The 57,671-nt window shown below is 47.8% G+C and carries 43 protein-coding genes (1 of these 43 running past the window's edge); 25 read left to right on the top strand and 18 right to left on the bottom strand.

The genetic code is table 11. The annotated features are described in order from the left end of the window. The 3 genes from M0415_RS16460 to lepB all read left to right on the top strand — a co-directional run. On the top strand, positions 1–266 hold the 3' end of the coding sequence (locus M0415_RS16460; RefSeq protein ID WP_088212134.1) for an ABC transporter ATP-binding protein. It extends 484 nt beyond the left edge of the window; only the last 266 of its 750 coding nucleotides appear in the window; its start codon lies beyond the left edge, outside the window; the stop codon is at positions 264–266. Positions 267–269: 3 nt separating this feature from the next. Next, the gene (locus M0415_RS16455) at positions 270–2,771 is read left to right on the top strand and encodes an ABC transporter permease (RefSeq protein WP_249554675.1); all 2,502 of its coding nucleotides are present in this window, start codon (positions 270–272) and stop codon (positions 2,769–2,771) included. Positions 2,772–3,111: 340 nt separating this feature from the next. Then, entirely contained in the window at positions 3,112–3,774 is a 663-nt protein-coding gene (gene lepB, locus M0415_RS16450; RefSeq protein ID WP_088212132.1) for a signal peptidase I, read from the top strand. 100 nt (positions 3,775–3,874) lie between these two features. Here the strand turns inward: lepB and gltS are convergent, their stop codons facing one another. The 3 genes from gltS to folX form a co-directional block, all read right to left on the bottom strand. Beyond that, the gene (gene gltS, locus M0415_RS16445) at positions 3,875–5,098 is read right to left on the bottom strand and encodes a sodium/glutamate symporter (RefSeq protein WP_088212131.1); all 1,224 of its coding nucleotides are present in this window, start codon (positions 5,096–5,098) and stop codon (positions 3,875–3,877) included. Positions 5,099–5,663: 565 nt separating this feature from the next. Continuing rightward, entirely contained in the window at positions 5,664–6,554 is an 891-nt protein-coding gene (locus tag M0415_RS16440) for a TIGR01777 family oxidoreductase (RefSeq protein ID WP_088212130.1), read from the bottom strand. Between the two features lie 70 nt (positions 6,555–6,624). Then, entirely contained in the window at positions 6,625–6,993 is a 369-nt protein-coding gene (folX, locus tag M0415_RS16435; protein ID WP_011622266.1) for a dihydroneopterin triphosphate 2'-epimerase, read from the bottom strand. A 97-nt stretch (positions 6,994–7,090) separates the two neighbouring features. On the opposite strand from folX, the gene M0415_RS16430 reads away from it, so the two are divergent. Then, positions 7,091–8,197 (top strand): AI-2E family transporter, encoded by a 1,107-nt coding sequence (locus tag M0415_RS16430; RefSeq protein WP_088212129.1) that lies wholly within the window; start codon positions 7,091–7,093, stop codon positions 8,195–8,197. A 6-nt stretch (positions 8,198–8,203) separates the two neighbouring features. After that, entirely contained in the window at positions 8,204–9,115 is a 912-nt protein-coding gene (locus M0415_RS16425; protein WP_088212128.1) for a class I SAM-dependent methyltransferase, read from the top strand. A gap of 128 nt (positions 9,116–9,243) precedes the next feature. Here M0415_RS16425 and M0415_RS16420 read toward each other — a convergent pair whose 3' ends face one another. From M0415_RS16420 to ackA, 4 genes are all read right to left on the bottom strand, one after another. Continuing rightward, a complete protein-coding gene (locus M0415_RS16420; RefSeq protein WP_088212127.1) occupies positions 9,244–9,468 on the bottom strand; it encodes a hypothetical protein in 225 nt (74 codons plus the stop codon). A 550-nt stretch (positions 9,469–10,018) separates the two neighbouring features. Further along, a complete protein-coding gene (locus M0415_RS16415) occupies positions 10,019–10,453 on the bottom strand; it encodes a hypothetical protein (RefSeq protein WP_088212126.1) in 435 nt (144 codons plus the stop codon). Between the two features lie 472 nt (positions 10,454–10,925). Further along, positions 10,926–13,079, bottom strand: coding sequence for a phosphate acetyltransferase (gene pta, locus M0415_RS16410; protein WP_088212125.1), 2,154 nt, complete (start codon positions 13,077–13,079; stop codon positions 10,926–10,928). A 125-nt stretch (positions 13,080–13,204) separates the two neighbouring features. After that, the gene (gene ackA / locus M0415_RS16405; protein WP_011716599.1) at positions 13,205–14,404 is read right to left on the bottom strand and encodes an acetate kinase; all 1,200 of its coding nucleotides are present in this window, start codon (positions 14,402–14,404) and stop codon (positions 13,205–13,207) included. Positions 14,405–14,545: 141 nt separating this feature from the next. Between ackA and yfbV the strand changes: the two genes are divergently transcribed. Next, positions 14,546–14,989, top strand: coding sequence for a terminus macrodomain insulation protein YfbV (gene yfbV, locus M0415_RS16400; protein ID WP_083757889.1), 444 nt, complete (start codon positions 14,546–14,548; stop codon positions 14,987–14,989). 15 nt (positions 14,990–15,004) lie between these two features. Here the strand turns inward: yfbV and pflA are convergent, their stop codons facing one another. Together pflA and pflB are read right to left on the bottom strand one after the other, a co-directional pair. After that, positions 15,005–15,745 carry a pyruvate formate lyase 1-activating protein gene (gene pflA, locus M0415_RS16395; RefSeq protein ID WP_088212124.1) on the bottom strand — a complete coding sequence of 247 codons (741 nt, stop codon included), beginning with the start codon at positions 15,743–15,745 and terminating at the stop codon, positions 15,005–15,007. Between the two features lie 63 nt (positions 15,746–15,808). Next, positions 15,809–18,091 carry a formate C-acetyltransferase gene (gene pflB / locus M0415_RS16390; protein WP_088212123.1) on the bottom strand — a complete coding sequence of 761 codons (2,283 nt, stop codon included), beginning with the start codon at positions 18,089–18,091 and terminating at the stop codon, positions 15,809–15,811. A gap of 1,019 nt (positions 18,092–19,110) precedes the next feature. Here pflB and focA point away from each other — a divergent pair. Both focA and yfcC read left to right on the top strand, forming a co-directional pair. After that, entirely contained in the window at positions 19,111–20,085 is a 975-nt protein-coding gene (gene focA / locus M0415_RS16385) for a formate transporter FocA (protein WP_011716602.1), read from the top strand. A gap of 269 nt (positions 20,086–20,354) precedes the next feature. Further along, on the top strand, positions 20,355–21,923 hold the full coding sequence (gene yfcC, locus M0415_RS16380; RefSeq protein ID WP_217895745.1) for a putative basic amino acid antiporter YfcC: 1,569 nt from the start codon (positions 20,355–20,357) through the stop codon (positions 21,921–21,923). Positions 21,924–22,074: 151 nt separating this feature from the next. Here the strand turns inward: yfcC and M0415_RS16375 are convergent, their stop codons facing one another. The 4 genes from M0415_RS16375 to cysK form a co-directional block, all read right to left on the bottom strand. Next, complete coding sequence (locus M0415_RS16375) at positions 22,075–24,723, bottom strand: TonB-dependent receptor plug domain-containing protein (protein WP_088212121.1); 2,649 nt, start codon at positions 24,721–24,723, stop codon at positions 22,075–22,077. 665 nt (positions 24,724–25,388) lie between these two features. Next, a complete protein-coding gene (locus tag M0415_RS16370) occupies positions 25,389–26,378 on the bottom strand; it encodes a TDT family transporter (RefSeq protein WP_088212120.1) in 990 nt (329 codons plus the stop codon). 121 nt (positions 26,379–26,499) lie between these two features. After that, on the bottom strand, positions 26,500–27,573 hold the full coding sequence (locus M0415_RS16365; protein ID WP_088212119.1) for a methyltransferase: 1,074 nt from the start codon (positions 27,571–27,573) through the stop codon (positions 26,500–26,502). A gap of 213 nt (positions 27,574–27,786) precedes the next feature. Further along, on the bottom strand, positions 27,787–28,755 hold the full coding sequence (gene cysK, locus M0415_RS16360; RefSeq protein WP_011622282.1) for a cysteine synthase A: 969 nt from the start codon (positions 28,753–28,755) through the stop codon (positions 27,787–27,789). Positions 28,756–29,000: 245 nt separating this feature from the next. On the opposite strand from cysK, the gene M0415_RS16355 reads away from it, so the two are divergent. The 3 genes from M0415_RS16355 to M0415_RS16345 all read left to right on the top strand — a co-directional run bounded on the left by M0415_RS16355 (position 29,001) and on the right by M0415_RS16345 (position 32,073). Then, entirely contained in the window at positions 29,001–30,335 is a 1,335-nt protein-coding gene (locus M0415_RS16355) for an RDD family protein (protein ID WP_088212118.1), read from the top strand. Next, complete coding sequence (locus tag M0415_RS16350; protein WP_088212117.1) at positions 30,332–31,453, top strand: beta-ketoacyl-ACP synthase III; 1,122 nt, start codon at positions 30,332–30,334, stop codon at positions 31,451–31,453. Before M0415_RS16355 ends, M0415_RS16350 begins: the two co-directional genes overlap by 4 nt. An 89-nt stretch (positions 31,454–31,542) precedes the next feature. Next, entirely contained in the window at positions 31,543–32,073 is a 531-nt protein-coding gene (locus M0415_RS16345; RefSeq protein ID WP_249554678.1) for a hypothetical protein, read from the top strand. Positions 32,074–32,132: 59 nt separating this feature from the next. On the opposite strand, the gene M0415_RS16340 is transcribed toward M0415_RS16345, so the two are convergent. Then, positions 32,133–34,532, bottom strand: a complete 2,400-nt coding sequence (locus M0415_RS16340; RefSeq protein WP_249554680.1) for a carbohydrate binding family 9 domain-containing protein — start codon at positions 34,530–34,532, stop codon at positions 32,133–32,135. 128 nt (positions 34,533–34,660) lie between these two features. Next, entirely contained in the window at positions 34,661–35,440 is a 780-nt protein-coding gene (gene cysZ, locus M0415_RS16335; protein WP_011716611.1) for a sulfate transporter CysZ, read from the bottom strand. A gap of 241 nt (positions 35,441–35,681) precedes the next feature. Here cysZ and smc point away from each other — a divergent pair, with 241 nt between their 5' ends. The 11 genes from smc to M0415_RS16280 all read left to right on the top strand — a co-directional run bounded on the left by smc (position 35,682) and on the right by M0415_RS16280 (position 51,328). Further along, positions 35,682–39,110 (top strand): chromosome segregation protein SMC, encoded by a 3,429-nt coding sequence (smc, locus tag M0415_RS16330; protein WP_088212115.1) that lies wholly within the window; start codon positions 35,682–35,684, stop codon positions 39,108–39,110. A 26-nt stretch (positions 39,111–39,136) separates the two neighbouring features. Continuing rightward, positions 39,137–40,177, top strand: a complete 1,041-nt coding sequence (gene zipA, locus M0415_RS16325; protein WP_088212114.1) for a cell division protein ZipA — start codon at positions 39,137–39,139, stop codon at positions 40,175–40,177. A 98-nt stretch (positions 40,178–40,275) separates the two neighbouring features. Beyond that, complete coding sequence (gene ligA, locus M0415_RS16320) at positions 40,276–42,345, top strand: NAD-dependent DNA ligase LigA (RefSeq protein ID WP_088212214.1); 2,070 nt, start codon at positions 40,276–40,278, stop codon at positions 42,343–42,345. 232 nt (positions 42,346–42,577) lie between these two features. Continuing rightward, positions 42,578–43,066: a DUF2919 domain-containing protein gene (locus tag M0415_RS16315; protein WP_088212113.1), complete on the top strand. Its 489-nt coding sequence runs from the start codon at positions 42,578–42,580 to the stop codon at positions 43,064–43,066. A 210-nt stretch (positions 43,067–43,276) separates the two neighbouring features. Next, entirely contained in the window at positions 43,277–44,482 is a 1,206-nt protein-coding gene (locus M0415_RS16310) for an HD-GYP domain-containing protein (RefSeq protein ID WP_249554682.1), read from the top strand. A gap of 62 nt (positions 44,483–44,544) precedes the next feature. Beyond that, complete coding sequence (locus tag M0415_RS16305; RefSeq protein WP_088212213.1) at positions 44,545–45,396, top strand: SDR family oxidoreductase; 852 nt, start codon at positions 44,545–44,547, stop codon at positions 45,394–45,396. 130 nt (positions 45,397–45,526) lie between these two features. After that, the gene (locus M0415_RS16300; RefSeq protein WP_249554684.1) at positions 45,527–46,150 is read left to right on the top strand and encodes a thiol:disulfide interchange protein DsbA/DsbL; all 624 of its coding nucleotides are present in this window, start codon (positions 45,527–45,529) and stop codon (positions 46,148–46,150) included. A 447-nt stretch (positions 46,151–46,597) separates the two neighbouring features. Continuing rightward, positions 46,598–46,864 carry a DUF4212 domain-containing protein gene (locus M0415_RS16295; RefSeq protein ID WP_011622295.1) on the top strand — a complete coding sequence of 89 codons (267 nt, stop codon included), beginning with the start codon at positions 46,598–46,600 and terminating at the stop codon, positions 46,862–46,864. 11 nt (positions 46,865–46,875) lie between these two features. Then, positions 46,876–48,612, top strand: coding sequence for a sodium:solute symporter family protein (locus M0415_RS16290; protein WP_088212110.1), 1,737 nt, complete (start codon positions 46,876–46,878; stop codon positions 48,610–48,612). A gap of 167 nt (positions 48,613–48,779) precedes the next feature. Further along, a complete protein-coding gene (locus tag M0415_RS16285) occupies positions 48,780–50,642 on the top strand; it encodes a DUF294 nucleotidyltransferase-like domain-containing protein (RefSeq protein WP_088212109.1) in 1,863 nt (620 codons plus the stop codon). Beyond that, the gene (locus tag M0415_RS16280) at positions 50,642–51,328 is read left to right on the top strand and encodes an exonuclease domain-containing protein (protein WP_088212108.1); all 687 of its coding nucleotides are present in this window, start codon (positions 50,642–50,644) and stop codon (positions 51,326–51,328) included. Before M0415_RS16285 ends, M0415_RS16280 begins: the two co-directional genes overlap by 1 nt. Positions 51,329–51,483: 155 nt before the next feature. On the opposite strand, the gene M0415_RS16275 is transcribed toward M0415_RS16280, so the two are convergent. Further along, the gene (locus M0415_RS16275) at positions 51,484–51,909 is read right to left on the bottom strand and encodes a MarR family winged helix-turn-helix transcriptional regulator (RefSeq protein WP_011716622.1); all 426 of its coding nucleotides are present in this window, start codon (positions 51,907–51,909) and stop codon (positions 51,484–51,486) included. Between the two features lie 236 nt (positions 51,910–52,145). Between M0415_RS16275 and M0415_RS16270 the strand changes: the two genes are divergently transcribed. Together M0415_RS16270 and M0415_RS16265 are read left to right on the top strand one after the other, a co-directional pair. After that, complete coding sequence (locus M0415_RS16270; RefSeq protein WP_088212107.1) at positions 52,146–53,141, top strand: NADP-dependent oxidoreductase; 996 nt, start codon at positions 52,146–52,148, stop codon at positions 53,139–53,141. Between the two features lie 588 nt (positions 53,142–53,729). Continuing rightward, a complete protein-coding gene (locus M0415_RS16265) occupies positions 53,730–54,329 on the top strand; it encodes a lecithin retinol acyltransferase family protein (protein ID WP_088212106.1) in 600 nt (199 codons plus the stop codon). 42 nt (positions 54,330–54,371) lie between these two features. On the opposite strand, the gene M0415_RS16260 is transcribed toward M0415_RS16265, so the two are convergent. Together M0415_RS16260 and M0415_RS16255 are read right to left on the bottom strand one after the other, a co-directional pair. Continuing rightward, positions 54,372–55,436 (bottom strand): ketoacyl-ACP synthase III, encoded by a 1,065-nt coding sequence (locus tag M0415_RS16260; RefSeq protein WP_088212105.1) that lies wholly within the window; start codon positions 55,434–55,436, stop codon positions 54,372–54,374. A gap of 92 nt (positions 55,437–55,528) precedes the next feature. After that, positions 55,529–56,200, bottom strand: coding sequence for a GntR family transcriptional regulator (locus tag M0415_RS16255; protein ID WP_086904656.1), 672 nt, complete (start codon positions 56,198–56,200; stop codon positions 55,529–55,531). Between the two features lie 316 nt (positions 56,201–56,516). Here M0415_RS16255 and gmhB point away from each other — a divergent pair, with 316 nt between their 5' ends. Continuing rightward, complete coding sequence (gene gmhB / locus M0415_RS16250) at positions 56,517–57,068, top strand: D-glycero-beta-D-manno-heptose 1,7-bisphosphate 7-phosphatase (protein ID WP_088212104.1); 552 nt, start codon at positions 56,517–56,519, stop codon at positions 57,066–57,068. Positions 57,069–57,671 lie beyond the last annotated feature (603 nt).

Here is a 57,671-nt window from a genome sequence, read left to right as displayed (position 1 = left end):
CCTTTATTTGTGAACCTAAGGTGCTATTTGCCGACGAGCCAACCGGCAATTTGGACAGTGTTAACGGCCATAAAATTGCCGATATGTTGTTTGAGCTGAACCAAGAGAGCCACACCACGCTCATCTTGGTCACCCACGACTTGCAATTGGCGAAACGCTGCCAAAGGCAACTGGTTATGGACAACGGTCACTTACAGGAAGAGTTAGATTCGGCCCAATCGCACAGCGAGAATAACAACCTTGAATTAAGTGCCAAGGAGGCCTAACCCATGGAGCTTAATTTGGCATGGCGCCTGTTTAAGCGAGAGCTGCAACAGGGGCAGTTGTTATTGATTATCCTCGCGATTACCTTGGCGGTGCTGTCGGTTAGCGGTCTTGCGCGAGTCAGCGAGCGCTTGCAGGTCGCGATAAACGGGCAAGCGACTCAGTTTATCGCCGCCGATCGCATTATCGACTCTCCCGTTCCAATTGATGCCAGCATTCTGGCTAAGGCCGACGAGCTTGGTCTTAAGCATGTGACCAATATGCAATTTAACTCCATGGTGTATGCGGGGGATAAGTTTCAGTTAGTCACAGTGCGTGCGGTTGAGTCTGGTTATCCACTTAAGGGCGACATAGAACTTAAAGCGGCCAATGGCCAAGATGAAAAAGCCCAAGGCTTGCCCTACGCCGATGAGGTGTGGTTCGAGAGTCGCTTAGGGGGACTCTTGGGATACCCGAAAACACTGGAGTTAGGCAACAGTGAGTTTCGTTTAAGTCAAGAAATCAGCCGCTTACCCGATGCGGGTTTTAACCCATTCGCTTCTTCCCCCGTGGTGTTAATGCGGATTGAAGATGTTGCCAAGACAGGGGTTATCCAACCCGGCAGCCGAGTGACTTATCTGTATCAATTTGTGGGTGAAGAAAGCGCCTTAAGCGCCTTTGAAAATAGCGTTAAACCGCTGCTGAATAATTCCCAGCGCTGGGTCGATGTGCAGTCTGGTGACTCTCCGATAGCGGGCGCGGTGAAGCGGGCGGAGCGTTTTTTATTGCTGGCAAGCTTGCTCGGTATTGCGCTGGCCTGCGCCGCGATTGGGATTGCTGCCCAGCGTTACTGCCAACGTCATTATGATGTGGTGGCTATGCTTAAAACCTTTGGCGCCTCATCAACACAAATCCGTCGGCTATTCGGCATCCATTTACTGCTGGTGACACTGTTTGGCATTGTGCTGGGGTTAATCGGCGGGGCACTGCTGGATTTAGGCATTAATCAACTGTTGCCCCCTGAAATCGCTGCCTATTCGCCGCCGTTGACGCGACCGCTACTGCTTGGGATCAGCACCGGGCTTATCAGCGCCTTTATGTTTTCAGCCTATCCTTTAATGCGTCTGCTGGCGATTCCGCCACTGCGGGTCTTACAAAGACAGCTCGAAGGTTTGCAGCTCGGCATGTGGCTGCATTTACTCCTCAGTTTAGGGGCGATGGCACTATTGGGATATTTGTATTCCCAAAGCTGGGCGCTGACACTGACGGTGGTCGCGGCTGTGCTGCTACTGGGCGTATTGCTCAGTATTTTGGGCTTTGTGATGATCCGCCTTGGTCACAGTGTCGGCATGAAAACCACCAATCCCTTGCAACTGGCACTCGCGGGTTTACGCCGCCGCGCGCGGCAAAATGCGGTGCAATTGGTGGGCTTTAGTGCGGCCTTGGTATTACTACTGACCATTTTGGCCCTGAGGCAGGATTTACTGAACGAGTGGCAAAAACAGCTGCCCGAGAATGCGCCCAACTATTTCTTGGTCAATATCGCCCCCGATGATGCTAAGCCATTAAATGACTTTATGGCGCAAAAAGGCATAGCTGCAACGGATATCTATCCCGTGATTCGCGGCCGCTTGACTCAAATCAATGGTGAAACCTTGATTTCCGACGAGCAGGCCGAGGCGGGGGAGAAGGGGCGAGTAGGGATCTCCCGCGAGCTTAATCTCACCTGGCGCAATACCTTGCCCGCCAACAACGAGTTGGTCGAAGGGCATTTTAATCAGGCGGCGGATGAGGTTTCTGTCGAGTCAGGTGTTGCCGAGCGTTTAGGGCTAAAGCTGGGCGATACACTGACTTACATGATTGATAACCAAGAGCTTAAGGTCAAGGTCGCCAGTATCCGTGCCGTGCACTGGGAAACCATGCAGCCAAACTTCTTTATGATCTTCACTCAAGAAGCGCTGGCGCCCTTTGCCTATACCTCGATGGCAAGCTTCTACCTCGACGACAAAAAAATGGATGTACAAGGGAGTGATGCTCCGAAGAACACAGTGATCCTCGAACTTATCCAGCAGTTCCCAACGGTGTCGATTATCGATGTCGGCGCTATGGTGGGGCAATTGCGGCAGATTATTGAGCAGGTGTCACTGTCGCTGACGTTGGTTTTGGTTCTCGTCTTACTGGCTAGTTCTATAGTGCTTATCGCGCAAACCGAGGCGGGAATGGCGACACGCCAGCGTGAACTCGCGGTACTGCGCACCTTTGGCGCCTCTGGCTGGTTACTGCGTAGCGCCACTGGGCTTGAATTTGCGTTACTGGGGGGCATAGCTGGGGTGCTTGCAGTAATTGTGGCGGAATTTGCGCTGTATCTGTTAAAGACCCAAGTGTTTGAACTTAATGTGTATATGCACTGGCCCTGGTGGGGGATTGCCCCTGTCTGCGGAGCCTTGCTAGTCGCGCTGCTGGGTGTTTGGCGCTGCCGCCAATTGCTCAATCAATCCTGCGCCGAATTATTAAAAGCGGGCGCTTAAGTTAAGGCGAGTTAGCGGTTAAGGCAAATGCCGTAATGCCATAATTTGTAAATATTTTTTGTAAAATAAAAAGCACTGGCCTAAACCAGTGCTTTTTTATTGGCGATTATTCGAGTGTTTTAGGTTGAGGCTAAGTTTGTGGTTAAGTTTGTGGCTAAGTTTGAGCGTTTGTCACATTGGCTTACAAATGAGAAAAGCCAAGATGTTATCCGCGAAGAACTTAGCCGATATTTATGAGTCTATTTAACTTGCAAGCGTTGCTTACGTCAGGCAATTGATAGCTTAGCACTGTCATCAAACGAGAAGATTGCTGGATTTTGGCCTTAGGGAGATAAACAGAATGTTTAAAAGAATAAGAACATTACTTAGGGATAATCGCTCCATTTTATTGTTTATCAGCCTAATGCTGGTGTTCAGGAGCGCGGTGGCCGATTGGAATACTGTGCCGACAGGTTCTATGTTGCCGACGATTGTTGAGGGCGACCGAATTCTGGTGAATAAGATGGCTTACGATATCAGAGTGCCATTTACCCATATCCCACTCGTTAAACTTTCAGACCCTACACGTGGGGATATTATCGTGTTCGACTCTCAAAAAGCCGATAAAAAGCTGATTAAGCGGGTGATTGCCGTACCCGGTGATACTGTGATGATGCGGGATAATCGCTTGTATTTAAATGGCAAACCACTCGCATATACACAGCAAACATTAAGTGCCTATGCGCCGGAGAATGTCACCGAATGGCAGGAGGATCTACTCGGCATAGCCCACAGTATTCGACTTAATCCGCAGCCCTCGCAGCTGGCTAATTTTGGCCCAGTTACGGTTCCTGATAACCAGTATTTGGCGCTAGGGGACAATCGAGATAACAGTGCCGATTCAAGAGTCATAGGTTTTGTGCCCAGAGAGGAGATTGTTGGCCGCTCAAGCTCAGTGGTCTTCTCATTGGATTACAACGATTATTACTTGCCGCGGCCAGAGCGCATGATGCGCGCGTTCTAACTTGTCCTTAGATTTCACTCTCCATGAGATATAAAAAATGGCGCCCTTATCGGCGCCATTTTAGTTTGATGTCTAAGCTTTCTCACAAAACCTTGTGCGATTACATCAAAAAGCTGAGGTAGCCCTGCAATACAATTAAATTGACTATATCGATAAAGAAGGCGCCGACAATCGGTACCACCATAAAGGCCTGCGGAGAAGGGCCTGTGCGTGATACTAGTGCGCCCATATTCATCACCGCCGTAGGAGTGGCGCCCATACCAAAGCCACAGTGACCGCCAGTGATCACCGCAGCGTCATAGTTGCTGCCCATGATTTTAAAGGTCACAAAATAGGCGAATACCGCCAGCACTGCGGTTTGCACCAGCAGGATAATCAGTAGTGGGATAGCCAGATCCAAAATTTCCCACAACTTGAGGTTCATCAAGGCCATAGACAGGAATAACGACAGCGCCACAGTACCTATCACATCGATACTCTCAGTATGGGGTTTATAACCTCGGGTCATTTCGGTGATGTTGGCGATGATCACCCCAAGAAACAGGGCATAGACAAAGTCCGGCATCTTGAGCCAATTCAGCTGATATTCGCTAACAAAAACAGTAAACCATTTGGCCCCAGCAACGCAGATCAGCAGTACAAACAGGGTTTCGATGATTGTCTTAGCGGTGACTTGGTCTTCTTCGAGCTGATCGTAGGTTACCAGTTGTGGATGCGTGGCGTGGTGTTTACGGCCCATGCCGTAGCTGGATACTAAATTGTGTTTGCCAATTAATCGCTGCGCGACGGGGCCGCCGATAATGCCGCCCATGACTAAGCCAAAGGTGGCCGCCGCCATGGCCAGCTCTAAGGTGTTGATGCCGTAGTTCTCGGCAAAGGTTTGTGACCAAGCAACGCCAGTCCCATGGCCGCCTGACAGCGTAATCGAGCCTGCGATAAGGCCTAAGATGGGATCTAAGCCTAGGAGGCTTGCAAGGCTCACGCCGACAGCATTTTGAATGACGATATAGACCGAAGCGACGCCGAGGAAGATAAACACTTTTTTGCCGCCACTGAGCAGTAGCTTATAGTTTGCCGATAAACCTATCGTACTGAAAAACATCAGCATTAAGGTGTTTTGCATGGGTAAACTAAAGGCGAGAGTGATGTCTTGGAAATGTAAAAAGGCCACGACGGCGGCGACGACTAGCCCGCCAACGATAGGTTCGGGAATATTGTATTGTCTAAAAACACGCACATGGCGATTGATGGAATGGCCAATAAACAGCACGAAGATAGCAATTAAGAACGACTCGAGTTCGCCAATTGTATAAGTGGTGTGCATGATAGTTCCTTACAAATGGTTTGTGTGGGAATACCGCTGTACTCAAGCAGGCTGTATTCAAGCTGAGTGAGGGCGACCCATCTAGTTATTTAGCATTATCTAATGCTAAGTGTTAAACGCGCGATCTAAGGACAGATTCTTATCAATCCCCAAGACTGGAGAAGGAGTATTTAGCGCGAATATGAACCGTATTGGTGTAGTTGATCAGCATCGCGGCAGAGGGTGCGGATACTGAAGATAATGAACTTGCTCGGAGTGTTAACTGTGCTTCAGTGCGGGCGCTAACACGTCAATAGCGATAAGCAAGAGGTGGGGAGTGTAACAGGAAAATGCGCCAATGTCGTTAAATTGTCTTTAAAATCATTGTGTTGCATTTATGTTTTTCGGCTGTTGCCAGATGCGAGCGCTGCATTGCAAAAAATCACGTCGATAAATAAATCGCCACAGGGGATTTTTATCTCTGATTTTCAAGCCATTATTCAGCACGGCGTTAACCCTCGACTCTGCGCTTGGTAACATTTTATTCTCAAGCCAGTTACCGGTAATGGCGGAGTCGAAAAAGCTGTTAACTCGCGAGTACGTCCCTTAGCGCAGGTTCGAGTCGCTCAAAACGGAAGCTAAACCCTGCATCTAGCGCATGTTTGGGGAGCACAAATTGCCCTTCGATGAGCAACTCCGCCATTTCGCCCATGGCGAGTCGCAGCATAGCGACTGGGGTTGTGATAAAGGTCGGGCGATTTAACACTCGACCTAAGGTGGTGGCAAACTCAGCGTTACTGACAGGATTGGGCGCGGTGGCATTAAAAATGCCTTCGCATTCGTCATGGTTGAGCAAGAAGTCTATCAGCGCCACTATATCCTGAATGTGTATCCAACTCATGCCCTGGCAGCCGTGGCCTATCGGTCCACCGAGTCCTAACTTAAACGGCGGTAACATCTTCGCAAGCGCGCCACCATGGCCAAGCACTATACCCGTGCGTAGAATGCAGACGCGGGTTTTGCTGGCGGCTTGTAGCGCGAGTCGCTCCCATTCCTGACAAATATCATGGCTAAATTCGGGGTGTGGGGCTGCGGTTTCATCGATGGGGATGGCGCCTTGGCGGCCATAAAAACCGATGGCAGAGCCACTTATCATCACTTTGGGCGGGGTGCAGCTGTGTAAAATCAGTTGGCTCAGTCGCGCTGTGGTATTCCAGCGACTATCGCAGATGCGCTGCTTTTGCTGCGCGCTCCAACGTTTAGCAACAATGGGCTCGCCGGCGAGATTTATCACTGCATCAATATGATTTAAATCATCAATTTCGTCTAAGTTGCTGAGATATTGGTGCTGCGGGCCTAATAATTGCCGACTGCTGCCGGGGTGGCGGGTGAGCAAGACCAATTCATGCTGATTGGCTAAATGGGCGACTAATTGCTGACCAATAAACCCACTTGCACCCGTTATCAATATCTTCATCGTCGAGTCCTTGGTTGATGGTTTTCTTTGATTATAAGCAATATACGATAACGGGCGTGCGGGGATCACTTTATTGCTGTTTTTGGTAACACAACTCCATCGACACCGAATCGGCAAAGCGCAGGGCGTGGGGTTTATCGATTTCGACACTGGCAAATTCGACCCAAGGATGCTCGCTGGCGATGGCTAATGTTTGGCTGGTGAGGTTTTCGAGCAGTGAGAAGCGATTGTTTTCAATCAACTCAATGATTTTTTTTGTGATAGTACGATAATTCAGCGCATCGTCGACATTATCACTGTTGCGCGCCTTGTCGGCACAGTAGTGGATGACGACATTGACGATCACATCCTGCCGATTTTGGATTTCATCTTCTTTTATACCGATAAAAGTGCGCAGTCTTAAGTTTTTAATGCGTATAATCGCGGTTTCTGGTTTCATAATGACAATCTAGTTTTATGGCTTAGATGATTGAGTTTGAGACTTTTCTTGGGCTAGCCTAACAACTTTATCTAAGATCAAGAAGGATTTTTACGCCATGACACGTTCCAATACGCCGTCTGCCGCTTACAAAGGTTTTGCCGTCATGGCCTTTGTGGTGATTATTTTGGCAGGGATCAAGGCCGCCAGCCCGATTGTTGTTCCCTTTGTGCTATCCAGTTTTATTGCGGTGATCTGTAATCCGGCGATTGGCTTGATGACCAAATACCGCGTACCTAAATGGCTCGCCGTGATCCTGCTGATGGGGTTTATCGTGTTGATGGGCTTATGGCTCGCCTCTTTGGTAGGTAGCTCCATTAATGAGTTTTCTAAGCAGTTGCCGCAGTATCGCGATCAGCTGGTGGAGCAGTTTTCTTGGGTGCTGCATAAGTTGCAGGCGTTGAATATCCAAATCTCCAAGGAGCAAGTGCTGGCCTATTTCGACCCCGGCATGGCGTTATCTATGACCACCAATATGCTCTCGGGTGTCGGCAATGTGATGGCGAATTTGTTCCTGATCATTCTGACCATCGTCTTCATGTTGTTTGAGGCTCAATCTTTGCCGAAAAAACTGCACTTGGCACTGGACGATCCCGACATGCGTTTGCAGCAGATTGACCGTTTTCTGCAATCGGTGAATCAATATATGGTGATCAAGACCTTAGTCAGTTTAGCGACGGGCTTGATTGTCGGTGTTGGGCTCGCGATTATCGGCGTGGATTACGCTCTGCTTTGGGCGGTTATCGCCTTTTTATTCAACTATATCCCTAATATCGGCTCGATTATCGCGGCCATTCCCGCCGTGTTGTTGGCCTTTATCCAATTAGGTCCCGCAGCGGCGGGCGGAACTGCGCTGCTGTACGTTGGGGCCAACATGGTAATGGGAAACGTGGTTGAGCCTAAATTTATGGGCCGCGGTCTTGGGCTCTCTACCTTAGTGGTTTTTTTATCGTTAATTTTTTGGGGGTGGTTGCTGGGCTCGGTCGGCATGTTGCTGTCGGTTCCCTTAACCATGGTGGTGAAAATCGCCCTCGAATCCAGCAAGAGTGGTAGCTGGTTAGCCATTTTATTATCCGACGATGTGGATGATAAACTGGTAGGCCAATCGACAAGCACCGCTCCGATTTCTGAACCTGTCGATACCCATTCAACAGATAATAAGTAGTAGATAATGCAACGTTTTATAGAAGCACTGGCGACGATAGAGGTCGGGGAAGATGCCACGCGATTATTCCATGGCCGCGGCGGTTATTACCCTGGTTGCGAACATCTTTGTTTAGATTGGTTCGCGCCCGTGTTGTTATTGACTAGTTTTACTCCCCTCGATGCGGCCGAGTTGGCTGAGTGCCAACAGGCGATTACGGCGCGTTGGCAAGTGATACAGCCTAATCGGCCGTTAAACTTGGTGTATCAATACCGCAGCGGTGGCGAAACCTTTAGCCAAGTATTGGCGGGTGAGGTGCCCGATCCCCATGTTGTCACCGAAAACGGCGCCCAGTTTCAGGTGCATTTATTGCGGGGACAAAACCACGGTTTGTTCCTCGATATGGCTAATGGCCGTGAATGGGTCAGAGCCCATGCTCGCCATAAGAAAGTGCTGAATTTGTTTGCTTATACCTGTGGTTTCTCGGTGGCAGCGCTACAGGGCGGCGCCGATGAAGTAGTGAATATGGACATGAGTAAAGGGGCGTTAGCCATAGGTAAGCAGAACCATCTGCTGAATGGCTTTAGTGCGGGGGCACGCTTCTTAGGGCACGATATTTTTAAGTCATGGGGTAAGTTACGCAAGTTAGGACCCTATGACATAGTGGTTGCCGATCCGCCGAGTAATCAAAAGGGCAGTTTTGTGGCGACTAAAGATTACGTGCGTTTGATCAGGCATTTACCCGAGTTGTTAGCCGAGAATGCTGAAGTGCTACTCTGTTTAAATGCGCCTGAACTCGATACTCAGTTTTTACGCCAGCAGGTTGAAGACGCCGCGCCTGCGCTCGAATACCTTGAGCGCTTAGCCAATCCCGCCACCTTTGTTGATGTCTCTGAGGAGAAATCATTAAAGGTGCTGCGTTACCGCTTAAAGGCGTAAGCACTTTTGTCATAAAATGCGGTCATAAAAGCCATCATAAAACGCCATCATAAGACCGAAAGAGGCTTTATGATGGCGCTTCATGATGTAGCTTCGCGCCTTATCCCATCTTCACTCATACGAGCCTGTTAATAGCTTAACCGCTCTGAGAGTTGTGATTGTCCATGATGTTCAATGGCGAGACTGACATTGTGTGGATCTAAGTGCTTAAGCGCAGAAATTTCAGCATAGAGCTTATCCTGCACATCGAGCGGGATATTCATTTGCTCCATAAACATATGGATCCCCAAGATATCGCCGTGGCTGAATAAGGTGGTGAGTTTTGCGGCTTCAAACTCAATGATGGCATTCATATCGACCTCCTACTCGCATCATTACTTAATTGATAGCAGTTTGTGCCCGTCTTCCTAGATTCTTTGTTTGTAAGCCCGCGCCCTTTAGTGCATTAGGCTATATCAACTGAAAGTCTTTCATTTTTAGATACGGTTTGGCGGCTTTTTTAGCGTTAAAAACCGTTTTTACCTTTTGCATCGAAACAAAACTGAAAGTTTTCTGTAATTATTGATCTGGCTTTGGTATACTCTGCACCACGGAAATTCCCTTTCCTCATGGGCAAAATGTCAGCATAGAACGGCATGCCTTTGCGACCTTACAAAATCGAGCAGGAGTTGTTATGGAAGTTCATGAATACGAAAACGCTTACTACCAAGTTAAAGACGACGTAATGACGTCTTTACCTGCACAGAGCGAAGAAGAAGCGGTCTAAGTCCTGTAAGCCTAAGGTTTACAGTGCGAATTCTGAGTCTGAAGTAACAAATACAAGCACAAAAAAATCGCAACCCTAGGGTTGCGATTTTTTTTATCTGATTTTGGATATCAAACGGAAAGGGAGTAATAAACCGATTAACCATTCACCTTACGTTTTTCAGGCATGATCTCAACGATAATCCACTTGCCGTTAATCTTATGCAGCCGCAGCGTTCTGTCATCAATCCAAGGCTGTCCACCCTTTAAGCCCTTCATCTTAACGACCACCATGACGTCTTTGGTGAACTTGCGGAAAAAGTCGATATCAATATCATCAATTTCCATTTCGACATTGGTCATCGACAGGCCGAGCATATTGCGCTGCACCGCGGCGGCAATGTAATAGTGGGTTAGGACTTCTTTGAGTGGAGCATCGACATATAACTTGGCCTTCTCCACATCGCGGTCAACATAAATGGCGCTAAAAAAGCCGAGACTCACCTCTTCGGGAGTGAGCACGTGCTGCTCTTTGTCTCCAGCATCACCACAACCAAACAAAAACAGGAATGAAAGAAAAAATAAGGTTCTCATGGCTTTTCGTTATAGGAATTTGTCATGAGTATCGCGATTTTAGCGGCTATGTTCAAGTTTTGTAATAATGGCGGTCACTGCCGAAAATGACTTGACTCGGATCGGCCGCCTGTGGCATATCTGAAAGGATGACTTCATTAGGTTATCCACAGAATCTGTGGAAAACCATGTTGAAGACTAGAGGGATAATTTTTAAGTAGCTGATTATATATGCTTTTAATTGCTGGTTAAAAAGTGACGCTTTTCAATGATGCCGTTCTCCAGCCATTTCCTTGTGGATATTTTCTTAGATTTTCCCAGTCTATTCACAGCGTGTGAATTCCCCCAAACAGCATTTTTATGGCCTTTTGAGGATATTTTAAGCGTTTAATGCTGTCCGCTTTTTGTGAGCCTTTCTATTCGGAAATAAAAAAGCACTGAACAGGTCAGTGCTTTTTTGATGATGCTTTTTGTGTAGCTTTAGCAGCCTACATTAGGCTTTGCTAGCATCGTTTTGTGACGCTTGGATAGCCGTCAGTGCGATAGTGTAGACAATATCGTCCACTAAGGCGCCGCGGGATAAGTCGTTCACAGGCTTACGCATGCCTTGCAGCATGGGGCCAATACTGATGAGGTCAGCACTACGCTGTACTGCTTTGTAGGTGGTGTTACCCGTGTTGAGATCTGGGAACACAAATACAGTCGCTTGGCCCGCAACAGGGCTGTTAGGCGCCTTAGAGCGAGCCACGTTTGGCATCACGGCCGCGTCGTATTGCAGTGGACCGTCGATTACTAGATCAGGACGTTTTTCTTTCGCGATACGGGTCGCTTCACGTACTTTATCCACATCCGAACCAGTACCTGAGTTACCTGTTGAGTAGCTGATCATCGCCACTCTTGGTTCGATACCGAAGGCCTTGGCAGATTCTGCCGATTGAATGGCGATATCGGCCAGTTGTTCGGCGTTTGGATCGGGGTTAATCGCGCAGTCACCGTAAACCAGCACTTGGTCTGGCATCAACATAAAGAAGATGGAAGAAACAAGGCTAGAACCCGGTGCAGTTTTGATCAACTGCAGCGGCGGACGAATCGTATTGGCCGTGGTGTTTACCGCGCCAGAGACGATACCATCGACTTCGTTTTGCGCCAGCATCATAGTGCCGAGCACCATGTTGTCTTCTAACTGCTCTTTGGCAACGACTTCAGTCAAGCCTTTGCTGCGACGCAGATCGAGCATCGGCTCAACATAGCGGTCGCGTACTTCATCGGGGTCGACAATCACAACGCCTTCACCCAGAACAACGTCTTGCTGTGCTGCAATACGTTGAATTTCATCTTTTTTACCTAACAGTACGCAACGCGCTATACCCCGTTCGGCACAAATCGCGGCGGCCTTGATGGTACGAGGCTCATCACCCTCTGGCAGCACCACGGTTTTGTGGGCGGCGCGCGCAAGTTCGGTGAGCTTATAACGGAACGCGGGAGGTGATAAGCGATGTTCCCTTGGAGAGTTTTTGGTCACGCTTTCAATCCAGCTCTGATCGATATGGCTGGCGACGTATTCTTGGACTAAATCGATACGTACCGCATCATCCACTGGCACTTCGTGGTCGAAGCGTTGGATATTTAATGAAGTCTGCCAAGTGTTGGTATCGATGAGGAATACCGGTAAACCTGTCTCGAAGGCCTGTTCACACAGTTTCAGAATTTCAGGCTCTGGCTCGTAGCTACCCGTCAGTAGCAGGGCACCAATCTTCACGCCATTCATGGCGGCAAGGCACGCTGACACTATCACATCGGAGCGATCGCCTGAAGTCACTAGCAGTGAATCTGTCTTAATGTGGTTGACCATATTGGGCAAGCTGCGGGCGCAGAAGGTGACTTTACGTAGGCGGCGGGTGTTCATCTCGCCGGCATTGAGAATGCGGGCACGTAGATGTTTCGCGAGATCCGATGCGCGAGGTGCAACCAAATCGAGGTTGTAAGGCACGCTACCTAAGATGCGCAGTGGGCTCTTACCTGGCATTTGGAACATGATGGACGCATCAGAGCGTTGTACGCCTTGATGATCGAACACTTCCGATAAGTCTGGGCGCGCGCGACCTTCATCGTCCACTGGCGCGCCAATCTTGTTGATCACGGCACCAATAAGACGTTTGTTGTTTTTGCCGCCCCAGGAGTTGTAGGCAATTTCGAGGCGGTTCATCAGGCCGGTTGGCGTGTCGCTGCCGGGAGTGGCAATGAAAATCACGTCCGCGTCCATTGCCTTGGCGATAGCGTAGTTAACGTCATCGGCAAAGGGATGGTTGCGGGTAGGTACCAGACCTTCAACAATCAGGGTTTCGGTGTTGCTGGCGCATTCCGCGGCGCGGGCAATGATTTGCTCCATCAGCACATCAGTTTGGTCAGCGCGGATCAGTGCTTCGGCATGGGCCATATCGAAGGGCTCTAATGGATTGACCGTGGGCGATTTGCTTAAAATCGTGGTAGAGCGCTCTGGGCCATTATCATTAGGACGTAGCTGGGAAATGGGTTTAAAGAATTGGACTTTTACCCCGTGGCGCTCTAATGCACGCACCATACCTAGGCTTAAGGAGGTCAGGCCAACTCCTGTGCCTATGGGGATTAACATAATATTTCGAGACATAAAAACCTCTAAGTTCGATGGTTTTTGGCAGAGTGAGTCGTCTCTGCAGCTTTGCTTGTGTTTATTTAGCTGTAGGTCGCTAATAACAAAGCCGTTTGGCAGAGCAAACGGCTTGGATCATCTTATTATTTAGTAATGAGTTTAATCGAATCTTCGGCGATAACCCACTCTTCGTTGGTCGGGATGACCATGGCAACAGTACTGTTGTCTGTGGTGATGATGCCTTTCTTGCCGAAGCGGGCCGCTTTGTTACGCTCGCTATCCACATGGAAATTGAAGATTTGCAGCATGTTGAGCACTTTCTCACGGATGATGTCAGAGTTTTCGCCGATACCACCGGTAAAGACCACTGCATCTAAACGACCGAGCGGCACAGTGTAAGACGCGATATATTTCGCCAGACGGTAGCAGAAGATTTCCAGTGCTAAGGTCGCGCCTTTGTGACCATCTGCATAACCTTCTTCGATGCCACGGCAATCGTTGGTCAGCTCAGAAATCCCGAGCAAACCACTTTGCTTGTTCATCAGGTTGTTGACTTCTTCCAGTGTGTAACCCAGTTGGTGCACTAAGTGGTAGATAATTGATGGGTCGAGATCGCCACAGCGAGTGCCCATGACTAAGCCTTCAAGCGGCGTCAGTCCCATTGAGGTATCAACACTCTTACCGCCTTTAACCGCCGTCACAGAGGCACCGTTACCTAAGTGCGCGCAGATCACATTGGTTTCTTCTAAAGGTTTGTTCAACACTTTAGCGGCTTCACGGCTGACAAACAGGTGGCTAGTGCCGTGCATACCATAGCGGCGGATACCGTGCTCACGGTACAGCTTGTATGGTAGAGCGTAGATGTACGCGCGCTCAGGCATGCTTTGATGGAATGCAGTATCGAATACCGCCACTTGTGGCAGTTTAGGGAAAGAGGCAATGGCCGCGCGAATACCGATAAGGTGGGCTGGGTTATGCAGTGGCGCCAGTGAAGAACATTCTTCAATACCTTTGATCACATGCTCATCAATAATTACAGAGCGGGTGAACTTCTCACCGCCGTGTACGATTCGGTGACCCACGGCTTGAATCTGCGCGGCTAATTCAGGTTGACCAGCAAGGATTTTATTGACGATAAATTCAACGGCTTCGCGGTGAGCGGTAAATGCACCTAAAGAGGACTCATGCTTTTCACCGTTGATTTTCCATTTAATGCGTGAGTCTTCTAAGCCAAAACACTCGGCTAGGCCAGAGATCTGATCGTCACCTGTTTGCGCGTCAATGACGGCAAATTTGAGTGAAGAGCTACCGCAATTGAGTACTAAAACCAGTTTATTAGACATGTGTAAACCTTTTGCCATTGTGTTTAAGTTAACGATTCAAAATCTTGGGAACGCTTGCGTAATTTGCCATCACAGTCTTGGGGCGCAGTGCCAGATTGTGCTATGGTAAAAGCAGTGTTCCTCTGTTGTAGGTGTCTAGAATTGAGTATCAATATTCTCAAAACCTTAGGTGACGGTCGTCGTTATATGAAGACGTGGCCTATGGTTAGACAACTGGGTTTGTATTTTCCTGAGTATCGGGTGGTACGCGCCACTCAGCTTGCCATTCTGGTGATGCCAGTGCTGGCGATTTTGGCGAGTGTGAGTCAGATTTATACCTATGGTTGGGCGTTTTTACCCCAAGCCCTCACTATCGCGTTGTTCTTTATTAGCCTGCCGTTGCAGGGCTTATTGTGGTTAGGCTGGCGTGCGCGCCATCCTTTACCTTTATCGCTGTTCGACTGGAGTAATCAGTTGAGTGCGAAATTATCTGCCATGGGCATTCATTGCCAATCCTTGGGCGCTAAGGCGTGTTACCTCGATATGGCGCTCATTTTAAAAATAGCCTTTGAGCGCTTAGATGCCAGTTATTGGGAGGAGCTTTAAGCCTCCCTTGGCGTCTTAATACACCGCATTAATCCCCTGTGAGCTAAACACAGCTTTAATTTTTTCCATGGTGTCGCGACTCGGTGGTGCGACGCCATCGAGTTGATAACTTTCTCCCATCGCTTCCCACTTGTGTTTACCCAGCTCGTGGTAGGGCAGGAGTTCAACTTTTTCAATATTCTTCATGGGCTTGATAAATTCGGCCAGCTGTAATGCCGAAGCTTCATCGTCGGTAAATCCACCCACGACCACATAACGTATCCAGGTAGGCTGATTGCGTTTGGCGAGATACTCGGCAAATTGCAACGTTCTGTGGTTACTGACCTTAGTCAGTTCAATGTGTTTATCGTCATTCATTTGTTTGATATCGAGCAACACCAGATCGGTATTATCGAGTAGCTCATCAATCACTGGCGTGTACTTACGCACAAAGCCGTTGGTATCTAAACAGGTATGAATGCCTTCTTTCTTACAGGCTTTAAAGAGTTCGGCGACAAACTCCGCCTGTAATATGGCTTCGCCACCGCTGGCAGTCACACCGCCGTTGCTGGCATCGAGGAAGGGGCGGTAGCTAACGATTTGGCTCATTAACTCGTCGACCTGTACTTCTTTGCCACCATCAAGATCCCAAGTATCACGGTTATGACAATACTGACAGCGCATTAAACAGCCCTGCATAAAGGTGATAAACCGTATGCCTGGACCATCCACTGTGCCAAAGGATTCCACTGAGTGGATCCGACCGGTAACTGCCATTGTGACTCCTGTTGAAATAAGTGAGGCTGTAGCACATTGTACTACAGCCTTACCTAATTTAGCTTACAGACCTTTTGTGAAAGTACGTGTGATCACGTCTTGCTGCTGCTCTGGGGTCAAAGAGTTAAAGCGCACTGCGTAACCCGATACCCGGATGGTCAGTTGCGGATACTTGTCAGGGTTAACGACCGCATCCTCAAGCATTTCACGGTTCATCACGTTAACGTTCAAGTGTTGACCGCCTTCGTGTCCTTCGTTGTGGGCGAAATATCCGTCCATCAACGCCGCCAGGTTAGTACGTCGACCGTCTTCATCTTTACCTAAGGCATTAGGCACGATGGAGAAGGTGTAAGAGATACCGTCCTGTGCGTGGGCAAAAGGCAGTTTTGCCACTGAGGTTAACGAGGCAATCGCGCCTTTCTCATCACGGCCGTGCATTGGGTTTGCACCCGGTGCAAATGGCGCACCTGAACGGCGACCGTCTGGCGTGTTACCGGTTTTCTTACCATAAACCACGTTAGAGGTAATGGTCAGAATTGACTGAGTTGGGATAGCGTTGCGGTACATTTTACGGTCGCGGATCTTCGACATAAAACGTTCCACTAAGTCACAGGCGATATCGTCGACGCGTGGGTCATTGTTACCAAATTTTGGATAATCACCGCTGATCTCAAAGTCGACGGCAATGCCTTTTTCATCACGCACAGGTTTAACTTGAGCGTACTTGATGGCAGACAGTGAGTCGGCTGCGATAGAAAGCCCTGCGATACCACAAGCCATAGTACGACGTACGTCTCTGTCGTGCAGCGCCATTAGCGCAGCTTCGTAGGAGTACTTGTCGTGCATGTAGTGAATAGAGTTCAGCGCAGTGACATATTGCGTCGCTAACCAATCCATCAGGCCGTCTAAACGATTCATCACGTCATCGAAGTTCAACACTTCGTCGGTGATGGGGTCGGCTTTTGGGGCGATTTGGATTTTCAGTTTTTCGTCAACACCGCCGTTAATCGCATACAACATGGTTTTTGCCAAGTTTGCACGGGCGCCGAAAAACTGCATGTGTTTACCCACAACCATTGGGCTCACGCAGCAAGCGATAGCGTAATCGTCAGATTGGAAATCTGGGCGCATTAAGTCATCGTTTTCGTACTGGATAGAGCTGGTGTCGATAGACACTTTCGCGCAGTACTTTTTAAAGCCTACAGGTAGTTTGTCAGACCAGAGCACAGTGATGTTTGGCTCTGGGCTTGGGCCCATAGTGTATAAGGTGTTTAAGAAACGGAAGCTGGATTTGGTTACCAGTGTACGGCCATCTAAGCCCATACCGCCGATTGATTCAGTTGCCCAAATTGGATCGCCTGAGAATAACTCATCGTATTCTGGGGTACGTAGGAAGCGCACCATACGCAGTTTCATCACGAAATGGTCAATCATTTCTTGAGCTTGTTGCTCAGTGATGATGCCGTTTTTCAGATCGCGCTCGATGTAGATGTCGAGGAAAGATGAGGTACGGCCTAAAGACATTGCCGCGCCGTTTTGGCTCTTCACAGCGGCTAAGTAGCCAAAATATGTCCATTGAATCGCTTCTTTGGCGTTAGCGGCTGGGCGAGAAATATCGAAACCGTATTTAGCCGCCATGGTCTTCATTTGACCTAGAGCGCGGTGCTGCTCGGCAATTTCTTCACGCAGTTGGATAACGTTAGATAAATCTTCGCCGGCTTCGAACTGCGCTTGCAGTGAGCTGAACTGGGCAAATTTATCTTTCATTAAGAAGTCGATACCGTAGAGCGCTACGCGGCGATAGTCACCGATAATACGGCCACGACCATAGGCATCGGGTAAACCGGTTAATACGCCGGATTTACGGCACGCCATGATTTCTGGGGTGTAGACGTCGAATACGCCTTGGTTGTGGGTTTTACGCAGTTCTGAGTAGATGTATTTTACATCGGCGTCGAGTTCGCGGTTGTAAGCGGCACATGAGCCTTCAACCATGCGAATACCACCGTTAGGTAACATAGCGCGCTTGAGCGGCGCATCAGTTTGTAAACCAACGATAGTTTCTAAATCTTTATTGATATAACCCGCGTCATGGGAAGTGATGGTAGAGACCATCTTAGTATCGAAATCAACTGGCGCGTGGGTGCGGTTTTCTTGCTTGATGCCTTCCATCACTTTGTCCCACAACTGGGTTGTGGCTTCGGTGGCACCGGCTAGGAATGACTCGTCACCTTCATAGGGAGCATAGTTTTGTTGAATAAAGTCACGTACATTGACTTCAGATTTCCAATCGCCAGGGGTAAAACCTTCCCATGCGTTGGCAAACAGTTCAGTTTTGTCGGTCATCGTACTAATACCTTTTGGTTGAGATAAAGGTCATTGGCGCTCATGGGGCAAACCATGTTGAGTATAGGCCAATCGCTATTTCCTGATTAAAGCTCCCTTCAAGATGACGCCCTATGATGGGAACTGGAACTTGGGGATATTTATCGCGCCAAGTGTCTGTCTATTGATACCCGATAAGATGACAAATATTCGTTTAACTTGGATTATCGGTTATCGATAACTCTTTTATAAATTGGTAAGACCAATTATCCATGAGCATATTAGCATAGCTCTTATACTCGCGCATCTTAAACGGGCGAGTTTGTGCCCGGTTAATCGCAAATTTGCTAGCAAGGTAGCATTTTTTTAGCACAATAAGGTTTAAAGCACGCTTTTGCTGGCCCATTAGCAGCCAATGTCATCGCTTATTTGATTGACTGTCGCGCTTTTAACCGACGAAAGCTATCACCGTATCGATTGATTTTAATTGTTTACGATTTAGGCGGTCTTTGGCCTGATAATACAGTCGTCGCAAAAGGCTTGTTTATACGGGATGCTAGGCGGTGGTAGGGTATTTGACGGAAAATAAGTCAGTATGAAATCGTTTGGTTTGAGGGGATAGGAAACATGATTGTTTCTCCTCAAATTAATGCAGGGCGAACAGTGGCGTCGTCAACAAGCCGTCATCTTGATTATAGAAACTCACCTTTTGTAAGGTTAAATCTGCTTCATCTTGCCTAAAAATGATCTTGAAAAGCAGCATGGCAAATTGGCTAAAGGTGATTTAAATTGGTATGACCAATTAACCTTTTGTGTTTATGGCTTCAAAATTTTTACATTTTACCTGTGAATAACATCACGCTTTGGCAAACTCTGCTTCACGGCTAATGCGAATTGTATGTTACAAAGCGTGACTTTAGTGAGTCATCATTTAAGCAAGTCTTAATGTAAATGTTGATTGGTTTGATCTGCGCTTGGGCGCTGTAGGAGAGACCTATGTTGCAAGTTCGCGTTTGTTTATCGGCTTTGGGAGTACAGTTATGAAAGACTCACACGCTAACGCTCCACAAACATCCTCGACTGGCCATGAGCCAATACAGGTTTCTTCGCATTTTAGCTGTTATCACCAAGCCGAAATTTACGGCAAAAGCAAAGTGGTTAAGGCGCCTTGGCAATCCTTTGGTTTAGCGGTATTTGCTGGCGCTTTTATTGCCTTAGCCTTTGTGTTTTATCTGACTGTCACCACGGGTGCGGGTGATAGCGCTTGGGGCTTAGTGCGCCTCGTGGGCGGGATTGCCTTCAGCTTAGGCTTAATTTTGGTGGTAATTTGTGGTGGCGAGCTCTTTACGAGCTCGGTGCTGAGCAGCGTTGCATGGGCGCAAAAGCAGGTGACCACCAGTGAATTGCTCAAATGCTGGAGCCGCGTGTATATCGGCAACTTTGTCGGCGCCATGTTAATGGTTGGCTTGATCATGGCGGCGGGTTTATATGAACTCGATGGCGGCAACTGGGGCTTAAATGCGTTAAAAGTGTCGCAACATAAGCTACACCATACTTGGGTACAGGCATTTAGCTTAGGTATTTTATGTAACATGTTGGTGTGTCTGGGTATTTGGATGACCTTCGCCAGCCGCGAATCCCTAACTAAAGCGATTTTACTGATCCTCCCGGTAGCCATGTTTGTCAGCAGTGGCTTTGAACACAGTATCGCAAACCTGTTTATGGTGCCGCTTGGGATCACTATTCAGTCGGTCGCTAGCCCTGAGTTTTTTGCATCCCTAGGCGTGACCCAAGAACAATTTGCCGATTTAACCGTGGCAAACTTCGTATTCAATAACTTAATTCCCGTGACCTTAGGAAACATTGTCGGCGGCGGTGTGATCGTTGGCCTCGGTTATTGGTGGATTGAGCAGGGCCAAATTGCCTTACCCGATCCGCAAAAATCCCATCAACCGCACTTTTTTGCATCGCCCTTACATACCGAAAAGGCGAAAAATAGCCAAGAAAGTAAGTAAGAGAGTTAGTCACTAAGCGAGTCAGTCGCTTAGATTTGGGATAACAGCTCCTTGAGTGATTGTTTGCCTTAGGCTTATAAAAAATGCCCAGTGTTACTGGGCATTTTTGTGCTGCATTCGCAGTAACACGCTTTTTATGCAGATTAGCTGTTTGTGATAGATGTAAGCATTTTGCGTATTCATGTAAGCGAATGAAGATTTTATGTACTGATTTACAGCGCTTTAGTTTATAGTGCGGCCTTTTCCGTTTGACATAAAATGGCGCATCTATGACGACTCCACCCTCGACGACTCAGCCAACAGAAGCAGCTCAGACTGCTATGGCCCCATCCGTTTCACATACTCCCTCAGCCTTTCAAATGCCCGATACCTTAGTGATCATCTTTTTTGTGGCATTACTTGCGGGATTAATGACTTACTTTATCCCCATTGGCTCGTTTCAAACCCAAGAGGTGCATTATCTGGCCGATGGCGTCGATAAAGCGCGGACTGTCGTCGACCCTAATTCTTTTGCCTATCAATTGGATGATGCGGGCGAGCCTAAGTTACAACCCGTGGCACTGTTTAAAGGCGAGGGCGGCGTTGGCTTTTTTAACTTCGCTTTTGAGGGCCTGACATCGGGGTCTAAATGGGGCAGCGCGATTGGCGTTATCATGTTTATGCTAGTGATTGGCGGCTCTTTTGGGGTCGTAATGGCCACAGGCACCATAGATAACGGCATCTTAAAGTTAATCGATAAAACCCGTGGCAATGAAAAGCTATTCATTCCGGTGATATTTACGCTGTTTTCCTTAGGCGGCGCCGTGTTTGGCATGGGAGAAGAGGCCATTGCCTTTGCCATTATCATCTGCCCACTCATGATCCGTTTAGGGTATGACGGTATCACTACTGTGATGGTGACCTATGTGGCGACCCAAATTGGTTTTGCCAGTTCTTGGATGAATCCCTTCAGTGTGGCTATTGCGCAGGGCATTGCAGGGATCCCGGTTCTTTCAGGCAGCGAGTTTCGTTTCCCCATGTGGCTTGGATTCACATTGCTTGGCATCGTTTTTACCATGCGTTACGCCCATCGTATTCAGCAGCAACCCAGTCTCTCCCATAGTTATCAGTCCGATGCTTATTTCCGTGAGCACCATGCCAATACTCAGCTCGAGAGCCGCTTTAATCTTGGGGATGTGTTGGTGCTGTTGTTGTTAGTGTTAACTATGGTGTGGGTGATTTGGGGCGTTGTGGCAAAGGCGTGGTTTATCCCTGAGATCGCTAGTCAGTTTTTTACCATGGGCATAGTTGCCGGCGTCATTGGCTGCGTTTTTAAGCTCAATGGCTTAACGCTTAACAAGGTGGCGCAGAGTTTTAAAGATGGCGCTAAAACCATGCTAGAGCCAGCACTTTTAGTGGGATGCGCCTCGGGGATTTTACTACTCCTTGGCGGTGGAACACCGACTGAACCGAGTGTGCTTAATTCGATTCTTAATAGCGCAGGCGGGGTGATAGGCCATCTGCCGGATGCGCTCTCGGCGTGGTTTATGTTGTTATTTCAATCCGTATTCAACTTTTTTGTGACCTCAGGATCAGGGCAGGCCGCACTGACTATGCCACTGATGGCACCTCTCTCTGATATCGTCGGTGTGACGCGCCAAGTGGCGGTATTGGCCTTTCAGCTTGGCGACGGGCTCACCAATATCATAGTGCCCACCTCAGCGTCTTTAATGGCGACCCTTGGTGTATGCCGCGTCGATTGGGGCAACTGGTTGAAATTTGTCTGGCGTTTTATGTTGCTGCTGATGTTGGTCTCAAGTGTGCTGGTGATTGGCGCGCACTATCTTGGCTTTAACTAGCTGCGAGGATTTAGCTAGGCGCTAGGGGCCACCTAAAGCAGCGGGTAAATAGGCGCTCAGGGTTAACTCAGTTAATTGGTTAAACAGGAGATAAAAAACGGCATCCGAGGATGCCGTTTTTGTTGTGGTTTTCTATCTTCCTATAGGGAGATTAGAATTTCACTTTGTATCCTGCAAACACGACACGACCTAAGATATTATGAGTATCAGTATCGTATCCAGGGTAACCTAAGCTGTAGTTAACCGTTGGCATTGCATCAAACAAGTTGCGAGCACCTACAGTGACTTTACCATAGCTGTCGAAGTCATAGTTCAGGGTGAGGTCCCATGTAGTGAACGATGAGAAGTCTTGCTTGTTTGTGCCAACTTCTTGTTGCTGTGGAGTTTCACCATCATAAGAGTCAATGTACTTAGCAATCAAAGATGCAGAGAAGTCATCGATGGCGTAGCTAAATGTTGTGTTGAAACGTAATGCTGGATAACCCTTAGTACCTAACACATCATAACGTTTAGCAATCGGGCTTGCTTGTTCTGTGTATTCAAGCGCATAAGTTCCTTCAACGGCAAACTTAAATGCACCAAATTCAGCAAAATCGAAGTTTGATGTGAATGACACGTCAAGACCTGAGGTTTGTACGCCATCCATGTTGATGTTACCAGCGCCAATTTCATCGATGGTGCCGTCAGCTTTACGTTTAACGTAGATGTAGTTAGGGTCATAAGCACCTAAACCACCAATTGCTTCTAAATCAACGATAGTTTGTGCATCGATATAGCTTACTTGGTCAGTGATTTCGATGTTGTAGTAGTCAACAACTAAGTCAATGTTTTCAGTAATATTCCATACGGCACCGAAAGAGTATTGAGCAGATTTCTCTGGGTCTAGGTCTTTATTACCTGAACTCTTACGTAGGTACTGGTTATCTTCACAAGCTGGATTGTCTTTTTGATCTGCAGGCAGACTTTGGCACAGAGTGGTGTCTGTGATTCTGTCGTAACTAGTCGCAGGTTTGCCTAACAGGTCATCCAGTGATGGAGCTCTAAAACCTTGACCGTAAGATGCTCGTAACACTAAGTTATCTAAGGCTTCGTAACGGACGTTAACTGAGCTAGAAAGCTGGCCAACATCAGGCAAGCTATATTGGTCGTAACGGCTAGCGAGTTTCACATTTAGGTGATCTAAAACTGGTAGTTCTAATTCAACGAATGCTGCTTTGTAGCTTCTATCACCAGCAGAATCACCACCGTAAGTTCCTAATACATTACCAGCTGCTTGTTGAGCATCACGGGTATCTTTGTATTCGATTTTTTGGTATTCCATACCCACAGCGTAACCTAAGTCACCACCTGGTAAGGAGATAGGAGCCAGTGCGGCCCATGATAATCCTGTACCAGTAGTGTTAGATGTTGCTTTACGAGTCGCTGTATGCAAGAAAGTATCTAAAGTTTCTTGGGTCGCATTACCACCCTCAACAAATGGGTTGTATAGACCTTTATCAACCGCTTCTTGTAACTTATCTTCGAATACGTAAGAGTCTGTTTCAATGTTTACGATTTGATCTGAGTATTGTACATACCAGCTCAGAGAGCCTGCATCTAACTCAAGGTTTAGACCTGTGACAATGTCTACAACGTTTGAGTCGAATTCAGTCTTACGATCAGCTACGCCCTTCAAGCGATGATAAGCTTGAACTTCTGAAGCATTCGCTGTGCCGAATGTTGGGTTTAATGGATTATCTGCCGCCATGTATAGGTTAGGAGTCCACAGCGCGGTAGAAGACGTGATGGATTTATCACGCATTACGATAGCTTGACCAAACCACTCTAATTCATCAGTAATACGATAAGTCATATTAGAGAATACAGAGTCTTTTGTTTGATCTGGCAAATAGTCTGTACCATCAAACTGGTTAAAACCACAAGCTGAACCGTCTTTGGTGGTTACAATGCGATCGGCTGGACAATCTTTACCTGGAACCTGTAAGCCAGTGTAGACTGGGGTGCCGAAGGTACCATCTGCGTCTTTCACTGGGCGAGATTCAACTGGACGATATGTGCCTTCTGGTGCATATAAGCCACTACGGCCGTATTTCTTGTCCCAGTTCGCGGTTAAATGAGGACGTTGACCGCCTTGCAGTGGATCAAATTGCTTATGCTCGATGATCACTAAGCTGCTGCTTTTATCACTGGTATTACCGAAAGTGACAGAAGCTGACTTTTCGTCTCTTCCACCTTGAGTAGGGCTACCAAATTTGGCATCGAATGCTAAACCGTCAAAAGTCTTCTTAAGGATGATGTTGATTACACCACCGATAGCATCTGAACCATAAATTGCTGATGCACCGTCACGTAAAATTTCAATACGCTCGATTGCATCCATTGGAATTAAATTGAGGTTAGTAGCATCACCACCAAAGGTTGCAGATGGCGCAATACGGCGACCGTTGATTAAGGTTAACGTACGGTTCGAACCTAAACCACGCATACCTGAACTGGCATGGTTACTGGCAGAGCTACCTGCATCACTAATAAAACTACCAGCAGTGTTAAATGGCATTTGTGCTAAAACAGCAGAAACATCACTTAAACCTGTTTTGGCAATATCTTCGGCCGATAAAACAGTAACAGGTAACGCTGATTCCATATCAGTTCTTTGAATACGGGAACCTGTTACTTCAATACGTTCTACCTTAGCGTTATCCTCTGCAGCATAAACAACAGTACTAGATAAAGCTGCTGTTGTGGCACCACCAATTAACGCAAAGCGAACCGCTTTGGCTAATGTCGAATTAGCGCGCATATCATTCTCCCTTAACACTTGTTATTTGTTTAATTGTTATTTTAATTAAATACGGAACGTTTTAAGAAATAGAGCCCTATTTAATTAGGCTCAAGATATAACCACAAGAAAATAACAAGTGCAACAGTGTAAATTTGCGTAAGTTGCAATGCCTAGCTATTAATTGTTAATTAAATGTTTTTTGTTGGTTTTATTTGTGAGTGTGTTAGCGGTTTTTAGAAGTTTAAAACCAATTTTGGCAATAAAATCAGCATTAAATTTGAATATATATTAATAAATTGTTCTTATTTTGTAAAAATTGAAAGTTTTTGTAAGAATAAAATAATCATACTTTTTTTGTATATTTAGATTTTTATTTAACCTCGGTGTTTATACGGTTTTGAATACTGTATTTTTATTGGTGCCGTATTAAAAATAGCTTAAATCAGTAGATGCTGTACGGTTATTGACTAGTTGTTGAATATCTTTTATTCAGTGGATTTTAAGTATTCTGTGTTTTTAATTTAAGCTAACTATTTTATGGGGATTTTTTAGCAAAATGCACTTAACTAGACAAAAGAAGTGAATTTAAATTCACTTCTTTTGTCATGCAAATATTTTATGACATGAGATTTGAATGTGTTATAGACACCCGATGCTAAGCGTTTTTAATACTTATGAGTAGGTTAAGCTGTAGTGGTGTTATCTATTATGTGAGCAGGATTAGGTAGATAATGAGTTAAATACCTGAGTGCGACATAACAAACGACTATGGTTGCAACACCGAGTTCGAAGTCCGCAAGTAACCTTACCCAGTGGGTGAGGTCGCTCATTTGACGATATTGCGCGAGCCAGTGGGCGGTTTTAAACAGTGCCGTCGCGCCGATCACCATGGGAAAGGTGAAAGCGGCATAGCCTGGGCTAAAGGGCAATTTGAGCAGATGGAAAAAAGCGAGATAAATCACTGCTGTCATCAATACTGCAATACTGGCCAATACGGCGACCAAGGCAATCGAAGGCTGCTCGCACACAGTTAAGTAGCCTGCTAAGGATAGACTGGCTGGCGCGGCGAGGATGGCAATGGTGGGTTTAGCCGCATCGGGCACTGCCTGACAGAAGATTAATCGGTAGAGCATCAATGGCAGCATGACTAAATATGCGAGCATGCCGAAGGCTAGGATCAAGTTCACTAACCATGGCGCGCCATTACTGGGGAAGGATACTGCCGCCACTATGATGCCAATGGGTGGCACAAACCAGCTAGGCACCATATGTTCGAGCTTGAAGTCGATAGCGCGGTAATAGATAAAGGCACCTAAAAAGATGACATGGATAACAATGGCCCCTAGCCACAGAGTTAAGCCAGCATGGGGAAAATAATGGCCGAGTAGGTTCGAGACCACCATTACCGCCATGGCGAATGTTGGGATCACGCTACCAACAACCGGATGGCTGAGTTCGTTCTTCAGCACTGAGGGATGCAGAACAAATTTCGCAGCAAGCAGCATGAGTAAGACTGAGGCTATGACAGCCCCTGTCAGTTGGCCCCACCCATTGAGTGAGGGCATCACACTCTCCCAGGTCCAACCTAAGCTTGCAATCGCGAGGGCGAGTCCGCCCATGGGGCTGGGTAATTTTGCTGCCCGTGCTGTCCAGCGTTTACGTTTTGAAGTCATGTTTGTTACCTCTCAACACTGACATTAATTCGACGTGTTTGTCTGTTAATGTCAGTGTATGGCTGAGAGCGTGATAAATAAAATTGATTAATTTTATTCAGAGATTCAAATATTATTAATTTCAAGGTTTGCGTTTGCAGCGCAGTAAAGTATGCCCAAGGCCAAGGTTGTCAGTGTCTTCATCGACGTATAAGCCCGCTTGATGTAGTAACTTTATCAAGTCCTTAGAGTGGTACATACGGCTATTACCGTTGGCCATCGCAGTAAAGTACAAGCTTGTCGCATTGACGCAATAGGCTGAGGCGGCAGAGGGTTGTCTGTCCCAGAAGGTTTCGACAATGAACAACTGACTGTCTGGCGTCATCGCCTGAGCGGTGCGTTGCAAGATGCTAAGGATTTGCTCTTGAGAGAAGCAGTCGAGGAACTGGCTCATCCAATAGGTATCGGCGCCTTCGACAAAGGGGCGTGATTCATCGAGCAAATCGGTGGCAAAGGTGTGGATCCGCTCGGCAAAGCCATGCTTGGCGGCATTGTCTTTGGCTACGGCTAATTGGCCAGGGAAGTCCATCAGGGTGACTTCAACCTCAGGATTAAACTCGCAGCAGCTTAGCGCCCATTTACCCGTATTTCCGCCAATATCGACTAAGTGCTTGGGAGAATGGGCAAACACTAAGGGTAAAATCTGTGGAAAAGCATGATCAGAATAATAGTGATCGAAGGCAAACCAGCTGGCCTTAGCCTCAGCAGGTAAATCCTTAAGGGCGGGGTAAATCGTTTGCCAATCGCCAAATACCGCTAAGCCAGAGGGTTTACCCGCGACTAGCGCCTTATCGAGTTGAAACAGTCCCTGATAACACACGTCCTGCACAAAATTGAGGTTAATGGCCGCCATATCATCGTGCAGTAAAAAATAGCCAGTTTTATCGAGCACATAGGCGTCACCATTGAGCCATACCAGCCCCATGCTCAATCCCATATCGAGTAACACGCCAAGGGCATACTCGTTTAACACACTGGTTTGCGCAAGTTGGGCGATACTCAGCCCTTGTTCGCCAGCTTGGTCAATGGTGGCTAATACTTCAAATTTCAGCAGGCAATGGGCAACCTGAAAACTAATGGGGCCAAAGGCGATTTTTTGCGCTTCAAATTTGGCATCGAAAGCGCTTAAGGTTTTCGGGGTGTGGTAGAAGGACATAAATTGGTTGAGTTTACAAAGGAGTACAATCTTTATAGCGAAGTTAACGGCAAAAGTCAGAGCTGCGGTGGAAAACTATGAACTAGCTCCAACTTAGTGAATAAATACAGAACTGGAGGAGAGGGAAGCGGTGTTAATGGTGATTGCCCATCAATTTCGGCCATAAAAATACCCAGACAATGCTGGGTATTTTTAGCCGGACGAATCGACTTATTACTGAATGTTCTCTTCGTCGCCAAACTGACCTTGGAACAGTACAGAAGATAAGTAACGCTCGGCAGCCGAAGGCAGGATAACCACAATGTTTTTATCCGCAAACTCTGGCAGAGCCGCGATGCGGTTCGCCGCAACCACAGCAGCACCAGAAGAAATACCGACTAAAATGCCTTCTTCTTGCATCAAGCGGCGCGCCATGTCGATGGCTTCATCGTTGGTGACGGTTTCAACGCGATCGATTAACTCAAGATCTAAGTTGCCAGGGATAAAACCTGCGCCAATACCTTGAATCTTGTGCGGGCCTGGTTGCACAGGTAATCCCGCTAAGGTTTGGGTAATAACCGGTGAATCAGCGGGTTCTACCGCAACAGAAGTAATGGCTTTGCCAGCGACTTTTTTCAGGTAACGGCTTACACCTGTGATGGTACCGCCTGTACCTACACCCGCAACAAACACATCCACAGCACCATCGGTATCGTTCCAAATCTCTGGACCAGTGGTTTTTTCGTGGATTTCAGGGTTTGCAGGGTTATTAAACTGTTGCAGCATAATGTATTTTTCAGGCGCCGATTGACGGATTTCTTCCGCTTTATCGATAGCACCTTTCATGCCTTTTGCGCCTTCGGTCAGCACTAAGTTCGCACCTAAGGCTTTCAGCAGTTTACGCCGCTCTAAGCTCATAGTATTTGGCATAGTTAACGTCAGCTTGTAACCACGGGCAGCCGCCACATAGGCTAAGGCAATCCCGGTATTACCTGAGGTAGGCTCAATCAGTTCGTGATCTTTGGTGAGCAGGCCTTTTTTCTCGGCATCCCAAATCATATTGGCACCGATACGGCATTTGACACTGAAACTTGGATTACGTGCTTCGACCTTTGCCAGCACTTTACCTTGGCTTACGCGGTTTAAACGCACTAACGGGGTATTGCCAATAGTATATGAATTGTCTTCGAAAATTTTGCTCATGGATTGCTTGCTCCTATGTTTGCACTATTGAATCATAATCGCCTGTGGCGCATTTAGAAGTGATTGTTTGTTCTTCTTTATTCGATTTGGTTATTAAAGATAATCCTGTTATTCGCAAAGCCCAATTGGCAGTGGGTTTAACTGTGTTAACCTCTTGCTAACATCAATAAAAAATAACCTGTAAATAAGAATAACCACTTGATGTTTCACTTATAAAACTTCTATCGGAATCGGATTGCCACACTATGAAGCAACAACAAACGGACTTGGGCAAAGATCCAAGAACTATGGTCACCCCTAAGGCATTCACTATCGCCGAATCGGTACTTTATACCCCGTTAGCGACGCCATTTAAGCGGGCATTGGCGATGTTAATCGACGGTTTATTTATCACTATTTTAGCCGAACAAATGGATTGGCTGTTTGTTCTGCTGGTGGTGGGGATTATTTATATCGAGAAACGCAGTCGACAGTTTGGCCGTTTACTCAAATGGGGCCTGTATGCGGCCATGCTGGGGTTGATGCTCTTTAGCTCGGCGGGGAATTTGTGGAACTTCCATCAATCGGGTAAAACTTCGCGCGAAAAGGTCTCCGCGCCCCAGGATATCAATGCTGTTGTTAAGGCGATTCCGGGCCTTGTGTCCCTCGGACTCTGTGAAAATACCGATTGTGCCCGTGAACAGATCCGTGCTTTGCAACAGACGCTCGAGACTCAGACGCTTGAGAATGTGTCCATTGAGGGAATGTCGGCAGCTGAGCGCCGCGATATGGTACTAGATACTTTAGCGAGCTCGGAGTTATCCGAGGCAGATAAAGCACTGTTACGCGATGAAATTATGGTGGGCAGCCTCTGGCCAGAGGTGAAGGTGTTTGAAGTCACTCTGGATTCAACCAAGGGATTAGCTAAGAATTCAGCCAAGGATTCAAGCACATTATCACCGTCGTCAAAGCCAAATCAGTCGTCTGATGGCAAGCTTGACGCAGTTCCCGTATCTGAACCGCAAACTGATGGATTAGCCAACGCTCAAATCGATAATCGAGCTGCCATGGATAACGTTCCCTTAGTTTCTAACACCGACCTCAATCCTGCAGATCAAACCGAAGGCCGCAACAGTGAAACCGCCGATGAAGAAGAGAGTGACACCCGCAGTGTGCTGGCGTGGATCAAAGGCTTTATGAGCGATATGGGCTTAGGTTTTGGCTGGGCTGCATTTTACTTCACCGTGTTTACCGCCAAATTTGATGGTCAGACCTTAGGTAAGAAACTCTTAGGCATCCGCGTTATCCAACTCGATGGCGCTAAAATCAGTCTTTGGGGGGCATTTGGCCGTTATGGTGGTTATGCGGCGGGCTTCACGACGGGCTTACTGGGCTTTATGCAGATATTTTGGGATGCCAATCGGCAGGGGATCCAAGATAAAATATCTTCCACAGTCGTGATAGACTTAGCGCAAATGCATAAAAAGCAACAATTAGAGCAGCAACAGGCGCAGGCTGAACACGCATTGGCCGCCGTGCCAACACAGAATAATGCGACGTCTGCTCACCTTACAACAAGCACCCGTTCGGAGCACCTATGAAACAGGTCGTTATTTCTGGCAGCGGTTTATTTACGCCGCCACACAGTATTTCAAATGAAGCTTTGGTGGAGAGCTTCAACGCCTATGTCGATATGTTTAACCTTGAAAATGCAGGATTAATTGAGCAGGGCCATGTTGAGCCGCTGTCTTATTCCTCCAGTGAGTTTATCGAGAAGGCCTCGGGCATCAAACACAGATATGTGATGGTTAAAGACGGTATTCTCGATCCTGAAATCATGATGCCGCTTATTCCTGAGCGCGGCAGTGACGAGTTATCTATGCAGGCTGAAATTGGGGTTGAGGCGGCAGTGATGGCACTTAAGCAAGCGGATGTGAAGGCCGAGCAAATCGATTTAGTGATCGTTGCCTGTGCTTATACGCAGCGCGCTTATCCTGCGATGGCGATTGAAATCCAGCGGGCACTCGGTACCCGTGGCTATGGCTACGATATGCAGGTTGCCTGTTCTTCGGCCACCTTTGCCATTGTGGCCGCCGCCAATGCGATTGCGACGGGCTCGGCGTCGCGCGTGTTAGTGATTAACCCCGAAATTTGTTCGGCGCAGGTGAACTACCGTGACCGTGACAGTCACTTTATCTTCGGCGATGTAGCGACCGCTATGGTGCTCGAAGAGCAAAGCCTAGTGGCCGCCAATAAGGGCTTTAATATTGTTTCAAGTCGTTGTTTTACTGACTACTCAAACAATATTCGCAGTAATTTCGGTTTTTTAAATCGCTGCGATCCAAGCTCGGCGCATCAGGCGGATAAGTTATTCCATCAGCAGGGCCGCAAAGTCTTTAAAGAACTGTTGCCGATGATTTATCAGCATTTAGACGAGCATCTGGCCGAGCAATCCCTCACGCCACAGTCCTTTAAACGTTTGTGGTTGCACCAAGCCAACATCAACATGAACCAATTTGTGGTGAAAAAGCTGCTAGGGGATGAGGTAACGCCTGAGCAAGCGCCCGTAGTACTCGACGAGTATGCCAATACCGCCTCCGCAGGCTCAGTGATTGCCTTCCATAAATATTCCGCTGACTTTAACGCGGGCGATTTAGGGCTATTAAGCTCCTTTGGTGCGGGGTACTCCATCGGTAGCGTGATTTTGCAAAAACGCTAAATCGACTAAAGCCCCATTGCCAGCAATGGGGCTTTAGCTTTTATATCTGCACATTGATTAAACGGTTTGATGCGGTACCTTAACCGAAAATGCCTTTACTCAGACAAGGCAGTGAGCTGCCTAAAAAACACTTTTTTAAAGCCTCAGTTGCAATGCGAGAACATGCCATCATGACGCTTCTTCACCCTGATTTGGATATTCCGTTTCAGCCCAATCCTGGCTGGTTTCTTGGCGCTTTTAATTGTTATGACCGTGAGGAAACGCTCGGGGAAACTCTCAATCGCTACGATCCTTTAGATCCCGCGCAGCTGCAAGCGCTGTACGATGCTTATGTGTTTGATGAGTTTAGTGAACAGTCGGGATTTACTTCTGCCCACAGGGTCGCGATGGCGAAAAATCTAACCGCTGCGCTGATTGAGACAAACCATGATTTCGCCGCCTATTTAGCGATTGATGAGAGCGAGGAGGAATGGTGTTTTCCCTCTGAGTGGGCATTCCCTAAGCCACGCTATCCCTTTGAGCAGGCGTATCTTGCGCTGCTGCGGCATTGGGGAATGGAGCTCACCGCAATGGGGATTGCGCTTCCCAGCCCAAGCTTATTGGGTATCCATGAGTCTTAGCTAGTATTCCGATTTAAGCCCACAAGCCTTGTTGTGGGCTTTATGCAAAATCTTTCAGCCTAGAGCAACCAGGCGTAGCTTAACTTCATAAAATAGGTCTTCTCATCCCGAGTGAGCCGCGTGAGTTCATCATCCGAGGTTAAACTGTCGGAATAGCCCAAATAGAACACGCTCTGGGGATTGAGTTTGTAGCCGTAGAGGATTTCATTCCCTAAGTGTGCCGCTTCGCTATCGGGCGCCGAATACAAATACTGCGCAAGATTACGCTCGATTTGGGTGTAAATGCTCGATAGGCGAATAAAGCTGTGCAGACTCAATTGCCAGTGCAGGCGCACATCCGAGAGATTTGCGGTAAAGAGTTTATCCTGCTCGATTTCCATATGTTGATATTGATGGGAAACATCCACCGACAGGCCGTTGGCAATTTTCCATTTGAACATCGGATTGATTAAGATTTTTGTGCCTAAGCGATCGTTAAGGAAGTCAATCTCATCGCCGTAATGGATCTCCAGCTCAAGGCTGAGGGCTGAGGTGGGCGTAATCGCGCCGTAAAGCCAGCCTTGGGTTTCTTGGTATTGATTGCTGTTACCTAACACCGCCAGTTGCGCGCTGTCATGGCGTGGGCCGACGCGTTCACGAGTTTCTATCCCAAAAGATAACTCACTCTGCAGCGCGCCATACATTTCCCAAAAGATTTCAAACTCTTGCTCGAGCTGCTCTCCGGCTTGATTGTGGGTGATATCCCAGTCGCCACCGAATTTAATCTTGTTAAATACGGTTTCGGGATACCAAATTAAGCCACCACCGGCCATAAAAGTGCGGTAATCAATTTTTTCCACAAAGCCTAAATCGGCGCGAAAATCGGGGGACACGTCGTGGTACTCGCCGTAGGCAAACCAATCGCGGGCGTTGTGTTCGTAGGTCAGTTGATACAGGGCGCCACTGAAATCCCGATCCGATTGGCTACGTAACACTTGTTCATTCACTTGGCATTGGCCAAGCTCACAGCTTAACGGCGTTTGGCCGCAGAGTAGTCCTTCGGTCAGTTCTCCCTCCACATTGCCACAAAATTGTTGGTACAGGGCTGTGGGGTAACGTGTCTGCGAATGGGCGATTTGAGCGGTAAAGATATCCTGGGCTGTCGGTTGGTATTTCGCATCTAAGCTCATGACATAATTGTGGTAATCATTTTGATCGGCAAATGCTGTCAGTTGATTGTCGGCACTGCTCTTTGCCGTGATAAGCCCCCCAAAGGAGAAGGTTTTATCCATGTCGAAGCGGTAACGTGCTGCCAGATTAAGGCTTTCCTCCGCTAAGGAGGTGATCTCAGAACTTAAATTACCCGGCATCAAAAAGGTCGTTTGGCTGTCATTGGCGGCCAGCAATGCCCAAGTGTGTTGCTCGGTTTGGCTGGTGAGTTTTAGCCCATAGTCCGGCGATACAATATTGCGGGTATGAAGCAGATTCACTTGGGTATCGAAGTAGTCTTTATTGTCGAGGAAGAAGGGGCGTTTCTCATCAAAAAACAGCGCAAAAGTGCTGTTGATATCGAGCTGTCCAGCATCGGACTCCACCTGGGAGAAATCGGGATTTATGGTGGCATTTAGCAAGGTGCGCGAGTTAATGCCCCAGCGCAAATCGAGCCCTGGCTCATAGTTACTCTCTGCTTGCCAGCCATTTGCGCTTTTTTGCTCATTGCGATTGGCGACAAAGGACGGGGTTATTTGCAGATCTTGTCCTTGCTTGGCGGAGGCTAAGCCCGTGGCGACGCCGAGCTGGCATAGCTGGCAACTGATGTTACGATCGATTTTATGGGTGGAGATGCGATGATTTTCATTGCGAGGATAGTAGCGAATAAGCTCAAATCCCCATTCTTGAACAGGTTTTTTATCGTCAAAGTTAAATAGCCGTAATGGCAGCTCGACTTCAACTTGGTAACCCTCGGCGGTGATTTTACCAGCGGTTTTCCAAATGCCATCCCAAGCTTCGCTCTCTTCGCCCGTGAGCTCATTCTCTATCGAGTCTAGTTGCACGCCCAGTGGGTTGATAAAAAACTGATAGGCCAAACGCGCGTTGTTAAAGGTATCGAGTTTGATCCCTACTAGATCGTCGCCCCAAAGATTATCCCTGTCCTTGAGCGTGGCGCGGATATGTTGTGGCAGACTATCTTTGGCGGTAAAGGCCACAAACAGGCTGGTTTGGGTCGCGTAGATTCTGGCCTCAGTGTAAACGGGCGCCGCCGTGTTTTCACCGGGCTGAGTCTCATAGCGTAGCTCGGCCTGCGCCGCGTGCTGCCACACCGCCTCATCAAATTCGCCATCAATATTGGCGGCATCTTCTAAGCTCGGAATCGTTAATTGAAATTGGCTGGCAGAGCCCGCCAAGCTTGGCGAACTGAGAAATACCGCAGTCGATAACACTAAGGGGAGAAACGTCTTCAACAACAAGGCCCAAATCATTCTAAAATGGCGCGCAGTGTGCCAGAAATTGCGCGTTAACAAGAGTGGGCAATTGTTACAAGAATTGTATTAAAAATAGCTGAAACCAAGGCGGCACTGGATGGCGAGCATCCAGTGCTTTGGGGGGATTATTCGGGAGAAACCACAGGATTACGGTATGCTTCGCGGTACTTATCGACCCACATGGCGGTGGCACCACAAATCGCGACTGGCATGACGATAAAGTTGACCACAGGGATCATCGAAAACAGGGTCACAGTCGCACCAAAGGTAAAGCTGGTGCCGCGGGTTTGATTAAGGGCAAAGCGCATATCCTTGAAGCTCACCTTGTGGTTATCAAAGGGATAGTCGCAGTATTGAATCGCCATCATCCAAGCGCTGAATAAAAACCACAAAATTGGCGCTAAGGTTTGCCCCACCATGGGCACTAAAAACAGCAGCAAAAATACCAGCGCACGGGGCAAATAGTATTTGAGTTTGATCCATTCACGGCCAAGAATGCGCGGTAAGTCTTTGACGACGTCCATGCCCGAGCCCGTATTCATCGGTTTGCCGGTCAATAACTGCTCGACCTTTTCGGCCAGCAAGCCATTAAAGGGCGCGGCCAGCCAGTTCATCACCGAACTAAAAACAAACGCCAGCATCACCAACATAGTGGTCACCGCTAACGGCCAGAGCAAAAAGTTAAGCCAACTTAAGTATTCGGGGAGCTGGGCATTCATCCAAGTGAAGAGCACATCGAGCTGTCCAATCGCCACATAGATAACCGCCGCAAACAGCACTAAGTTGATCATTAACGGAATAAATACAAAGGTGCGCAGGCCTTTACGTTTGATTAAACCAAAGCCATCGAGAAAATAATTCACACCACTTTTACCCTGCGAAGGGGAGGAGGATTTCTGTGTCATATCGTCATTCCAAAAAAGTTGAGATACAGCGTGAGATACAGATAAGTGCGATTGTGATCAACTCGTCGCGAGATGACAAGCTAAAAGCCATATGAATTCAATAAAAAGCGTTACAAAATACTGCCTGCTTTGCTAAAGTTGGCCTCAGAATTCTATGACATGACTCGGGCTAATATTGGCCTGCATCCCTATTGGTCATCGCCCTGATGGCTTTTTATACTGAGACGCGCTAACTGGCACCATGAGATTAAAACAAATAAAACTTGCCGGCTTTAAGTCGTTTGTCGATCCCACCAAAATTCCGTTTTTACAGGCATTAAGCGCCATTATCGGCCCAAATGGCTGCGGTAAGTCTAACGTGATTGACGCCGTGCGTTGGGTGCTGGGCGAAAGTTCGGCAAAGCATTTGCGCGGCGACTCTATGAGTGACGTGATTTTTAACGGCTCCAGCGCCCGTAAACCCGTGTCTGTGGCGGGCGTTGAACTGGTGTTTGAAAATAAAGAGGGCCGCCTTGCGGGTCAATACGCCAGTTATGAAGAAATCTCGGTTAAACGGCAGGTGAGCCGTGACGGTGAGTCTTGGTATTTTCTCAATGGCCAAAAGTGTCGCCGTAAAGACATCACCGATCTGTTTATGGGCACCGGGCTTGGGCCGCGCAGTTACGCCATTATCGAACAGGGCACGATTTCACGTTTAATCGAATCTAAACCCCAAGATTTACGTACTTTTATTGAAGAAGCGGCGGGGATTTCCCGCTATAAAGAACGGCGGCGTGAAACGGAAAACCGTATCCGCCATACCCGCGAAAACTTGGAGCGTTTAGGGGATATTCGCAGCGAGTTAGCCAAACAACTCGAAAAACTCAGTCAGCAGGCCAAGGCGGCGAAGCAATATCGTGAGCTGAAGCAAGCTGAGCGTAAAACCCATGCCGAGCTGCTGGTGATGCGCTATCAAGAGCTGCAGAGCCAAATGGCGAGTTTATCGGAGCAGATTAGCTCGCTCGAGCTGCAACAAGCTGCGGCCCAGTCCTTAGCGCAAACCGGCGAGTTAGAAAGCACCGAGCAGCAACTCACACTTTCGCAGTTAGTCGAGCAGGAGCAGCAGGCGGTCGAAGCCTATTATCTAACGGGTACCGAAATCGCAAAGCTTGAGCAACAGTTACAGAGCCAAAAGCAGCGCGACGCCCAGTTGCATAATCAGCTTGCGCAGTTGAGCGAGCAGATCATTCAAAACCAAGCGAAATTAGCCGCTTACCAAGCCAGTTTTCAAGCGCTTGAGGCGGAGCTTAGCCAACTTGCGCCGCAACAAGAATTGCAGCAAGAAATGATGGATGAGCTGCAAGCCCAGTGGGAGATGAGTGTTTCGCGCAGTGAGGCGCAAAGTGAAAACGCCAGAGTGCTGGCGGCGGCCGTCGCTCAGCATAAACTGCAATTAGAATTACACCGCAGCAAACTGGCTCATCAGCAGCAATTAAATGCCCATAAAACCCAGTTACACCAAGAGCAACAACAAGAGTTGGCCTCGCTCAATGCGCATGCCCTCGAAGATAACAGCGCATCACTTAATGACGAGATTGCCCAGTTAGAGCAAGCATTAGCTGAACAAGTTGAAATTAATCAAGAGTTTGAATCCACTCTAGCTGCCGATACTCACGCGTTAGATTTAGCTCGCGGTGAGTTTGAGCAATTATCGCAGCGTTTAACTTCGATGCGGGCACGCTTCGAACTGGTTGAACAATGGCTTGCGAAACAAGAAGAGTTAAGTGATAAGCCGCAGTTGTGGCAAAGCATTCAAGTCGAAAACGGCTGGGAAGCCGCGGCAGAGCTTGCACTGCAGGGATTGATGACGCTGCCCGTGGGCGTTAACGCCAACGAGATAGGGTTTTCTGCCGATGCGGCCTTGGCGGCGGATGCGCATCTCGATGGCTCTCCCATTTTAGGCGCTAAATTGAACCTCGCTCCTTGGCTTAAGGGACTCAAATGGGCCGATAATCTGGCCAGCGCGCAAGCACAAGTGGCGAGTTTGGCGGCCGATGAGCGAATCGTGACCGCTGACGGTTACCTGCTTGGCAAAGGTTTTTTGATTGCCAAACAAGACAATAGCCAATCGTTAGTGCAACTGAGTAAAGAGCAAACCCAGCTGAGCGAGGCTATCGCTGATTGCGAGCAGGCAAAAGCCATACAGCAGGCAAAGCTTGATGAATTAGCGCAGCAATTAACCCAAGTGCGTGACAGCTTAAGTCAAGGCACTAAACGCTTACACCAGTTACAGCTCGATAAAGCCACCAAATCTACCCAGCTTAATAATGCACAGGCGCAGGCCAAACAGCGTGAAGCTAAACGGGAGCAACTCGCAGAAACCGTTGCCCGAACCCAAGCCGAGTTAGCCGAGCTTGCCGAGCAGTTAATGCTGCTTGCGGAGCAAGAGGATGAACTGGCAGAGGCGCTGGAGTTAAGCCTTGAGCAGCAGCAGCAACAAAGCCAAGATGCCCAAGGGGATATGGCACGTCATCAAGCCTTGAAGGCGCAGATTGGTGATGCCGAGCGCCGCTTAGCGAGCCTCAATGCCAGTCTGCAATCGGTCACCACTCGGATGGCGGTGAGCACTGAACAAATTGAATTACAGCGTGTACGTGTCAGTGAATTAGTCCACTCAAAGGAAACACTGTCAGCCCAACTTGCCAACGTAGCGGCACAAGAGGGCGATCAGCAAACCGCACAGCTCAGCGAACAACTGGCGCAGTTACTCAATCAACAGCAGAGTCAGCAACAAGCACTTAAAAGCCTCAGGTCACAACAAAGTTCGCTCACTGAAACGCTAAACAGTATAGGATTAAAGCAAAAACAAGAGCTTGGTAAGCTTGAGGGCTTGACTCAAAGCCTCAGCACGTTAAAGTTACGTCGTGAGGGATTAAAAGGGCAGGCCGATAGCCAATTGGCTGCGCTGTCAGAGCAACAAATTGTGCTTGCTCAGATTGTCGATTCCCTGCCTGCTGATGGGCATCCCGACAAGTGGCAGCGTGATTTGGATCAGATCCGCCAAAAAATTATTCGCTTAGGGGCGATAAACCTCGCTGCGATCGAAGAATTCGAGCAACAAAGTGAGCGAAAATCCTATTTGGATCATCAAGATGAAGATCTAAATAACGGTCTGGCCACCCTAGAGGAAGCCATTCGGAAAATCGATAAGGAGACCCGCACTCGCTTTAAGACCACATTTGATGCGGTAAACGAAGACCTAGGGCGTTTATTCCCTAAGGTATTCGGTGGCGGACGCGCGTATTTAGCGCTGACGGAAGACGATTTATTAGAAACGGGCGTGACCATCATGGCCCAGCCGCCAGGTAAGAAGAACAGTACCATCCATCTTCTTTCCGGTGGTGAAAAAGCCCTAACGGCTTTATCATTGGTATTCGCGATTTTCAGGTTGAATCCAGCTCCCTTCTGTATGTTAGACGAAGTGGATGCGCCCTTAGACGATGCCAACGTAGAACGATTCTGTCGATTATTGAAGGAAATGTCGCAGAGCGTACAGTTTATCTATATCAGCCATAACAAAATTACGATGGAGATGGCTGATCAACTTATCGGTGTGACTATGCATGAGCCGGGTGTATCCCGTATAGTCGCAGTAGATTTAGAGCAAGCGGTGGCAATGGCCGACGCTTGATAACTAGAAGAAAGACAGGGTAACCAATGGAAGATTTGCAACTAGTATTGTTCGTTTTAGGCGCCATAGCCATAGTTGCTGTGCTGGTGCATGGATTTTGGTCTATCAGAAGACAACAACCTAAGTCATTGAAAGATAGTCCGATGGGCAATTTCTATAAAAAGCAGGCCGAACGCGGCGAGGGTGCGCCTAAGCGTGTAGATGCCGATGGTTTCGACGCCGATGGTATTGGTGCCGTCAGAGTCCGTAAAGCGAATGAAGCCCATACCCCAGAGGCACCTGCGTTTAACCCTTATTTAAAGCAAGAAGCCAAAGCACAACCGCAACCCGTGGAACCCGTGCAAGTTGAACCTAAGCCACTGTTTAAGCAAGAGCCAAGCATGGCGCAGCCGGATTTTAGTCTGCAATCGCCAACGGCCAAAGAGCAACACCGTGGTCCTAAAGCATCACGCCAAGAGCCCGTATTACCAGGACATTCTGCCAATCTAGCCCAAGCCCATGTAGGGCAATCCCATGCGGCCATGGTGGCGCAAAAAGCCGCCGAAGAGCAACGTGCGCAGGTGCAAATGCCTACACAAACCGCTCTGTTCGATGAGGAAGAGGCGTATGAAGAAGAGCAACCTCAAGCCGTTGAACAGCCAGATGATGATTTAGGCGAGCCACGTGATGTATTAGTGCTGCACGTAGTGGCAAAAGAAGGTCAGCAGCTTAATGGCGCCGAATTGCTACCTTGCTTTTTAACCCTTAATTTTAAATATGGCGATATGAATATTTTCCACCGCCATGTGGATAATGCGGGTAATGGTAAGGTGTTGTTCTCCATTGCGAATATGGTTAAACCTGGGATTTTTGACCCAGACAATATGGAACAATTCAGCACCCAAGGCGTGGTATTCTTTATGACCTTACCTTGCTACGGCGATGCGCTAATGAACTTCTCCATCATGCTTAACTCAGCGCGCCAATTGGCGGATGATATCGATGCTGTGGTGCTCGATGGTCAGCGTCAACCTTGGGGCGAGTTTACTAAGCAAGATTATTTACACCGCATTCGCGCAAACGCTTAATGCAACGCCGCGAGACCGCGGTGATAGACAGATGGGGCCGCTAAATGCGGCCTCATTTTTTGCAACTTTTTGATGCTTAAGAATTCTGGATAATGAATATGCAAGACATTCAACTCGATAAACGCCTATCTGAACTGCTTTCTCAAGCTGTCACGCCACAAAATGCGCAGCCATTGATGCAGGCGCTCTGCCAATCTCTGAATGAACACAATATTCGTTACTATGTCGATGATGCGCCAAGCATTACCGACTCCGAATACGACAGATTAATGCAGCAGCTAAAACAACTAGAGGCCGAGTATCCTCAGTTTGTTGCTGCCGACTCGCCCACCCAAAGAGTCGGCGGCATGGCGCTGGCCAAGTTTGAACAAATTACTCACCTTAAACCCATGTTAAGTCTCGATAATGCCTTCGATGAGGCAGACTTTAGCGCGTTTCATAAACGTGTCAGCGACAGAGTTGGCCAAGTGAGTTTTTGCTGTGAGCCTAAGCTCGATGGTTTAGCGGTGAGTATTTTGTATCGCAATGGTGTGCTTGAGCGCGCCGCGACTCGGGGTGATGGTTCCGTGGGCGAAGATATTACCGAAAACGTTAAAACCATTAAGTCGATTCCGCTCAAACTGCGTGGTGACAACTATCCCGAATTGGTCGAAGTGCGCGGTGAAGCCTTTATGCCCAAGGCGGCATTTGAGGCGCTAAATGAGCGTGCGCGCTTAAAGGATGAAAAACTGTTCGTCAATCCGCGTAATGCGGCTGCGGGCAGCTTACGTCAGCTCGATAGTAAAATTACCGCGTCACGGGCGCTGTCGTTTTATGCCTATGCCTTAGGTGTGGTGGAGCCGACTTCTCACGAATTAGCTAAGACGCATTATGAGCAATTGCAACAACTAAAATCTTGGGGGCTGCCAGTCAGCAGCGAGATTAAAGTCTGCGACGAACTCAGCCAAGTCTTTGCCTACTATCAAGATATATTGACTCGCCGCGCCGACTTACCCTTTGAGATCGATGGTGTGGTGATGAAGGTGAACGATATCGCCCAGCAGCAAACCTTAGGGTTTGTGGCTAAATCTCCCCGTTGGGCGATTGCCTATAAATTTCCCGCGCAGGAAGAAATGACGCTGCTCGAAGGCGTAGATTTTCAGGTCGGCCGTACTGGCGCGGTGACTCCGGTTGCGCGCCTAAAACCTGTGTTTGTCGGTGGCGTGACTGTATCGAACGCGACTTTGCACAATGCCGATGAAATCGCCCGTTTAGGTGTGATGGTGGGTGATACTGTGATTATCCGCCGCGCCGGCGATGTGATCCCGCAAATTGTGGCCATAGTGCCCGAGCGTCGCCCAGAAGATGCTAAGGCGATTGCCTTCCCGCAACATTGCCCCGTTTGCGGCAGTTTGGTTGAGCGATTAGAAGGTGAAGCCGTGGCGCGTTGCAGTGGCGGCTTATTCTGTGAGGCGCAGCGTAAAGAGGCGATCAAACATTTTGCCTCCCGTAAGGCATTAGATATCGACGGCATGGGCGATAAAATTGTCGAGCAGTTGATTGATAAGGAGCTGGTTCAAAGCCCTGCTGACTTATTTAAACTCACCGCCTCTATGATGACCATGCTCGACCGTATGGGAATGAAGTCCGCCACCAATCTCGCGCAGGCGATTGAAGCGGCTAAAACCACGACTTTGCCACGTTTCCTTTATGCCTTAGGCATTCGTGAGGTGGGGGAGGCCACGGCGGCTAACCTGGCTACTCACTTTGGTAGCCTAGAGGCGCTGCGCGTGGCCACCATAGAGCAGCTTATTCAAGTTGAAGATATTGGTGAAGTGGTTGCCCAGCATGTGGCGCATTTCTTTGCCCAGCCCCATAACCTAAAAGTGATCGATGCTTTGATTGCGGCTGGCGTCAACTGGCCTGCAATTGCAGCGCCAAGCACCGATGAGCAGCCATTGAAGGGGCAGACTTGGGTGCTAACAGGCACCTTAAATCAACTCAACCGTAACGATGCTAAGGCGCAATTACAGGCCTTAGGCGCCAAAGTCGCGGGCAGTGTCTCGAAAAATACCGATTGCTTAGTTGCGGGTGAAGCGGCGGGGTCTAAGCTTGCCAAAGCGCAGGAGCTTGGCGTCAAAGTGATTGGTGAAGATGAATTATTGGCTCTTCTTGCAGCAAATAGCTAACACGCTGCCGCTTCATTGATAAAGCCCTGCCTTGCGGGGCTTTTTTATGGCTAAGATATGGGGGCCGTGGTTTGTGTGGTGAACTTGGCATAACACAACTTGAGTCTAGCAAACTTGAGCGTGACACTTAAACGTAACAAGCTTGCACGAATTATTCACACCAGCCATTGAATTTAGCCGTTACGCCACCATTTTGTTTATATTGCTTTAGTTTTTACTAAATGGATTGCGATTGAACTTTAGTCACATCACTTGGCTCGATGATAAAGGCCATATCAAACCACCGATATTTTTATATGCTATCCTGGCTTTCCTCGCCCGCGGCTGGTGTATTTTTATTGCCTCGCTTACTCAAGCCAGTGATAGATCAGAATTAGTCAGGCTCTTCTATCCCGAAAAGTCTGACTTTTTACTCGCACTCGCCGCGGGGCTGGGCGCCGTGGTGCTCTATGTTGTGGTGCTGGCGGAGCGGCGCCGTTCACCCTCATGGCTGCGCCCGGTGTTTGTCCACCTTAAATGGGGATTGTGGATTTTATTATTACTCGATGCGACCTTACTCGCGCAGCGATTAATCCATGGGCAATTTTTATTCCATTGGAGTTTAGCCCTCGACGCCTTAGTGTTGTTCTGGTCAGGTTTGTATGTCTACAAGTCAAAACGTCTCAGCTATTACCTCGCCGATTGGCCGAAAGAGACTGTGACGTCGGTAAAAGAAAACTAGGTTCATCTCGTTGTAATTTCAGCTTTTTATCTAATATCTAATCCCTGAGGGATAATTTGTGTGTACTATCCCTCAGTTTGATAAGCATTTTTTCACTTATAGCTTACTGATTTTGTTGAATCATCTATAGTTATATGTACTTAGCTTAAATGTGCGACCAAAGAAGCAAATATTTGATGCGTCTTGCGTACATGAAAGGAGTCATATTGCGTGGCAAAAGCAGCTCAACGAAAATTATTACTTTCCGAACTTCAACTTGGCATGAGGGTCAAGTTGCCTTTGTCATGGACGAATCACCCTTTTTTATTTAACCGTGTGGATATCAGTAGCCCGGCTCACATTGAGATGATCCGCGGACTCGGTGTGCCCTATGTGTATCTGATCTCAGGTAGTAGTGATGAACTCGAATCGACCGATGAAGAGGAAAATGTCGAGGAGGTTGAAGAAGCGCCACCGGAGCGTGACTTAAAGGCCGATACCCGTAAGGCGATGCGTTTAAGCCAGAAGCGTTTTTTAGAGAGCGTTAACCAGTGCCGCAATGTGTATGGCAAAGTGGTGAGCGACCCAGAAGGCGCTTATCGCTTGTCGGCCGCCTTAGTGGAGGATTTACTCAGCCATCTGCAAGAGGTCGAGAAACCTTTCCTCACTTTGGTCGGAATGGATGAAAAAGATGTCAGCGTGACTCAACACGGCATCTCGGTAGCAGTATTAGCCATGATGATAGGTCAGGCACTCGACTTACCAGCGCGGGATCTGCGCTATATTGCCTTGGGGAGCCTGTTCCATGATATAGGCAAACTCAAAGTCCCGGATGTGATCCGCCGTAAACGGGGCGCGCTCACTGCCCATGAGGCCAATTACCTGCAAATGCACCCGAACTTTGGCTATGACATGCTGAATCGTTCGGGACTCTTCCCAAAGGAAGTGCTGAATATTGTATTGCACCACCATGAGTTTATTGATGGTTCAGGTTTTCCCGATGGATTAACAGGTGCCAAAATCCCCATTACCACTCAAATAGTGAGTTTAGCGAACGATTACGATCAGCAGCTTAGTGGCGAGCAGGCATCTTCACCGCAGGTGGCATTAGGCTATTTATTTAAAAATCGTGCGAGTAAACATGCTGAATCCTTAATTGCGGTGTTGGTTAAGATTTTAGGTATCTACCCGCCGGGTACTATCGTCAAGTTATCCGACGACACTGTTGCTAAGGTGATCATGACCACCAAAGAGGTGAGTCAGCCGCAGGTGTGGGCCTGTAAGGAAGATGGCAGTGAGGCTTCGTTACGCTTTTTAAGTGATGAAGGGGTGACAGTACAAAAAACCATTCGCGCGGAAGAGTTAACCGAGGGCGCGATCCGCACCTTGCAAATGGATAAAGGCATTAGTTTTTATTTTAGCTTGTTCCAAGCTTGAATCCCGCCACCTGAGTTCCGTATGCTATTGGCCGAAATACCTTGTGGTGTCGGTCAATGGAAATGGAGCTGAGTGTGGCAGATCAAAAAAGTGTAGCGGTTGTTGGTTGTGGTTGGTTTGGTTTTGCCCTCGCTAAGCAGTTAGTGCAAGCGGGTTACCGAGTCACTGGCGCTAAACGCCACGCAGAGGAGTTAGCACCTCTCACTGAGGCGGGGATCCATGGATTCCAACTGCAACTCGGGGGTGAGGCTGATGTTGTCCCCGATGCGCAGGCTTTAAAAGCCTTGTTTCAGACAGACTTTCTTGTCGTCAATATTCCTCCGCGCCTAAAACATGGCAATAGTGCCTATCTTCAAGAATTACAGCAGTTAATTGCGCTAACCCAAGGCTGGCACTATCAAGGCATAGTGTTTATCAGCACTACGGGCGTTTATCCCTCCCTCGACAAGTCGATGACCGAAGCGGACGCACAGGCTGAATCGGCTTCATCACAGGTGTTATTGGATGCCGAAGCCTTATTTGCTCGCCAAGCGAATAGCTGCATCGTTCGTTTTGCTGGCTTGGTTGGACCTAAACGTCATCCGGGTCGCTTCTTTGCCGGTAAAACCGATGTGGCGGGTGGTAATGTTGCGGTTAATCTGGTGCATTTACAGGACTGTGTCGCGGCGGTGAGCTTGATTATTGCTGCAAAGGCGAAGGGAGAGAAGGTCGCTGCTATCTATAATCTTTGCGCGCCAGAGCATCCTTCCAGAAGTGAATTTTATGTGGCTGCCGCCGAATCCTTGGGATTAGCGGCGCCGCAATTTAATGAGCAGCTACAAGCCAGCAAAGTCATTCTAGGTGATGCGATAGTCCGCGAGCTTGGGTTTGAGTATCAGTATGCTTCACCCCTTGCAATGCTGGCTGCCAGTTAGTGGGTGATTTAGCGCCTATTGTTAACAAATGTTTAAGAACCTTGGCCATATTTTGAGGTATCTTAATGGCCTGTGCGTGTCGCAAACGACTTACGATTCAATGATGCAGTTACTAATAAGAAGAGAAAATATGAAAAGCCTAACTAATTTTGTTCGACCTTTGGCGGCGTTGGCCTGTGGATTGGTGTTAAGTGTGAGCTTTGCACTGCAGGCGGCGAGTTTTGAAGAAGGGAAGGATTATGTCACTGTCGCTGGCATCAACGAAGCACAAAAGCCTGTGCTGCGAGAGTTCTTCTCCTATAACTGCCCGCATTGCTACAAGCAGGAACCCTTTGTCGCTTCCACGGTAAAACTCTTAGGCAAAGATGTTGCCTTCGAGCGCACGCCAGTGGGCGCGGGGCGTCCTGCGTGGGAGTTGAGTCAATTAGCCTATTTTGTTGCACAAAAGCTGAAAATGACCAAGCAAGTGCACGAAACGATTTTTAAACAGATCCATGAAAAGGGTGAACAATTTACTCGACCTGAACAGGTAAAAGCTTTTTTTGTGGCTCAAGGCGCGAAGGCCGATGATGTCGATGCGGCGATGAACTCTGTCGATGCGAAATTTACTTTGATGAATTACGACTCGCAGGCGGAATTATCGGGTATTAAGGGTGTGCCATCGTTATTAGTTAATGGTCGCTATTTAGTGACGTCTAAGGTGCATACACCTGAAGAATTGGCCGAGCTAGTCAAGTTCTTAGCCGCCAAGTAAAAGGCTGATAGCTGTGTTTATGGCAGCGTAAACTTACCCGCCGATCTGTTTTCAAATAACCCAGCGATGCTGGGTTATTTTTTGCCATTTTGTTGAGACATCTGAGCTGTAGCAATTGGGTTTATGACCGCCTATTAACCCCAATGCAGTACGATATTTTGTTTATATCACAGCCAGTTAGTGTTACCTATCGTCGTATTTTACTGTCATCTAGCACGTCATTTTGTCGGTTTCTAGCCTTAGGATCTTCGACATTGGTCTAAGCCGCTTAAAAAATAACTTTTGCATCAAAATGTAAATTCATTGTTAACTTTATGATTTTAAATACTATTCGATTTTTTCTGATGTGAGGTGCTTCGCAAATTAGACTAAGGTCTTGATTGTGGTCACTCCAGCTGTTGCTAGATTTAACAAGACTTAAAAATAAAACAGCACAGGGGAGTCGCTATGGCATTTGAAAACAACGATAAAGCAAAAGGTTACTGGAATGAGAATTTACGTCTCGTTTTAGGCCTATTGGCTATTTGGGCCGCAGTCTCATTCGGATGTGGCATTCTATTGGTTGATGTACTCAATGAAATCCATTTCATGGGCTTCAAGTTAGGTTTCTGGTTTGCCCAACAGGGATCTATGTATGTCTTTGTTGCGCTTATTTTTGTCTACGCGGCAAAAGCCAATGCCTTAGATAAAAAATATAACGTACAAGAAGACTAAGGAGAACGGAAATGGGTGTACAAGGATTAACTTATCTGATTGTGGGGCTGTCTTTCGCGCTCTACATTGGGATCGCGATTTGGTCCCGCGCGGGTTCGACTAAAGAGTTCTATGTTGCGGGTGGCGGTGTTCACCCTGTCGTGAACGGTATGGCGACTGCAGCCGACTGGATGTCAGCGGCATCTTTTATTTCGTTAGCGGGTATTGTCTCTTTCGTCGGTTACGACGGCAGTGTGTACCTAATGGGCTGGACGGGCGGTTACGTATTATTAGCCCTGTGTATGGCGCCTTACTTACGTAAATTTGGTAAGTTCACTGTGCCTGATTTCGTGGGTGAGCGTTACTACTCACAAGCGGCACGTACGGTCGCGGTTATTTGCGCTATCTTCATCTGCTTTACTTACATCGCGGGCCAAATGCGCGGTGTGGGCGTGGTATTCTCGCGCTTCCTCGAAGTGGATGTGGACACTGGCGTGTATATCGGTATGGCTGTGGTGTTCTTCTACGCTGTACTCGGAGGTATGAAAGGGATTACCTATACTCAGGTTGCCCAATACTGCGTACTGATCTTTGCCTTTATGGTGCCAGCAATCTTCTTATCTGTGATGATGACGGGTCATATCATTCCTCAAATCGGTTTCGGTGCTCAGTTACTTGATGCTGCGGGGAATAACTCTGGCGTCTATCTGTTAGAGAAACTGAACAATCTGTCTGCGGATCTAGGCTTTGCACCTTACACCGATGGCTCTAAGAGCATGATCGACGTGTTCTGTATTACTGGCGCTTTGATGGTGGGTACTGCGGGCTTACCCCACGTTATCGTGCGTTTCTTTACTGTTCCTAAAGTGAAAGATGCGCGTGTATCAGCCGGTTGGGCGCTGGTGTTTATCGCCATAATGTACACCACAGTTCCTGCATTGGCGGCATTCTCTCGCGTCAATATGATCGAAACCATTAACGGTCCAGATCAAAAGGGTGTTGCCTATGAAACTGCGCCAGATTGGATCAAAAACTGGGAAAAAACCGGTCTGATCAAATGGGATGACAAAAACGGCGACGGCAAAATCTACTATGCCAAAGGCAAAATGGAAGATGCTGCTAGCCCTAACGAAATGAAGATCGACAACGATATCATCGTATTAGCAACGCCAGAAATCGCGAATCTGCCAGCTTGGGTTATCGCACTGGTAGCTGCGGGTGGTTTAGCGGCGGCGTTATCTACCTCTGCGGGTCTGTTATTGGTTATCTCCACTTCAGTATCACACGACTTACTGAAGAAAAACCTTATGCCCAATATCTCTGACAAGAAAGAGCTGATGTACGCTCGACTGGCTGCTGGTATCGGCATCGTGATTGCGGGTTACTTCGGGGTTAACCCACCAGGATTCGTGGCAGCGGTAGTGGCGTTCGCCTTCGGTCTGGCGGCATCCTCTCTGTTCCCAGCCATCATCATGGGTATCTTCTCTAAGACGATGAACAAAGAAGGTGCAATCGCAGGTATGGTTATCGGTCTACTGTTCACTGCGGGTTACATCATTTACTTCAAGTTTGTAGACCCAACGGCTAACGTAGCGGCTAACTGGTTCCTCGGTATTTCGCCAGAAGGTATCGGTATGGTCGGTATGGTGGTGAACTTTGCGGTGGCGGCTATTGTCTGTAAAGTGACCGCAGCGGCACCTGCCCATGTACAAGATATGGTTGAGTCTATCCGTTTCCCTAAAGGGGCGGGAGAAGCGAGCAGCCATTAATCACTGCTGAGTTTAGCCTAACTTAGCTAAATTAAGATAAAAGGACGCTAATGCGTCCTTTTGTTTTTATGGAGTCAGCGCAAGCTTAAGGCTGACTTTAGTCGTATATGGCCCAACAATTGGGCGCGCTATAGTGGGATAAAATTCACCTAAAATAAGGTGTTGCTATGAACGCCAGCGAATTACAACCCGTTGTGCAGTTTTTAACATCCACAGCCCCCTTCGATACTTTGCCCAACGAGATCATCTTACGTTGCGCTAAGTCGGTGACCGTTGGTTACTACAGTAAAGCCTCGGGGTTTGTGAAATTTGATGCCGATGCGCCGAAATTGTACTTGGTGCGTAGCGGCGCCTTTGAGGTGCGGGATCCCGAAGGAGTGCTAGTCGACAGGGTCGCCGAAGGGGAGTTTTTTGGCTTTTCGACGTTGTTGTCTGGGGAGAAAGTGGTTAACCGGGTCGCTATTCTTGAAGACAGTCTAGTGTATCACCTACCGCAGGCATTGTTTGACCAACTGCGAAGCGAGAGCCGACACTTCGATAAATTTTTTACCCGTGCCTTTGCCAAGCGTTTACGTCACGAGGCACGGTTTAAGGCGAAAGATTTAACGACTACTAGTCGAATCAGTACCTTAATGTCATCTTCGCCTATTATGATCGACGCCCATGCCAGCGTCACGCAAGCCGCGCTCTTGATGCGCAATTCGCGGGTTTCGTCCTTATTGGTTACGGACAATCATAAGCTAGTGGGGATTTTAACCGATAAGGATCTACGTAATCGGGTGCTCGCCGCAGGGCTCGATGGCCGAATCGCCGTGCATCAAGCCATGACCACATCGCCGATTTCGATTTCATCCAATGCGTTGATTTTCGAGGCTATGCTATTGATGAGTGAGCATAACATTCATCACTTGCCGATCATTGATGAGCAAAATACCGAGGAAGTAAAAGCCATTGGCATGGTGACCAGTACCGACATTTTGCGCGGTCAAGGTTCGCAGCCCTTGCTGCTGATTGGTGAAATCGAGCGGCAGCATGACCTCGCCAGTCTCATTAGCGTCAGTAAACAAATCCCCTTGTTATTACAAAATTTAATCAGTGCCGATGCCAGGGCAGAGGAGATTGGTCGGGTATTGACCTCGGTCACTGATGCGCTGACACGGCGCTTGATTGTGCTCAATCAGCAAATTCTCGGTGAGGCGCCGATGGCGTTTTGCTGGTTAGCCTTTGGCTCGCAAGGGCGACAAGACCAAGCCGCTTGTTCGGATCAAGATAACGGCCTGCTGGTGGCCGAAGAAATGGACGACTACGCCAAAGGCTATTTCGATGCCTTGACCCATGCGATTTGTGCTGGACTTGATCAATGTGGTTATGCTTTTTGTCCCGGTAATATCATGGCGCAAAATCCACAGTGGCGGATGTCACTCAACGAATGGCAGCAGGTCTTTGAAAAGTGGGTGGTCACGCCAGAACCTAAGGCATTGATGCATGCGAGTATTTTCTTCGATATGCGTTCAGTCTTTGGCCCGCAATCCCTGTTTGATGCCCTACAGGACAAAGTGCTGGCACAAACCAAAGACAATGATATTTTCCTTGCTGGGATGACGGGCAATTCCCTCGTCGAGTCGCCGCCCTTAGGCTTCTTTCGAAAATTTGTGTTAGAGCGCGATGGCAGTGAGGTAAAAGGCATTGATTTAAAACATAAAGGAAATGCGTTAATCAACGATATCGCCCGCGTGTATGCGCTGTCCGCGGGGATTAAGGAAGTGAATACCGCCAAACGAATTCGGGCGCTGATGGACGCCAATATTCTCAATCGTAAGGATGCGCTTAACTTGGCCGATGCCCATGAATTTATTGCCCATATGCGTTTATCGAATCAAGGCTACCAACATACGCAGGGGCTTAAGATCAGTAATTATTTGTTACCCGGCCATTTATCTTCTTTGGTGAGGCATCAACTGCGGGATGCGTTTAAGGTGGTCCATGATGCCCAGTCGGGGATGAAGATGAAATTTATGCGGAGCTTTTAATGGGGCCTTGGTGGGAGAACGCTAAGCTGCGCTGGCGTGCGTTACGCTGTCAGCATCGGCTATTTAAGGATTATTACCAATCCTTAGTGCCGCTGTTGGAATTACCCATTAGTCGGGCGCCCTTGATGGCGATGGATTTGGAGATGACAGGCCTCAACCCCTTACAGGACCAAATCTTAAGTATTGGGCTAGTGCCGATTGAAAATGGAACGATTCCCCTGATGGGCGCGCAGCAAAAACTGGTGCAAATTCAAGGTAGTGTGGGGCAGAGTGCGACAATTCATGGGATCCTCGATAATCATTTAACCGAGGCGGTGACGATTGAAGAGGCGATGGCATGGTTTGTGGCTCAAACCCGTGGTCATGTATTGGTCGCGCACCATTCCCCCCTAGATTGCCGTTTCTTACAGCAAGATATCTTGTCGATTTATCATCAAACGATTGTACTGCCTGCGATTGATACCCTACTGCTGGAAAAACACCGTTTGTTACGCGAACACTCAGTGCTTAAAGAAGGCAGCTTAAGGCTTGGGGCATGCCGAGAGCGATATGTATTGCCGATATATGGCGCTCACAGCGCGCTTACTGACGCACTGGCCTGCGGCGAACTGTTATTGGCGCAGGTGGCAAGCATGGGCGGCGCTGATGAGTTAAAGGTGGGTGAATTGTTGGCTTACTCACGCTAAGCGGTGTGTTAGCGCCCTAAAGGTTAGCGTTCGATTGTCTTTGCCCCAAAATCTCTTCAGCTTGTTTTCTTAGATTGAATCTCTAAGTTTAACGCCGTGTAGTTAGAATTGAGTGCTCACAAAAAGCGGCTTTAAAAGCGTACTAATTCGACTCGCTAGTCTTTCGATAAATCCGCTTCTAATTCAAGACATAAGCGACGTAACTCCTCAATACGCTCAGCATTCATGTTGGAGCGTGCCACCAATTTCTCGGTAAGTTGAGTCGCTTCTTCCTGTAACTGCCGGCCCTTATCGGTGAGGGAAATGACCTTTTTACGTTCATCCAACTCGGATAAGTTACGGGTGAGTAATCCTTTTGACTCCAAGCGTTTAACGATTGGCGTTAAGGTACTGGGATCTAAACGTGTGTCGTTAGACAACTCTTTGAGGCTGACGTCGTTCACGTACCAAAGTGAGTGCATCACTATGTACTGGGGGTAGGTGAGATCATACTCGTCAAGGATGGGACGAAAGGCTCGCACTAATGAGTTGGTCGCCGAATACAGTGCAAAGCATACGTTGTCTGATAATTTTTGAGCCATAAAGCGTACCCAGAATAAACAATGAAGGCTGATGTTAACAAATTCCACCCTGTAAAAATAGTTTGCGTGCAAAATATTTTTAGGAGTAATGGTTGATTTGTGCGTCACTTGTGGGTAGTTTATTGGCAAACAGTTTGTGCGCAAACTATTTGTAAGCTAATAAATTGGTTCATTGTCGACAACATATCACTCGACAGCCTGTTTGCTGTGTGTTAGACGTAATAGAGGTTAACCCCATGATAAGCAGTCAAATTCATTTAGCATCACGCCCTGTTGGTATGCCGACGCTGGCAAACTTTAAACAGGTCGAGGTGACGTTGCCCGCATTAAAAGCCGGCGAAGTGCTGGTTAAAAACACCTGGATGTCAGTCGATCCCTATATGCGTGGTCGTATGATGGATAGGGATTCCTACATTCCACCCTTCCAGATTGATGCGGTTATGGACGGCGGGGCCATAGGCGAAGTGATTGAGTCACTCAATCCACAATTCCCAGTAGGTTCAAAAGTGAGCCATATCAGCGGTTGGCGCAGCGCCTTTATCAGTGATGGGCAGGATCTCACCTTATTACCTGCGGTGAATATTCCTGAGCAATACTTTTTAGGTGTTATCGGCATGCCCGGATTAACCGCTTGGGTGGGGCTGATGCAAATCGCTAAGTTAAAACCAACGGATACTGTGTTTGTTTCAGCCGCATCGGGCGCTGTCGGTATGGTTGTCTGTCAAATCGCTAAGCTTAATGGCTGCAAAGTGATTGCTTCGGTTGGCTCGGATGAGAAGGCCGAATTGGTTCAAAGTTTGGGCGTGGATGCAGTGATTAACTATAAAAAAGTCACTGATTTAACTCAGGCTTTGCGCGACGCGGCGCCTAATGGCATTGATGTGTATTTTGAGAATGTCGGCGGCGCTCATCTTGAAGCCGCGTTGAATGTGCTAAACGAATATAGTCGCATTCCTGTATGTGGGATGATTGCCGATTACAATGCGCAGGCACCAGTCCCAGGGCCAAGTAATCTGTTAGCCATCAACACTAAAAAGTTAACCATGCAGGGCTTTATTGTGATGGACTACTTCGATCAGTTTGAAGAATTCATCGCTCAAATGGCGCAGTGGCTGCAAGCGGGTAAAGTAAAATCGGAAGAAACCGTTTATCAAGGTCTAGAGCAAGCTGCTGAGGCGTTTATCGGCCTGTTTGAAGGTAAAAACAAAGGCAAAATGCTGGTTAAGCTCTAATCTTGCAGTACTCTTACGGCTTAGTATCAAGGTGCAAAGGTGAAATCCGATGCACCTTGATGCCGTGGAGCATGTCAAGCGTGATTCATGTCCTTTGATGCTGCTCATGCCAACTGCTGCCACGAATAAAGTTACCGTTTGAGCTGAAGCCTGTGTTACTAAGGCTTCAGTTTTGGCTATTCACAATCAAGTCGGCTGAGTTTGTGCTCCGGCTAGCGATTTCATCTTTAATTCACGTTTATCCCATTACACTGCAAAAAGTCGCACTCCTTTTAACGGCCAATAACCCGATAAAAGGTAAGTTATCCGTATCTCGCTTGGTGATCCTTACGGAAAACTTGGCAATTAAGTGAAACTGAACTTCACTCTTATTATTGAGAATTCAAAGGCTAAGACATACTGACCGAACGATAGTTCTCTAGAACTATCGGTTTAAAGAAAGGTGAGTTTAAAGTACTGTGGGTTTAAAGAACTTTAGGTTTAAAAATGAGGCCTTAAACAAAGGTGAGCGTATGAAGAGGGCGCAAACTCCATTCGACTTTCTTAATGATGCCTTTTACAGATAACTGATGTCATAAGGGGATGATGATGCCATTACCGTTACTTTGGCTAGGCAGCGCTGCGATGGGCGCGTTATTGCTCGCCGATGAGCGTGAAAAGCGCCAGCAGCTTGAGCGTGACCGCTTATTAGGCAAGGCTCCACGGCAAACGACGGGTAGCCAAGCCATGGTCGCAGCGCCAAGTCAGTGGCAAAAGGGCTTTAAACAAGTCTCGCCGCAGCCAGGCAGTATTGTCTGCTGCTATGTGTTTGGGGTCATTGAACATACGGGTATTTGGTTGGCGGATGATTGCCTCGTCGAGCTACATGGCTCAGGGCTGATAAGGGCGGTATCGGTAAAGCGCTTTTTAGCGGGGCGCACTGGTAGCCAAATCTATATTGCCTGTAATCATCAACATCAACCACTGATTGCCAGTGATATGGTGAGCCGCGCCGAGCGGGCCATTTATCAGTACCGCGAATACGATTTGTTCGACAACAACTGCCATCGATTTGTCTGGTCATGCTTGTGTGGTGAAGAGCTGGCTATAAAAAGTTTTAACGAATTAAATCAAAAACTCGCAGGCTATTTTAAGCAGGGGATTTACTGGGATGAAATGCGTCGAGTACCTGAAGAGATAAAAATGTAAAAGGCCATCCGAAGATGGCCTTTTATCTGTGTTCGGGATTTATTACTTACAGAAATAATCCACTGCACGTTTAACCAGCTCAATGCCACTCAACTCGCAAGGTGGCAGCTGAGCATCACTCACCTGAACCGGCGTTACGCGCTCGCCCCATTGCAATAGCAGCGCTGCAGAAGTTAACCCCGCACCGAAGGCACATGACAGAATGGTTTGATTTGGCTTAATTAAGCCTTTCTCCAATGCATCACAGATGGCGATAGGGATAGTGGCCGCAGAGGTATTACCATAGTTAGCAATGTTCACGAAGGCTTTTTCTTTAGGGATCTTCATGCGGCTAACGAGGGTATCGATAATGCGCTCGTTCGCTTGGTGTGGAATCACTAAGTCGACTTCATCTTTATCGACGCCACATTTTTCCAGCACTTGAGTGCTTAACTTATTCATACCGTTAATGGCACGTTTAAAGATTTCTTGGCCATCGAATTGAATATAAAAGTCCAAGGATTCTGCAGAGAATCTATCCATCGCAGTACCAAAACCGGCTTTTAGGATATCGCGACCTTCAGGGTCGTTATTCAGCTCATAGCCTAACACACCGCCTGGCACATCCGTCGCTTCCACGACAACCGCGCCAGCGCCATCACCAAACAACACGGCGGTTTCACGGCGTGACCAATCGAGGTAGAAAGATAAACGCTCTGCACCGACTACTAGTACTTTTTTGCATTGGCCACTCTTGATCTGTGAGCTGGCTAAGCCTAAGCCATACAAAAAGCCACTGCAGGCCGCGTTGATATCGAAGGCTGCGCAACTTGCACCAATATTGGCCTGGACTGTGGAGGCAATATTCGGGATCAAGGTATCTGGGCTGGCGCTGGCTAAAATGATCATATCAATTTCGCTGCCGTCAATGCCCGCCGCAGCAAGGGCGCGTTTAGCGGCAACCGATGCTAACTCAGAGGTATTCACATGGCTGATATGACGCTGGCTGATCCCGGTACGGCTTTTAATCCATTCATCGGAAGTTTCGATAAAAGTAGCAAGATCATCGTTAGTCAAAGTGGCGGGAGGAACACATTTTCCCCAGCCAGTGATAGTGGCGTACTGCATGGTGTTTTCTCTCAAATAAAAAAGGCAGAACCTGAAGTGCTGCCTCAAATCGACAACAAAGCTTATCGGTATAACGAATGACAGTCCGTGATCTAGACCACCTGTTTGGCGACGAGATCCCGAATTGTCATTGCGGCATGCAAAATATGATGTCGCAGCAACGCCGTGGCTTTCTCTGTTTCTCTTTGTTTGCAATAGTTGAGCAGTTCGCGGTGCTCGTGCTCTGCTGCGGGAATACCTCCTGCGAGCAGCAATTGCAAACGGATATATCTATCGCAGTTAGTATTGAGGCCGTGGACAACCTCTAGCGTATGTGGACGATTGGCGGCTTGATATAAACAGGTATGAAACTGTGTATTTAGCTCGCTCCAACTGGCGACGGCATCTTCATGTTTAAAGGCCGATTCCAATTGCTCCAATACGCGTTCTGCTTTGATTAAATCGTCTTCTTGAAGTCGTGGTATGGCTTTGGCGAGCAGATCGGTCTCGATCATGGCGCGTAATTCAAAAAGCTCAGTCACTTGTTCAACGGATAATTCGGTCGCGGTCGCCCCTTTATGGGGTTCGAACTTCACCAGCCCCTCCGCCTCAAGTTGTAGTAAGGCTTCTCTTACGGGAATGCGGCTTACATGTAAGGCTTCGGCTAAGGCGCTTTGTCTGAGTGGTTCCCCTGCGGCTATATCACCCGAAAGAATTTTCTCTCTGAGCACTTCTACAACTAATTGGGTGCGGGTTTTATGGACTATAGGCGTAGTTCGACTCATTATGACCGTCTATTTTTAGGTGTTTTATTGTTATCCGTGCAAGATTACCGTTAAAAACAGCACAAATAAAGGGAAAAGCTCGATTGAATACCGCATCCCTTAAGCCTAAAAAAGCATTATCGGCCGATTTTATCGGCGAAATGCATCGGGATAAGTACGATTTAATACCGTTTTACGGCCGCTTGGGGCGAGATAAGCCGGAACTTGTTCAAACTCCGTCATGTCGCTGACAACTTCGCGGTGCAATTTCTTGCAATGGATGGAATAATAGGGAAATTACGCATTAAGCGCCGTTTTTAGTGAGTGGAGTAGTACTGTGGGTACAGTCAATCGAGCCGTATTTTTAGACCGTGATGGTGTGATCAACAAAGATCATGGTTATGTGCATCAGGTGGATGACTTTGAATATATAGAAGGTGTGTTTGAAGCCTGCCTCGCCTTAAAACAAATGGGATACAAATTGGTGGTGGTCACCAATCAGTCGGGAATTGCCCGTGGCATGTATAGCGAAGACCAATTCCACAGTCTCACCGAATGGATGGATTGGAACTTTGCCGATAAAGGTGTCGACCTCGATGGCATTTATTATTGCCCGCATCATAATGAAAAAGGTCTCGGTGAATATAAAGTCGATTGCGATTGCCGCAAGCCAAAACCTGGCATGCTACTCGATGCGGCAAAATTCCTGAAAATCGATTTGTCGCAGTCGGTGATGGTGGGCGATAAAGCCGATGATATGCTTGCGGCTAAAGCGGCAGGGGTGCCGACACGTATCCTCGTCCGTACTGGCAAAGAAATCGCCGATGACAGCGAGGCGTCTGTGGTGCTCGATAGCATTGCCGATGTGCCGAGGTTTTTAAAGAAGTAGCCTATTTGCTACTTAAAGTGCGCATCAATCTATTCGAATCGTAATATTGAACTTGAGGCGCGAGCTTAACTGCAAAAAGTGCGGTATTGGCTTTATCGTTTTGCTTTGTGACCGATGCTAACGGCGTTAGCTAGGTGATTGATATAGCCAAAGTGATGGAAATTACAGCGAATTAGGCGCTAAAATCGACGTTTGGTTTAAAAAATGCGCACTCACTTTGGTTTTTCTAATTATTTTGCCTAAAGGGGTTGCGGTAAAATCTGACATCCCTATAATGCGCATCCACTGGTCCAGCGGGGTCAGACGGTGAAAGCCAAAAGCGTTAACTGCTCAAGGCAAATAACCATGCTCTTTAACAATTTATCAAGCAAATCTGTGTGGACACTCACAGATGTTGAGTTAATCGAAATTACTCTGCCGTTTGGCGAGTAATCAAAATTTAAATCAATGAATGAGTGTTCATAGCAATATGTACAGTTTGTTTTGACTTTTGAGTCGAAACGACAAATCAGAATTCATTGAGTCGTTTAACGCGAGTTAAACAAAAAACTTTTAATTGAAGAGTTTGATCATGGCTCAGATTGAACGCTGGCGGCAGGCCTA

This window comes from Shewanella sp. 10B, from assembly GCF_023475885.1.
Taxonomy (GTDB): Bacteria; Pseudomonadota; Gammaproteobacteria; order Enterobacterales; family Shewanellaceae; genus Shewanella; species Shewanella mangrovisoli.
Note: the sequence above shows the minus strand (reverse complement) of the source record. Positions and strands in the feature narration are given on the sequence as shown.

What these genes read in the sequence shown, in the direction of transcription:
- lepB (WP_088212132.1), top strand. Translation starts at nt 3,112, where the DNA reads ATGTTTAAAAGAATAAGAACATTACTTAGGGATAATCGCTCCATTTTA.
- M0415_RS16290 (WP_088212110.1), top strand. Translation starts at nt 46,876, where the DNA reads ATGGGTGTACAAGGATTAACTTATCTGATTGTGGGGCTGTCTTTCGCG.
- gltS (WP_088212131.1), bottom strand. Translation starts at nt 5,098, where the DNA reads ATGCACACCACTTATACAATTGGCGAACTCGAGTCGTTCTTAATTGCT.
- folX (WP_011622266.1), bottom strand. Translation starts at nt 6,993, where the DNA reads ATGAAACCAGAAACCGCGATTATACGCATTAAAAACTTAAGACTGCGC.
- pflB (WP_088212123.1), bottom strand. Translation starts at nt 18,091, where the DNA reads ATGACCGACAAAACTGAACTGTTTGCCAACGCATGGGAAGGTTTTACC.
- M0415_RS16280 (WP_088212108.1), top strand. Translation starts at nt 50,642, where the DNA reads ATGGGGCCTTGGTGGGAGAACGCTAAGCTGCGCTGGCGTGCGTTACGC.
- focA (WP_011716602.1), top strand. Translation starts at nt 19,111, where the DNA reads ATGAAAGACTCACACGCTAACGCTCCACAAACATCCTCGACTGGCCAT.
- ackA (WP_011716599.1), bottom strand. Translation starts at nt 14,404, where the DNA reads ATGTCTAATAAACTGGTTTTAGTACTCAATTGCGGTAGCTCTTCACTC.
- M0415_RS16370 (WP_088212120.1), bottom strand. Translation starts at nt 26,378, where the DNA reads ATGACTTCAAAACGTAAACGCTGGACAGCACGGGCAGCAAAATTACCC.
- M0415_RS16305 (WP_088212213.1), top strand. Translation starts at nt 44,545, where the DNA reads ATGGAGCTGAGTGTGGCAGATCAAAAAAGTGTAGCGGTTGTTGGTTGT.
- cysZ (WP_011716611.1), bottom strand. Translation starts at nt 35,440, where the DNA reads ATGACACAGAAATCCTCCTCCCCTTCGCAGGGTAAAAGTGGTGTGAAT.
- M0415_RS16260 (WP_088212105.1), bottom strand. Translation starts at nt 55,436, where the DNA reads ATGCAGTACGCCACTATCACTGGCTGGGGAAAATGTGTTCCTCCCGCC.
- M0415_RS16375 (WP_088212121.1), bottom strand. Translation starts at nt 24,723, where the DNA reads ATGCGCGCTAATTCGACATTAGCCAAAGCGGTTCGCTTTGCGTTAATT.
- cysK (WP_011622282.1), bottom strand. Translation starts at nt 28,755, where the DNA reads ATGAGCAAAATTTTCGAAGACAATTCATATACTATTGGCAATACCCCG.
- zipA (WP_088212114.1), top strand. Translation starts at nt 39,137, where the DNA reads ATGGAAGATTTGCAACTAGTATTGTTCGTTTTAGGCGCCATAGCCATA.
- smc (WP_088212115.1), top strand. Translation starts at nt 35,682, where the DNA reads ATGAGATTAAAACAAATAAAACTTGCCGGCTTTAAGTCGTTTGTCGAT.
- M0415_RS16420 (WP_088212127.1), bottom strand. Translation starts at nt 9,468, where the DNA reads ATGAATGCCATCATTGAGTTTGAAGCCGCAAAACTCACCACCTTATTC.
- M0415_RS16440 (WP_088212130.1), bottom strand. Translation starts at nt 6,554, where the DNA reads ATGAAGATATTGATAACGGGTGCAAGTGGGTTTATTGGTCAGCAATTA.
- M0415_RS16355 (WP_088212118.1), top strand. Translation starts at nt 29,001, where the DNA reads ATGAAGCAACAACAAACGGACTTGGGCAAAGATCCAAGAACTATGGTC.
- M0415_RS16270 (WP_088212107.1), top strand. Translation starts at nt 52,146, where the DNA reads ATGATAAGCAGTCAAATTCATTTAGCATCACGCCCTGTTGGTATGCCG.
- M0415_RS16340 (WP_249554680.1), bottom strand. Translation starts at nt 34,532, where the DNA reads ATGATTTGGGCCTTGTTGTTGAAGACGTTTCTCCCCTTAGTGTTATCG.
- M0415_RS16285 (WP_088212109.1), top strand. Translation starts at nt 48,780, where the DNA reads ATGAACGCCAGCGAATTACAACCCGTTGTGCAGTTTTTAACATCCACA.
- pta (WP_088212125.1), bottom strand. Translation starts at nt 13,079, where the DNA reads ATGTCTCGAAATATTATGTTAATCCCCATAGGCACAGGAGTTGGCCTG.
- M0415_RS16345 (WP_249554678.1), top strand. Translation starts at nt 31,543, where the DNA reads ATGCCTTTACTCAGACAAGGCAGTGAGCTGCCTAAAAAACACTTTTTT.
- M0415_RS16350 (WP_088212117.1), top strand. Translation starts at nt 30,332, where the DNA reads ATGAAACAGGTCGTTATTTCTGGCAGCGGTTTATTTACGCCGCCACAC.
- M0415_RS16430 (WP_088212129.1), top strand. Translation starts at nt 7,091, where the DNA reads ATGACACGTTCCAATACGCCGTCTGCCGCTTACAAAGGTTTTGCCGTC.
- M0415_RS16255 (WP_086904656.1), bottom strand. Translation starts at nt 56,200, where the DNA reads ATGAGTCGAACTACGCCTATAGTCCATAAAACCCGCACCCAATTAGTT.
- M0415_RS16455 (WP_249554675.1), top strand. Translation starts at nt 270, where the DNA reads ATGGAGCTTAATTTGGCATGGCGCCTGTTTAAGCGAGAGCTGCAACAG.
- M0415_RS16275 (WP_011716622.1), bottom strand. Translation starts at nt 51,909, where the DNA reads ATGGCTCAAAAATTATCAGACAACGTATGCTTTGCACTGTATTCGGCG.
- M0415_RS16265 (WP_088212106.1), top strand. Translation starts at nt 53,730, where the DNA reads ATGCCATTACCGTTACTTTGGCTAGGCAGCGCTGCGATGGGCGCGTTA.
- M0415_RS16415 (WP_088212126.1), bottom strand. Translation starts at nt 10,453, where the DNA reads ATGAGAACCTTATTTTTTCTTTCATTCCTGTTTTTGTTTGGTTGTGGT.
- yfcC (WP_217895745.1), top strand. Translation starts at nt 20,355, where the DNA reads ATGACGACTCCACCCTCGACGACTCAGCCAACAGAAGCAGCTCAGACT.
- ligA (WP_088212214.1), top strand. Translation starts at nt 40,276, where the DNA reads ATGCAAGACATTCAACTCGATAAACGCCTATCTGAACTGCTTTCTCAA.
- M0415_RS16295 (WP_011622295.1), top strand. Translation starts at nt 46,598, where the DNA reads ATGGCATTTGAAAACAACGATAAAGCAAAAGGTTACTGGAATGAGAAT.
- pflA (WP_088212124.1), bottom strand. Translation starts at nt 15,745, where the DNA reads ATGGCAGTTACCGGTCGGATCCACTCAGTGGAATCCTTTGGCACAGTG.
- M0415_RS16425 (WP_088212128.1), top strand. Translation starts at nt 8,204, where the DNA reads ATGCAACGTTTTATAGAAGCACTGGCGACGATAGAGGTCGGGGAAGAT.
- M0415_RS16300 (WP_249554684.1), top strand. Translation starts at nt 45,527, where the DNA reads ATGAAAAGCCTAACTAATTTTGTTCGACCTTTGGCGGCGTTGGCCTGT.
- M0415_RS16365 (WP_088212119.1), bottom strand. Translation starts at nt 27,573, where the DNA reads ATGTCCTTCTACCACACCCCGAAAACCTTAAGCGCTTTCGATGCCAAA.